Origin of the sequence: Corynebacterium sp. A21, from assembly GCF_052266655.1 — a bacterium.
Lineage (GTDB): Bacteria > Actinomycetota > Actinomycetes > Mycobacteriales > Mycobacteriaceae > Corynebacterium.
The window spans coordinates 56,195-97,774 of the sequence record NZ_JBQPQY010000010.1 but is presented as its reverse complement, the minus strand read 5'-3'; the positions used below and the strand labels follow the sequence as shown (position 1 = coordinate 97,774).

The following is a 41,580-nucleotide window of genomic DNA, read 5'->3' as shown; positions in this document are numbered from 1 at the left end:
CTACTGCTACCAAATACCTCGCCGTAACACGGACCTACAGAGTGGGGCCTCTCCCCACTTGTGGACGTCCCGACCATATGCTGAAGTGAGCGAATGGGATTGTTTGTGGGTTCACTTGCATGGTTGGCGGGCGCTGTACTATTCACGGTCAGCTACCAGCGACTGCGCATAGCCAATCCCACTGAGAAGATCCCCCAGTTCTTTGGACGCCCCACCCATCATCCTGGTGAGCTCTACGCTCTGCGAATGATCGCGATATTCCTTTTAATAGGGTCCATTTTCGCCTGGTCAGACGTTTTAGGATACTGGGCTGTGGGGTTGATCTTCATCGCCGCGATTCCCTCCATCGCCGTCGTCCAGCGGCATAATTTCAAAGTTCTGGCATGAGTTCCTCAGGAGCCTCAATGTGAAGCTGAGCATGATGAAGTTTTTTCTTCATCCCCTGGTTCGTGATCGTGCAGATCGCCGCTGACGAGCTCTGATCTCCATAACAAACTGATGTTCCTGCAGTACCTGCTGGAGCGGCGCCAGGGACACAAAATCCCTGCTGGTTCCGCGCTGCGGCCCCAGCAACTCAATCAATCCCGGAACCGCCCCGTGACGTTGCGGAAAAGCTGTCCTTCGACAGCTGTGCGTCACCTACCGAGCTTGACGAAAGCCATTCCTAGAACTTTTCATTGACCCCCCACCCCCATAACTTGCGGGCCCGCGTTCCCGAGAAGATACTGTTGCACACTCCCGCTGTGGTCCGGACTGGTGGAATCCCCACCCATCCCGGGCTGCCTGCTCACCCATGAAGAGTAAGCCTGACAACTCTATGTGCATATGCAACCAGCACCTCGACGAAGATCAACCCTCCCTGCGGTAAACAACAGGGGTACGGGAGTTGAGATCATGCTTTTTATAATGCGCGTTCCTCATACCGTGGACTATGAAGTCACACCATGGCCGATGCCTCAGAGAGGTTCACCATGTTGTCCTAGCGGGAATACCTCATCTAAAAAACGGAACGCCGCAGCCAGCGGCCCCGTTACGCATAAGTCAACACAGTCCTCGAACAGGAAGGACACCCGCTATGTCAGCAATGGTGTTCCTTGGTCTTATCGCTTCAGCAGCCCTTTTGGTCGCGTTCACGCTACTTAACATGGGAAAACTCACCCCAGACCATTACACGTATCAAATCCTCAACTTCACCGGCGCTGGCTTCTTGGCCGCCTCCGCCGCCAATCCAATGAACGCCGGCGTCTTCTGGGCCGAACTGGTCTGGGCGCTGCTGGGCCTCTACGGCATCATCTCGATCTGGGTGAAACGCCGTACCCAGAAGTCCTCCCCGACTCCTTCGACCGCCCCCATCCCGTCGACCGCCCCAACCCCGTGCCTCATAGCTGCGTAGCTGACCAGAAAAGAGTGTGAATCGTGGAACCTTTGACATTTTCCCATGAGATCGGCATCATCGCCGGTATCTTTCTCGTCCTGGCGTACGGGCTGATGAACTTCGGCGTGCTGACCACGGATTCCCCGATATACCAGGCGTTGAACGTCCTAGGTGCGCTCGGTTTTGCGTATACCGCCGTCTCGCCTTTTAACCCCGGCCTGTTGCTCACTGAGATTGTCTGGGTCATCGTTGCCGTGGGGTTTTTGTGGAAGATTTTTACCCACAAGAAAAAGGCGTCGAATGATGTGGTCGACACGGAAGCTGTCCTGGTGAGCGTCCCAGCCAGATAATGAAGAGATCGTTCGGATAGAGGTCATGGTCGCCGGGTAGGGCGGGTATCCCAGCGCGGCAACGCCGGATCGTGAAACTCAAGGCATCGATCGTCGCCGCGTCCGGCCCATCACCCACATCGCCTTCGGCGGTGAAGTCTTCATTGGTGGCGGCCCGAGATCTGATCTTGGACGGCCGATCACCCCGCTCACGCAGTGGTCAATGGATCCCCGGTACCTTTCCGACGCCCAGCGTCGGCCACCCTCCACGGCTCCCGCCAAGGGAGTAAAACCCTTACCCGGTAGAAAACCAGGTACTCCCAGGACTTCATTTAGGCTGTTAAGGAAAACACTTACCGGAGGTAACCATGGCACGCCTATTCCTACGCATCACCATCGAAAGCACGCTCGCCTGCGTCTTCTTCCTCGTCGGAGTCTGGCTGATCGGCCTCGACGGAACTCTCGCCACGGTCCTCTCGGCCGCGAGCATCATCCTCGGGTTCCTGCTGCTGGCCCACATTATTCTTGCCGCAGCTTTTGGAAAAGTGAAGACCCCCATCGACTTGGGCGCGGGGCACCGGGTCCCTGGCACACCTGACCGTCAGAGCCTCAAGAACAGCCGCTGAGAAACCTGCCCGACTGAACACAATCGGACCTGCCACCGTTTTCCGGTGGCAGGTCCGATTGTGTGTCCCACCCGCTTCGCCGGGAGCCATCACCGCCCCAGGTGGTCTCCCGGCATCGAGCTACTTCTTCTTGTTCTTCTTGTCCTTGCTCCGCTTCTCCTCAAGCTTCGCCGCCACATCGGGGACGTAGCGGAATTCCTCACGCGGCGGGCGGTGGTACTCGCGCTCACTATTCGGCCGCTTCGGGATCTTCGGCAACGGACGATCGATCTTCTCATAGGGAATCGTGGAGAGCAGGTGGCTGATCACATTGATCCGGGAGCGCTTCTTGTCCTCGGATTCCACGGTGTACCAGGGCGCGGAGGGAATATCGGTGTGGATGAACATCTCATCCTTCGCCCGGGAATAGTCCTCCCAGCGGGTGATGGACTGCAGGTCCATCGGCGAGAGCTTCCAGCGGCGCAACGGATCCTCAAGACGGTCCTCGAAGCGGGTGATCTGTTCCTCATCAGAGACGGAGAACCAGTACTTGCGCAGCATGATGCCGTCCTCGACGAGCAGGCGCTCGAAGATCGGGGCCTGGTGCAGGAAACGGCGGTACTCCTGCGAGGTACAGAAGCCCATCACCCGCTCCACTCCGGCACGGTTGTACCAGGAACGGTCGAAGATGACGATCTCACCGGCGGTGGGCAGCTTCTCCACATAACGCTGGAAGTACCACTGGCCCTGTTCCCGGGAGTTCGGGGCCGGCAGCGCCTCGATCCGCGCCGTCCGCGGGTTCAGGTACTGGGTGATCCGCTTGATGGCGGAGCCCTTACCTGCCGCATCACGGCCCTCCATGATGATGACCACGCGCGCACCGGTTTCGACCACCCACTGCTGCATATCGACCAGCTCGGCCTGGAGCCGCTTCAACTCAGCCTCATAGTCTCGCTTGGACAACTTCGGGGTGCTGTTCTTCTGCTCGCTCGTGTCCTTCTTTGTCATGATAATGAGAATACCCCGGAGAGTTTTGCGTCCTGTCGCACCATCCCGACAAGGGCCGCACCGGATCTCAGAAACTTCTCCCCCAAGCCGATCCAAGGACCTCACAGCGATGAAAGAACGTCCCGACGCCCGCCCCGCCCTGCAACCCGGGATCTCCACCCGGGAGTTCCAGCGCTGGTACTGGTTGAAGGAGGAGCTGATCAGCTTCGCCCGGGAACTGGGTATCCCCACCTCCGGTGCTAAAGATCTGCTGACCAGGAGAATCGCCGCAAAGTTGGCTGGTGAGAACCTCCCGGAGCCGGCCGTAATCCGCCGATCCCGGAGCCGTCAACTGAGCGGCGAGCTCAGCGCCCGGACCGAGATTCCGGCTGGACAGCGCTGCAGCCAGGTACTACGTGCCTGGTTCACTCAGCAGCTCGGGACGGGCTTTCATTTCGATGCCCCCATGCGGGAATTCTTTGCGAACACCGACGGCACCCAGACGCTTGCCGACGCCCTGAACCACTGGCACGTCACCCGGGAACAGGTACCGGGCAGTATCGACCCGCAGTTCGAGTACAACCGCTTCACCCGCGCTTGGCACCGGGATCACCCTGAGGGGACACCGGCGCAGCTACGCAGCGCCTGGCGGGCCTACCGCAGCCAACCCATTGATCAGCGGGGCCGAGCCTGAAAAGCGCGGCCGGTGGCGGCGTCGCAAAGCAATGCCCGCCCACCGGGGATCGGTGCGCGGGCGATGTCGCTGAGGTGGTGTTACTTGACCTGGAACTCAGCCATGCGATCCCACTCGGTCTTGCCCTCGATGAGGGTGTTGATGATCTCCGGGGTCTCCAGCAGGAGCTCCGGGAACATCTCGGTAGCATCCTTGAAATGCTGGGACTTCACGTGAGCCTCAGCACCGTCATCGGCGAAGCCCTCCAGGAGGATGTACTCATTCGGATCATCGGTGTTGCGGAACCAGTCAAAGAAGAGGTTGCCCTCTTCAGCGCGGGTGGCCTCGGTGTAGGAGGCGACCTTCTCGCGGAAGTTCTCGACATACTCGGGGCGCGGGCGGAAACGAACATTAATCAGAATCATAGATCCCACCATATAGGAGGATTCTGGATCATGTCCGCCCGGTTCCTCGGCGCCTGAGCCGCCGCACACACCCACCCTAAACCGCCTCACCGTGACCGGAGGCACAGCCTATGCACATACCCCAACCGGGTACACCTAGGTAATGTTCGGGGCATGAAGATTCGCGTCGCGGCGGCTGCCGCTCTCACCACTTCCCTTCTCATCCTCACCGGTTGTGCCGCCGGTCAGCTCCCTGAGCAGCCGCTTGAGAATTCGGCGGCAGAGTTCGAGAACCGAGACGCCCGCGAGGTTATTGCAGAACTCGACACCACCCCGGTGGCTGAGCGCCGCAGCGATATCATGGCCTCGATCCACCCTGATGCACTGATCATCACTGATGCCGCTGGCCAGGAAACCTCCCTGCCCATGCCGGCGGATGAGTTCTACGTCTCCGTGGCCCCCTATGCCACGCAGACCCATGACTGCTTCTATCACAGTCTGACCACCTGCCTGGGCGAGCTGGGAAACCAACCCATCCAGGTCAAGGTCGTGGCCGAGGACGGCACCACCCTCATCGATGAACAGATGCAGACCTTTGACAATGGTTTCCTCGGCCTGTGGCTGCCGCGTGATATCGCGGCCACGCTCACCATTGAGCACGAGGGGCGCACCGCCATCCGGGAGATCACCACCGATGCCGAAGCCGCGACCTGCCTGACTACCCTGCAGCTGGTCTAGCCGAGGAGCTGGCTGTTATTGCTCCAATTTGTCGGCCAGTTCCAGCCACTCCAGCTCGAAGGCTTCGCGCTCCCCCTGTGCCTGATGCAGCTTTGCATCAAGATCGGCGAGCCGTGCGGAATCCATCTTCTCGGCGGCGGTGGACATCTCCGTGTTGAGCTTCCCGATCGTCGAATCAATCTTGGAGATCTTACGCTCCATGGCGTTGAGCTGCTTCTTCAGCTCACGCTCTTCCTGAGAACTCATCCCCGACTTCGGGCCAGCGGAGGCCGCATCCGGGGAACTGTTATCAGCTGAGCCGAGGTTGAGGACGCCGGAATTGGCTTCCTCCATCAAGGCACGGCGACGGAGATATTCCTCAATGCCGCCGGGCAGGTTGGTCAGTTTTCCATCACCGAAAAGTGCCCAGGTGGTATCCGCGACGCGTTCGATCAGATAACGGTCGTGGGAGATGATCACCAGGGTGCCTGGCCAGCCATCCAGCAGGGATTCGAGTTCCTGCAGGGTATCGATGTCCAGGTCGTTGGTGGGCTCATCGAGGAGCAGGACATTGGGCTCGGCCATGAGTACTCGGGTCAGCTGCAGCCGACGACGCTCACCACCGGAGAGATCGCCCACCGGGGTGCGCTGACGCTTGGCGGAAAAGCCCAACCGCTCAGCAAGCTGGGAGGCGGAGAGTTCCTTCTTACCCAGCTGCACATAGCCCGCGACCTGCTGCACGGCTTCGAGAAGCCGGAGCTTGGGGTCGAGGTCATCGAGTTCCTGGCGCAACCAACCCAGTTTCACGGTCTTGCCTTCGATCCGCTTGCCGGTCTGGAGCGGATTCTCGCCAGCCAGGGCACGGAGCAACGTGGTCTTGCCGGAGCCGTTGACACCGACCAGGCCGATGCGCTCGCCGGGGGCCAGCCGCCAGGTCAAATCCTCGACCAGAACGCGACCGTCGGGGGTGGAGATGGTGGCATCCTCGAGTTCGATGACGACCTTGCCCTGGCGGGAACGCGAAAACGCCATCAATTCAACGCTGTCACGCGGTGCCGGGACATTGGAGATCAATGCCTCAGCAGCCTCAATGCGGTAGCGCGGCTTCGAGGTTCGGGCCGGGGCGCCGCGGCGCAGCCAGGCCAGCTCCTTGCGGGCCAGGTTCTGGCGGCGCTGTTCAATGGCATCGGACTGTCGGGAGCGCTCTGCCCGGGCGAAGACCCAGTCGTTGTAGCCGCCATCATAGGCATCGACCACACCGTCGTGGACCTCCCAGGTGCGGGTGGCCACGGTGTCCAGGAACCAACGGTCGTGAGTGACCACCACCAGCGCGCTACGGCGGGAGACCAGGTGGGCCGCCAACCACTGCACGCCTTCGACGTCAAGGTGGTTGGTCGGCTCATCGAGGATGATCAGGTCCAGGTCCTGAACCAGCGCGACCGCCAGGTTCACCCGGCGCTTTTCGCCACCGGACAGACCTCCGACCTTGGTGTCCAGTCCGAGATCCACGATGCCGAGGCCGCCGAGGACCTCACGGACCTTCGCGTTGGAAGCCCATTCGTAGGTTTCCAGTCCCAGCGGAGTGAGGACAACTTCAGCCACGGTGGATTCCGGGTCAAGATCGGCTCGCTGGGTGACCACCGAGAATGCGAGGCCACTGATGTGGGAGACTCTGCCGGAGTCCGGGGGTTCAATCCCGGTGAGCACCTCCAGCAGGGTGGTTTTGCCGCCGCCGTTCAAGCCGACGACGCCGATGCGTTCGCCGGACTGCACGCCGAGACTCACGCTGTCGAGCAGCGTCTTCAAGCCAAAGGACTTGGATACATTTTCCAGATTGATCAGATTAGCCATGTCGGATCCATCCTAGTTCATTGGCGGTCGGTTTTTAGCGGCCAGCTGGTTCACCTGGAATCTCCTGGGCAGTCCCTGACATTTTCCCAGAATATCCACCACTTTTCATAGCCCGGCCATGTGGACCAGGTTAGGTGACCGGTACGACAACCTCCGATGTCATCCGCCCCGCTGCCCGGTACTTCGCCTCCTTCGACAAGGCCCCCAATGTTCCGGGCAAGGAGACCCCCGATGGAACCCACACCCTGATCGTCGGCAGCGACAACAACTCCAGGTCCACCGAGCATGGCCGGCCGCATACCGTCGCCATCGAGCGCACCGAAGCGCCCGGTTACCAGCGGTTCCTCCACCAGTCCTCCAGCCGCTAGCACCGGGGCCAGGTGCGGGTGCGCAACTGGAACCGCTTCGACACCACACCTGGTATTTCCCTGCCTGAGGGCAGAGAGCTACCTGGTGCGGTGAGCCAGGATGTGCTCGTACCCTGCCTCAAATGTGGGGTAGCTCAGCGTTTCCAACAAGTTGAGCAGCAGTCCCCCGCCAAGGACAGTTCCGGTGGCTGGCTCGGTGGGCAGTGCGGGTGGTGGTTGCATCCCGAGTTGCTCCGCGATGAAGGTGACAACCTCCCCGAGGGACGCCGGCTTCTGATCTACGGCATGGACGAGACGGGGCGGATGGTCCAGCATGAGCACCTTCTCCAGGGCACGGACCAGGTCCACCTCGTGGATACGGTTGGTCCGCCTCGTGTACTGAACCGGAGTCCTCTCCACCACCTTCCGGATCATCATCTCCCGGCCAGGCCCATAAATGCCCGCCGGCCGGACGATATGCGCATCAAAGAGATCCATGGCCAGGAGTTCTCCTTCCCACAGCGTCCTTCCCCGTGGGGTAACCGGGGCGGGCGCATCATCTTCGGTGAGAGTCTGATGACCTGTCCGACCTTCAAACACCCTGGTGGAGGAGACGAACACCACCCGGGGAGGCACGACAGACAGGGCTGCCGCGAGATTCCGGAGTGCCACAAGGTAAGCATTCGGATGGTCTCCGACCGAGCTCATTCCGGGGGTGAGGGTGATGAGCATCGTGTCCACTTGCGGCAGTTCCTGCCGCACCGGTTCCCGGAGGTCCACCGACAGTGCAGCAAAGGAAGCCGGAAGACCGGCGGTGGTGCGGCGGAGCGCAACTACCTCCTCTCCTGCCGCTACCAGGCGCTCTCCCAGACTCGAACCGACTTTTCCGCAACCGACGAGCAGGGTCCGTCCTGGCCTGGCCGGAATAATCTCGGTGGGTGCGGGCTGATCCGTGTCATCCGTGAGTGGCATGTCGCTGCTCTACCTCTTTTGCTCGTTGACTCGGTATCCGGCAGCGGAAGGGGTCCCTACCGATGGGTGGGTATCCGCCGTGATCCTTTTCTCCGCCCGCTAGCCCGGTATTAGAACGTCTCCGGCAGCAATTCCGCACCGGGGGCCGGCCCGGTGGCGGTATGCACGGCCAGCACCAGGCCAGAGTCGACCAGCTCAGCAGCTACCTCGGCGGCATGCTCCGCGTCCCAGCAGAGGAAGGCGCAGGTGGGGCCGGAGCCGGAGACAATGCCGCGCAGCGCCCCGGCGGTTTCACCCGCAGAGATGATGGTCCGCAGGCCGGGACGCAGGCTGATGGCCGCGGCCTCCAGCTCATTGACCAGCGCCCCTGCTACTGCGGCGGCACTGCCTGCCAGCAAGGCGCGGCTGAGCTTGGCGGTATCGCCGGCTTCCGCCATTTCCCGTCCGGCGGCGCGCAATTCATCGAGTTTATGGAAGACCGCCGGGGTGGACAGCCCCTCCGAGGAGACTGCGAGCACCCAGTGGTATTCGCCGCGGGCCATCATCGGGATCAGGTTTTCCCCCCGTCCGGTGCCCAGCATGGTGCCGCCGTGCAGGGTAAACGGTACATCAGAGCCTAGGTCCGCGGCGATCGATTCCAGCACCGATGCGGGCAGCGGATCGGCGTATTCGCGGAGCCAGGCTTGGGTGGCTCGCAGGGCGGCGGCGGCGTTGGCGGAACCGCCGGCCATGCCACCGGCCACGGGGATCCCCTTGTGCAGGTGTAGGTCCACCATCGGCAGCTCGCCGATGCCCTCAGCGCGATAAGCGGACACCAGCTTATCGACGGCCCGCCATGCCAGGTTGCTGGAATCGGTGGGCACGCCGTTGGCTTGGCCGCTCAACGTCAGGGAGCGAACCACGGATCCATCCACCGGAGCGGTCTCGGCCAGCACCCGCAGCTCAAGGTCATCGTGCAGGCTCAGGGACTGGAAGACCGTGACCAGCTCGTGATAGCCATCGGCACGTGCCTCCCCCACCCCGAGATGCAGGTTGACCTTGGCGTGCGCGCGGGCACGGATGAGATCCACGCCCATTTAAATACCTGCCAGTCGAACGAAGTCGGCGACGTCGAGCCGCTCCCCACGCAGGGTCGGATCAATGCCCGCCGCCAGCAGTGCTTCCTCGGCGTGGACGGCCCCACCATAGTGCCCGGCAAGTGCGGCGCGGAGGGTCTTGCGACGCTGGGCGAAGGCGGCGTCGATAAGCGGCCATACGGTCCGGCGGGCCTCCTCAGACAGCGGCCAGGGCTCGGTGCCGGGTTCGAAGCGGTCGATGCGCACCAGCCCGGACTCGATCTTCGGGGCCGGCCAGAAGACGTTTCGGCCGATGGAGCCCGCGCGGCGGACCTCGCCGTAGAAGGCGGCCTTGACGCTGGGCACCCCGTAGATCTTGGAGCCGGAATCGGCGGCCAACCGGTCAGCGACCTCGGCCTGCACCATCACGAGCACCCGACGGATCGAGGGGAAGGTGGCCAGGAAGTGCAGCAGCACCGGCACCGAGATGTTATAGGGCAGGTTGGCCACCAGCGCGGTGGGTGCCTCGATATCACCGGCCTCGATCTTCAGGGCGTCCTTGTTCAGGATGTGCAGGCGATCGGCGAAGGCCGGGGCGCGCCAGGCCAGGGTGGCGGGCAGCTCGGCGGCCAGGCGGTCATCGATCTCCACGGCGGTGACCTTGGCTGCGGTGTCCACCAGCGCCAGGGTCAGTGACCCCAGGCCGGGGCCGATCTCCACCACGTGGTCCTCCGGGCTGAGGTCAGCGGCGGCCACGATCCGACGCACGGTGTTCGGATCGTGCACGAAGTTCTGGCCGAGTTTCTTCGTCGGGGTGACATCGAGCTTCTCGGCGAGCTGCCGGATCTCCACCGGACCGAGCAGCTGGGCGGACTCATCGCGTTGTTCCATGGTTGTCCAATCTACCTGGGAAAGACCGGAACCCCGCACAACGCCCATGAGGTTTCCCGCCGGGTACTCCGATAGCGTGGTCCGCACACCTCGAACAGCCCTCAGAAAGTGATCATGCAGATCATCGATCTCTCCCACCCATTCCACCCCGGCCAGCCCCACTACCCCGGTGATCCGGATCAGATCACCGAAACGGTGGCGAGCATTGCGCACGAGGGATTCCTGATGCACCGCTACAGTTTCGTGGGCCCGTGGGGCACCCATGTGGACGCACCCGGGCATTTCGATCCGGCTGGCCGCACCCTGGATCAGATCGATCCGGCGGAGCTGGTGCTCCCGCTGTACGTGCTGTCCTTTTCCAGGCCGGATCTCATCACAGCTGCCGATATTCTTGATTTCGAGGCAGTTCACGGCACCATTGGCCCGGGGAGTTTCGTCGCCGCCCACACCGGTTGGCGCTGGGGAGCTTCCGGGACCGCCCCCGGCTGGAGCATCGAGGCGCTGGAGCTGCTTCATGCCCGTGGGGTCACGGCGATCGGCCATGATCTGCCCGATACCGATCCCAGCCTGGCGGCCCAGAGCTGGTGGCTACATCATGATCACTGGCAGGTGGAGAACCTGCATAACCTCGAGAAGGTACCTGCCACCGGGGCCACGATCGTGTGTGCCTTCGCGGTACCGGTGGGCGGGGTCGGATTCCCGGTGCGGCCCCTCGCCCTGATCCCCGATACTCCGTAGTGGGCTAAGGCTTCAGACTCAGCGGATACCGAGGCTGGCGGTACAGGCGGGCCACGCACCCCAACCCTGACCGGCGCGGACCTTCTCCGCGATGGCGATCTGCTGCTCACGGGAGGCCTGGTTCGCACTGGCAGCGTAGGCGGTGCCACCGAAAGCGGCCCAGGTGGAGGCCGAGAACTGCAGGCCCCCCTGGTAGCCGTTACCGGTGTTGATGGACCAGTTACCGCCGGACTCACACTGGGCGAGGGAATCCCAGACGCTGCCGCCACCCACCGAAGGTGCGGCTGCACCCGAGGCTGCAGCCTCCGCCGGAGCACTCTCGGTCTTGGTACCACGGGCGATCACGGCAGGAACCGGCTCGCTGAGGATGGTCTCGTTCAGGACCTCTTCAGCGGTGACCTCACCGTTGACGGTGGTGATCTTCCGGGTGATGTCCTTGAGGCCGGACTTCCCCCACTCGCGGACGGTCTCCTCGCCTTCCGGTGCCTCCGGGTCATCAACGTAGCTGGTGGGGATATCGAAGCTCACCTGGGAGGTCTTCTCCTCGATGCTCACCCGATCCACGGTGATGGTGGTGTTGTGGCCGACCTTGGTGTCCGGGGCCGGGGTCACCTTGTCATGCTCACCGAGCTCGATGCCGCGCTCCTCGAGCACCTCAGCCACGGTGGCAGCCGGAATGGAGGTGTAGACGGTGTCGCCGCCGTCATTGACGGCGATGATCTTCGGCTTGGTGATCTCGAGGGTCATCCCCTCGGCGGGGATCTTGGCGCCGGGTTCAGCGGACATCTTGGCCCCGGCCGCCACGCCCGGAACTTCGGCCAGCAGCTCGTCGATGGTCAGGGCGTTGGAGGTCAGATCGGTGGAGACCCCGTCGATGATCAACGCGACCGGCTTGGCGGTACGCACGTTGATGGTGGTGGCATCGGCCAGCTTCTCACTGGGAGCCGGGTACACCAGATCCTGATCGTCGACCTGGATGCCGGCGGCCTCGAGGGCGCCCTGCACATCACCGGCCAGGGTCGAGACCGGGATCTGCTCGCCGTTGACGTCGACGATGACATCCTTCTGTGCGGCTGCGGCTATCGAGACACCGCCGACCAGGACAGCAGCTGCGACGCTGCCGCCGGCCAGGCGCATCGGAACGGATTTGATGCCTGCGCGGTTGATTCTCGACTTCTGGTGGATACCCATGAGGCTTTTTAATCTCGCTCTACTCGTGGTCCGACCTGCTCGCCCGGCCGGCTCTCGTTTCGGCTTGTTGGAAAAGCCCGGCCCCGAGGCTGCAAAGCAACCCCGGGACACATTCAATAACGGTACGATAACAAACCAGACTCGCTCTGGGGAAGGTTGCTGCCGATCCCCATTGCCACAGGCACCCCGTGGGCCCCATTCCCCCGAGTTTCCGCAGGGCAAGTCGATGCTATGAGATTGCTCACAACCAACCCCGAAAGGGGTCTCGGTTCAGTCTCAGCCCGGCAGATTCAGCCCGAAGACCTCATCGAAGGTGGCATTGAGCTCCTCCACCAGGTCCCCGGTCTCCATCTTGCGGGCCTGCGCCACACAACGCGCGGTATGTCCGATCAGGGCGGGTTCATTACGGGCCCCGCGATAGGGTTCCGGGGTCATATAGGGCGCATCCGTTTCAATGAGCAGCTGGCCACGCGGCACCAGACCCGCGATCTCCCGGAGTTCGGAGTTCCGTTTGAAGGTGATATTGCCCGCGAAGCTCAGAATATAGCCGCGATCGATGGACTCCCGCGCCATCTCCATCGGCGAGCTGAAGCAGTGCAGCATGGTGTGCCGCGGCTGCGGACTATCCGCCAGCACCCGCATCAGGTCCTCATCGGCCTCACGGTTGTGGATCATCAGCGCACGGCCGGTCGCCACCGCCAGATCGATGTGCCAGCGCAGTGCCTCCTCCTGCACCTCCAGCGAAGCGGTCTTCTCCGGCTCGTGTGTGATCCAGTAGGTGTCCAGTCCGGTCTCGCCCACCGCCACGCAGCGCGGATCGCGCACCATCTCGGATAGTCGAGCCCGGGCGAGATCGTCCAGCTCATGGGCACGGGTCGGGTGGATCCCGCAGGCGGCGTAGACCCGCTGGTGGTGTTGGGCCGCCGCCAGGGCCGCCTCCGCCTCAGCCAGTCCATCGCCGACAGTGCAGAGCTTCTCGACGCCCGCGGCCACCGCACGCTCCAGCAGTTCCACCACCTCCCCGGTCGAGGCCAGGTGGGTGTGGGCATCAATGAGCCCGGGAAGCGGTTCCGCGGGCTCAGGTTTCGGACGGGGTTTCTTCTTGGACATGGGCGTCATTCTAGACTCCACTGACATGAGCACCACGCCGAGCGCCACCTCCCTGCCAGCAATGGTGCGATCCGCCTATCCCGACCTGCACTTCGATCAGGTGGAATTTCCCCGCCAGGGACTCGATCACGCCGTGGCGATCCTGCGCGGCGGGGCCGATGGCCCCCTGGTCGCCCGGGCACCCCATTCGGATGATTACCGCGCGCAAGCCGCGACCGAGGCAGCTGTGCTGAGCACTCTCGCCCCGCTTGTCGACGCCGCCCTCCCCCGCCCGGTCTGCCTGCTCCCGGATGGCTCCCTGGCCCTGCAGACCCTGGTGCGGGGCACTCCAGCGGAAGGCCCCTGGCCAGCGGCGGCGAGTCGGCAGCTGGGGCAGCTGCTCTCGGTGCTCCACAGCCGGGACATCTCCCGGGAGCCCTTTCACCGGGTGCAGGGCTGGCGTGCCGCGGGCGGGTTGAGTACCGCCCCGCGGGCACTTCCGGCGAAGATCGCCCTGCTGCAGGAGCGCGCTGCCCAGTACCTGCCCGGGGTGCTCCCGGCGGCTGCGCTGCGCGATATCGAGAAGATCTTTTCTGACACCGACGTCCTACTGGATGGCACCCGCCCGGCGCGACTGATCCACAGTGATCTCTACGCCGATCATCTGCTCTGGGATGGCACCCGGCTCGGGGTGATCGACTTTTCCGATATGAACCTGGGCGATCCGGCGGTGGACTTCGCGCACCTGCCCGATCCCACCGCGGTACTTGAGCACTATGAGGCCGAACCAGATGAAGGCCTGTTGGATCGTGCCGGGATCTATCGACGCTGGGACGCCGTCTATTTGCTGGTTGATCACCTGCGCACCGGCCGTACCCCGGGCGGGCAGGCCTGGACTGAATTTGAGCTCGCCCGGGCGCAGCTCTGAAACCCTGGGTAAAGTGACCCACCATGCAGGTTCAACAGCTCGACGATGACACCCGCCAGTGGATCGAGGACAACCTCAAGGTTGCCGAGAACACCGGCTTCGGCTCCACCCCACCCCAGCTTTTCGAGGCCTTCGAGGCGACTCTCACGGATTATCTGGTGGCCAAGGAGAAGGAAGACTTCGATCCGACGCCGTTCATGGCCACCTTCGGCATCGCGGTCGGCGAGTATCTGCGCCGCGAACTCGCGATGGAGTGGGTCATCATCTCTGATGACTACGGCACCGATCTGGCCATCCTCCGCGAGGCCCCGGACGGCGGCCAGGTGTATTCCTGCCCGATCATCGTGGTGGGCAAACGCTTCGACGAAGACTATGAGCCGGGCCAGCTCGAGGAGTTCTGTGAACACTTCCTCAAGCTCAGCCGGGTGAAGCTGGGGATCTGAATCGCGAGGACCCCCGGGGAATTACAGTTAGCCCCGGCTCGCCAGCGCGAAGGGGAGCACCTCCCTGCCCGTGCGTTCCGCGATCGTCGAACCAGCCACGGTGACCGACCACCCGGTATCGATCAGATCGGTGACCAACAGGATCGGCCCCTCCGCCAGGTGTAGTCCGGCGATCGCCGACCAGTCGAAGTGCTCCAGCAGTCCCTGCACGCGATAGGCGGAGTTCTGGGCAGCCACCTCGCCCTCGGTGGGACGCACCGGCAGCACCCCGGCGTAGTTCATCCGGCCGACCCCCGCGATCGCCTGCCCGAGCCGTTCCACCAAAGCGTTCCCCGCTGGCTCCACCGCACCCAGGACCACCACATTCGTCGGACGCTGATCCCAGTCCCAGTCCGCCAGCACCGCGACAATACGACCCAGCCATTCATCCTGGCGCCAATCCTGTGCTGGAACCCAGCTCTTCGTCTCCAAAAGATTCCGCAGCGCGGGGCCACGCGCGACATCGTTGAGCCGACCCAGCGCCCGGCCGGCACCGATCCCCTTGATCTTGCCCTTGGCCCCGATCCCGGAGGGCCACTGGCGGCGCTGTGCCACCCGGATGCCGGGGGCACGCAGCCGCTCGGTCACCGCCTGTGCCGCAGCCGGATCAATCCGCTGATCCCAGTTCTGGCCGGTGCAGTTGGCGCAGCGGCCACAGGGCTGCGTGGCAGTGAGATCATCGAGCTGATGGCGGAGGAAGAGCATCAGACACTCCGAGGTGGACTCATAATCGAGCATCGCCTGCTGCTCAGCGCGCCGGGCGAGGTCCAGCCCGGCGTAGCGCTGGGCGTCATAGTGCCAGGCTTGCCCGGTGGACAACCAGCCCCCCTTGACCCTTCGTACCGCACCATCGACGTCGAGGACCTTGAGCACCTGTTCCAACCGGGAGCGTGAGAGATCGACCTTTGACTCCAACCGCACCGTGGACTGTGCTTCCTGGGTATCAAGCACCTGCAGTAGCCCGCGGACGGTGTCCTCATCCGGGAAGGAGACGGAGGCGAAGTATTCCCAGATCTCGATGTCCTCCACACCTGGCAGCAGGATCACCTCAGCGCGATCGGTACCACGACCGGCACGGCCGACCTGTTGGTAATAGGACACCGGTGAGGAGGGCGCCCCCAGATGCACCACGAATCCCAGGTCAGGTTTATCAAAACCCATCCCCAGTGCTGAGGTGGCCACCAGCGCCTTGAGCTCATTGTTGAGCAGTGCCTGTTCGAGCCGCTCGCGCTCCCCGGCCTCGGTACGGCCGGTATAGGAGGCGACATTCCAGCCGGCCGCCTCCAGCGCCTGCGCGAGATCCTCCGCCGCGGAGACGGTCAGGCAGTAGATGATGCCTGAGCCTTCCAACTCACTGAGGTGAGTGGCCAGCCAGGCCGGACGCGTGGTGGTGTCCGCTAACTTCACCACCGACAAGTGGAGCGCCTCACGGTCCAGACCGCCGCGCAGCAGGCCGGTGTTCTCCCCCAGCTGAGCCTGGACATCAACGACCACCCGGTCATTTGCGGTGGCGGTGGTGGCCAGCACCGGGGTGCCCTCCCCCAGCCCCGCGAGCAGATCTCGGATGCGGCGGTAATCGGGACGGAAATCATGCCCCCAGTCAGAGATACAGTGCGCCTCATCCACCACCAGCATGCCCACCGCCCGGGCCAGGTCCGGCAGCACCTCATCGCGGAAACCAGGGTTGTTCAGCCGTTCCGGGGACACCAGCAGCACGTCAATCTCACCGCGGGCGACCTGCCCCTGAATTTCCTCCCACTCGGTCATATTCGCGCTATTGAGGGTGGCGGCCCTGATCCCGGCACGCTGAGCGGCGGCCACCTGGTTGCGCATCAGCGCCAGCAGCGGGGAGATGATCAGCGAGGCGCCGGCTCCCCGTTCCCGGAGAAGTTTGGCGGCGATGAAATAGACCGCCGATTTCCCCCAACCGGTGCGCTGCACGACGAGCATCCGGCGGTGCTGGTTGACCAGGGCGTCGATCGCGGTCCACTGGTCATCGCGCAGGACCGCCCCCGGACCGGCGATTCCGGTGAGGAGGACATTGGCTTCTTCACGAGTTGCTGGGTTAGTCATGCCCCCAGCTAACACCATGCCCCGGACATCATCCGATGACCGGGGCCAGTGCTCCCATAAAAACTATCGCTGAGCTGGTGCTATTTCTTAACCGGAGCCCACTCGGGGCCGGTCTCGCCGAGCTCCGGATCGAGCTTCTCAATCAAGGGCTTCGGCTTGGCTAGAACGGTGCCCGGCACGATGTCGATCCGCTTCCAGGTAGCCAGCTGAGACTGGTAGTCACCCATGATCACCGGGTAGGACTGGCCTTCTGCGGGCAGGCCGACACCGACCGGGTTGACCGGCATGTCATCGGTAACCTCGACGATCTTCGGAGTCGCCGCCCAGATGCCCTCGCGCCCGAGGGTCTCGTGGACTTTCTGCGCGGTGTGCGGGATGAACGGGGTCAGCATGACGTTGCAGTCACTGACCACCTGGAGCGCGGTCCACAGGACGGTCGCCAGCCGCTCACGCTGGGTTTCGTCCTTGGCCAGCTTCCAGGGCTCCTGCTCGGCGATGTAGGCGTTGGCCTCACCGACGATGTGCATGACCGCACCGATGCCCGCCTTGAACTTGGATTCGTCCAGGTCCAGGCCCACGGTCTCGAAGGAGCTGGCCGCCAGATCCAGGATCTTCCGGTCGGACTCAGTCAGCGCCGCCGGCACCGGCACCTCGCCGAAGTTCTTGTGCGCCATGGCCACGGTGCGGTTGACCAGGTTGCCCCAACCGTTGGCCAGCTCATTGTTCACGCGGCGGACGAACTCATCCCAGGTGAAGTCGGTGTCGTTGTTTTCCGGGCCGGCGACGGCGATGAAGTAGCGCAGCGGGTCCGGACCGAACTCCCGGAGGAAGTCCTTGACGTAGATGACCACGCCCTTGGAGGAGGAGAACTTGGAACCGGACATGGTCAGGAACTCCGAGGAGACGACCTCGGTGGGCAGGTTGAGCTCACCGAGCTCACCCAGCTGACCACCCTTGGCTCCCTTGCCCGCATAGCCGAGGAGCTCGGCGGGCCAGATCTGGGAGTGGAAGGTGATGTTGTCCTTGCCCATGAAGTAGTAGGAGGACGTTTCCGGATCATTCCAGAACTTGCGCCAGGCCTCCGGCTCACCGGAACGCCAGGCCCATTCGATGGAGGCGGAAAGATAGCCGATCACGGCATCGAACCAGACGTAGAGCTTCTTGGCGTTGTTGTCCTGCCAGCCCTCCACCGGGACCGGGATACCCCAGTCAATGTCGCGGGACATGGCGCGCGGGCGCAGGTCCTCGAGCAGGTTCAAGGAGAACTTCAGGACATTCGGCCGCCAGGAATCCCGGCTGCGCAGCCACTGCCCCAGCGTATCTGCCAGGGAGGGCAGGTCAAGCAGGAAGTGCTCGGTCTCGCGGAACTCCGGGGTTTCGCCGTTGATCTTGGAGACCGGGTTGATCAGGTCTGCCGGATCAAGCTGGTTACCACAGTTGTCACACTGGTCGCCGCGGGCGCCCGGGGTATGACAGATCGGGCAGGTGCCCTCGATATAGCGGTCCGGGAGGGTGCGCCCGGTGGACGGGGAGACCGCACCCATGGTGGTTTCCTTGAGCATATAACCGTTGTCGTAGAGACCACGGAAAAGCTCCTGCACCACGGAATAGTGGTTGCGCGTGGTGGTTCGGGTGAACAGGTCATAGGACAGTCCCAGGCCTGCCAGATCCTCAACGATCTGACGGTTGTAGCGATCCGCCAGCTCCTTGACGCTCACGCCTTCCTTGTCCGCCTGAACCAGCAGCGGGGTCCCGTGCTCATCGGTGCCCGAGATCATGAGGACCTCGGCACCCGACATTCGCTGGTAACGGGCGAAGACATCGGAGGGAACACCGAACCCCGCCACATGACCGATGTGGCGGGGACCGTTGGCGTAAGGCCAGGCAACTGAAACGAGCACAGACTTAGACATGCGCTCCACTCTAATTTATCGGTGAGCGTTCACCGAAGTGGCATGCCAGGCAGGCTAGCGTTTGCTTTCCTTCTGACGCTGCCGGCGACGGATCTTGAGCTCCTCGCGGCGCTGGTAGTCGGCATGGAAGCGGCGTTCGCGGGCCAGTTTGGTCGCGAACTTCTGCTGTTCGCGGATATCCTTGTAGATCACGTCATTGCGCAGGTCCTTCACGATGGCGAACATCAAACCGATGATCACCAGCAGGAAGGGTACCGCAGCCACGATGGTGACGTTCTGGACATTGCCCAGGGCGGAATCGCCGCCGGAGATCAGCAGACCCACCCCCAGGATCGCGGTCAGCAGGCCCCAGGCTGCGGAGATCCACGGGTTCGCGTCCGACTTGCCGTTCTGGGAGATGGTGCCCATCACGGTGGAGGCGGAGTCCGCGGAGGTGATGAAGAAGGTACCCAGCAGAATCACCGCGACCACCCCCATGATGGTGCCACCGGGCAGCTCATGGAGCAGGTTGAACAGCTGGGACTCTGCGGAACCATCACCCCAGATGGAGTTGCCCTCACGCTCGAAGGTGATAGCGGTGCCACCGAAGATGGCGAACCAGACCACGGACACACCGGAGGGGATCAGCAAAACGCTGAGCATGAACTCCTTGATGGAACGACCCCGGGAGATCCGTGCCAGGAACATACCGACGAAGGGGCTCCAGGAGATCCACCAGGCCCAGTAGAAGATGGTCCAGCTACCCAGCCATTCGCCGGCGGTGCCATCTGCGCTCTCAGCGGTACGGCCCACCATCTCGAAGAAGCTCGAGAGATACGTGCCGACGGAACCGGGGATCAGGTTCAGGGTTGCCACGGTGGGGCCGACGATGAAGACGAAGATCGCCAGGATGCCCGCCAGAATGACGTTGAAGTTGGACAGGTACTGGATGCCCTTGCCCACGCCAGAGAGAGCAGAGAGCAGGAAGCACAGGGTCAGCACGGCGACAATACCGAGGATGACCCCCTCGCCGGGATTCTCCACCAGCCCGGCGGCGGAGAGACCCGCCCGGATCTGGATCGCGCCCAGTCCCAGTGAACAGGCGGTGCCGAAGACGGTGGCGAAGATGGCGAGGATGTCGATGACCTTGCCGAAGAGTCCATTGGCGTGCTTCTCCCCGACCAGCGGGGTGAACGCCGAGCTGATCAGTTGCTTCCGACCCATCCGGAAGGTGGAGTAGGCGATCGCCAGCCCGACAATGGCATAGAGCGCCCAGGGGTGCAGGGTCCAGTGGAACAGCGCCGCGGACATCGCGGTGCCCACCTCATTGGCCGCATGGCCGGGCACCCCGTCACGGTAGAAGGTCAGCGGCTCTGCAGCTCCGTAGAACATCAGGCCGATACCCATGCCGGCGGCGAACATCATCGCGATCCAGGAGACCGTGTGGAACTCCGGGGCTTCGTCAATCGCACCCAATTTGATGGTGCCGAATTTACTGAAGGCGATCACGACCACGAAGGCGACGAAGGTGGTGCTGAAGAGGACGAAGGCCCACCCGAGGTTGGCCACCACCCAATTCAGGGCGCCGGCTGCGGCATCCGCGAAGCCATCGCCGCCGACCAGTGCCCAGATCGAAGTGATCAGGATCAGGATGGCGGCCGGAATGACCACCGCCCAGTTGATCGGTTGGTCCTTGCGTTCGGCCGCCAGCTCAACCGGTTTCTCGCCGCGTTCGATCCCCTCCCCGATAGCCGAGGTGGAGGAGAGCATCTCCGCCAACTGCTCAGTGGCGGTCGCTGACTGCAGTTGATCATCGACCGTGATGTCCGGTGACGGAGGTGCTGCGGTTGAAGATTCAGCTTCGTGCTCAGAATTTTTCATAACCCCCAGGGTTGGTCAGCACGGTGGATATATCAACTTAAAATTGCAGTTCAAAGCCCTGAACAGACCTAACGCCTCGAGGCAGTTACCAAACCTTTATGTCCAACCGTGCAGCGCACACCCCTAGTTCCCAGTTTTGATAACGAAGCTATAACGGTTCACCCCCGAGCGGCCAGCACCGCATCATAGAGCTCCCTGGCGGATACCCCGCGCGCCGCCGCGATCTCCTTACATACCGTTTTCAACCGCTCCCCCTCAGCCACGCGCTCCGCCACCGCCGAGACCAGGGAGGTGACATCAACCTCCTCATCGCCGGCACCTTCGAGCACCACGGTGATCTCACCACGCACCCCACCGCGCGCCCACTCCGCCAGCTCGCCCAGCCCGCCCCGACGGACCTCCTCGTAGGTCTTGCTCAGCTCCCGGCACACCGCGGCCCGGCGCGCCGGGCCGAGGACCTCGACGGCGTCGTCAAGGGTGTCAGCGATCCGGTGCGGGGACTCGAAGAAGCACACCGCGCGGGCCTCGTTTTTCAGCGATTTCAGCCATTCTTTGCGTTGACCGGACTTGCGCGGGGCGAAACCGTCGAAGGCGAACTTGCCCACATTCAGCCCGGAGAGCGCCAGCGCGGTGGGCACCGCCGAGGGTCCGGGGAAGCAGGTCACCGGGATGCCGGCATCGTGGGCGGCGTTGACCAAGGCGAGTCCCGGGTCGGAGACCACCGGCATGCCGGCATCGGAGACCACCACGACGCTGCCGTGGCGGGCAGCCTCCAGCAGCTGGGTCACCCGCCCCTCCTCATTGTGATCGAAATTCGAGACCACCTTGCCGCTGATCTGCACGCCCAGGGCAGCGGCCAGGGCGCGGGTGCGACGGGTATCCTCCGCAGCGACCACCTCCGCCTGTGCCAGCGCCTGCTTCAGCCGTTGGGAGGCGTCACCGATATTTCCCAGCGGAGTCGCCACGATGATCACACCATGGGGCAGCGGAGCAGCTGCGGTTTCCAGGTCCACGGTGTCCATATTCGTGCCTTCGACGGCGGGTTCGGGGGTGTGCTCGGTGTTGTTCATGCCTCCAGCTTCCCACACCCGAAGTCTCTGCCCTCTAGACTCTCTCAGGTGAGTACCTCCGTAGCCTCCTCTATCTCGGCGCGCAGGGCCGCCCGGGTTTCCCCTCCGACCCCCCACACCTACCGGTGGTCCCGGGCGGATACCCTGAGCACCCTGGCGATCGGTCTGCTGGCACTGTTGACCCGCTTCATCGGTCTGGGGAGCGCGCATTCCCAGGGGACGCCGGTCTTCGATGAGAAGCATTATGTTCCGCAGGCCTGGGACATGGTGGAGTCCTGGATCAACCCACTGATCGGTGGTATCGAATCCAATCCCGGTTATGGGCTGGTGGTACATCCGCCGCTGGCTAAGCAGCTGCTGGCGCTCGGCGAGCTGATCTTCGGCTACTCCCCCTGGGGTTGGCGTCTGATGACGGCACTCTTCGGGGTCGCCACGGTACTGATGATCATGGCGCTGACCCGCCGGCTGAGCCACTCCTGGCAGGTGGCCACCATCGCCGGACTACTGGCGGTCTTCGACGGGGTGCTGCTGATTACCGCCCGTTTCGGCATGCTCGATATCTTCCAGGTGTTCTTCATTGTCGCCGCCGCCTGGGCGCTGACCTGTGATCACCAGCAGATACGCCAACGGCTGCACACCGCCTGGCTGAACCAGATGATGGGTGAGAGTCCCTTTGGCCCCCGGCTGGGCTTCCGCTGGTGGCGTTTCACCACCGGCGTCTTCCTGGGCCTTGCACTCGGGGTGAAGTGGTCCGGCCTGTACTACATCGCCTTCTTCGGTCTGCTCAGTGTGTTCACCGATCTCGCGCTGCGACGCCGTTATGGTGTCCGGCGCCCGGTGCTCGGCGCACTCTTCCGCGATACGCTGCCGGCGCTGGCGTCCCTGGTGCTGGTGCCCGCGCTCCTCTATATCTGGAGCTGGCGTGCCTGGTTCGCCTCCGAGACCAGCGTCTACCGCCACGCCCTGACAGATGGCACGATCGCCTCCGACTCCTGGTTGCAGGCGCTGCCGGAAGCTCTCGCCGGATGGCTCCACTATCACCTCTCGGTGTTGGAGTTCCACGGTTCCCTGACCACCTCCAGCGGACACAGCCATCCCTGGGATTCCAAGCCATGGTCCTGGCTGTTTGCCGGCAGGCCGATCCTCTATCACTCCAACACTGATCTGGAGTGCGCTGCGGGGACCTGTCGGGAGATGATCTTCCTCTTCGGCACCCCGGCCATCTGGTGGCTGACGGTTCCGGCACTGCTCTGGGGTTGTTGGTCCCTGGTGATCCGTCGCCAGCGCCAGTTCCTGCTACCGCTGATCGCCTTCGCCGCTGGTTTTCTGCCCTGGCTGGCCAGCTATGACCGCCAGATGTACTTCTTCTACGCCGCTGCGCTGGTGCCCTTCACCATCGTGTTGCTGGCCCTGGCCTGCGGTCAGCTGTGGAACTCCGCTCAGCCGCTCAAGTGGGCCAGATTGCAGCATCTGACCTGGGGATCAGTGGCGGTGTGTGCCTATCTGGCACTGGTGGTGGCGATGTTCTTCTACTGGCTGCCGATCTTCTACGGCATCCGGATCTCCGATGCCCACTACTTCGACATCATGTGGCTGCCCAGTTGGATCTAGGGGCGGGGATCTCGGGGCTAGTTCGGCTTCGCGCTGAGTGAGTCCCAGGTCTGCCGGAAGGCCGCCAGCCCGTAATTGTTAAGCCAGGACCAGGCTAGTACCGCCACCGTGAGCAGCAGCAGAAGCAGGAAGCCCAGCTGGTTTCCGGCGACCATTCCGAGTACCACATCACGTGCCGCGAAGCCGGCGCTGAAGGTCAGCAACGCGCCCACCATCGGTAGCATGCCCACCACCAGCCGCGGTTGCCAGGCGGCGAAGAAGAGCCCAAATCCCAGGGCCAGCCGCAGCGCCGCGGTCTCCACCAACAGATCCGCGTAGCCGTCATCCATGACCTGGACCGGGGATAGCGCCAAGATGTTTATGGACCAGATCATGTAGATGATGCCGAGCGTCACCAGCAGGATGCGGGTCAGTGCCAACCCCAGCGCCCGGGAGCTCGCCCGACGACGCCATTCCGGCTCCACGCCGGCCAGGATCAGCTCGGAAAGATCCGGCGCGTTGTCCACTCCGGTATTGCCTCCCAGCAGCTGCTGGTTCAAGGCGATCGCCTGCCGGTAGAAGGCCTGGCATTCCTCACAGCTGGCGAGGTGGGCGTCGATGATGTCATCGGGGTAGCCGGTGGGTTCGCCGTCCAACCGGGCAGAGAGCGCTGCCTGGACATGTTCACATTCAAGCACGGGAAAGAACTCCGTCCACGCTGGCCCGTCCGGAACCGAAGACCACGATCATTAATAATCCGGCGATGAGCACCACCGGGTATTCCAGGCCACCGCCGGAGACCAGTCCACTGTCACTGAAGAACCCCTGATCGAGGTGGACGAAGTAGGCGGCCGCCAGCATCAGCAACGCCAGTGCGCCGGCGATGATCGTGGTCAGCAAACCGATCACCAGCAGCGCACCGCCGATCAGCTCAGCGATGCCGGCGACATAGGCGGAGAGCTTCGGCTGCGGGACCTGCCAGGCGCTGAACTGCCCGGTGGTCTCGGTGATTCCGGTCAGGAAGAGTTTGTCCCACCCGTGTGCAATGAACACCAGGCCCAGTACACCACGGAAAATGAGCAGCGCTGCATCTCTCACCACCGGCTTATCCATGAGGCATAGACTACCTTCTACCCTGGTTCTTAGACGAGGCAACCACGCCCAGATGTCCCCGAGAACCCGAACTTCCCACCAGGAGAACACCATGACCACCGGTATCCGCCACCGCTACCTCGACTCACCCATCGGTATCCTCCTGCTGGTCGCCGGCGAGCAGGGGCTGCGCTACATCGCCTTCGAGAACGAGGATCTCAGCACCCTCGACATCGGTGGGATCGCCACCGCTGACCCGCTTCTCGACGCCGCCGCCCACCAGCTCGGCGAGTACTTCGCCGGCACCCGCCGCGAGTTCGAGCTGCCCCTCGACCACCCCGGAAGTCCGGGTTTCCGCCGGCAGGCACAATTCCACCTCGCCGCTATCCCCTATGGCAGGACCCGCACCTATCAGGAGCTCGCGAAGGAGCTCGACAATCCTGGGGCGGTCCGCGCAGTCGGCTCGGCCTGTGCCAGCAACCCCTTGCCGATCATCCTGCCCTGCCACCGGGTGCTGCGCAGCGATGGCACCCTGGGAGGCTATCGCGGTGGGCTGGTGGCCAAGCAGACCCTGTTGTCGTTGGAGTCCCAGTGAGTGAACTGGCGATCGGCCTCGATGGGCTGGCCCGGACCCCCTGGGCAACCACCGACCCGCTGCTACAGGCTTATTATGACACTGAATGGGGAATGCCGGTCCGCGATGAGCGAGGGCTATTCGAGCGGCTTTCTTTAGAGGCCTTCCAGGCCGGGCTGTCCTGGTTGATCATCTTGCGCAAACGCCCGGCATTCCGCGCCGCTTTCGCGGACTTCGAGCCGGCACAGGTGGCCGCCTTCACCCCGGTTGAGGTGGAACGCCTGATGGCCGATGCCGGGATCGTGCGCAATCGGCGCAAGATTCAGGCGACGATCAACAATGCCGCTGCGGTGCTGCGCCTGCGTGAGGGGGTGGGACTGGTGGACCTGATCTGGTCCTTCCAGCCCAGGTGCACCCCCACCCCGAGCAGCATGGCCGAGGTGCCCACCACCTCCAAGGAGGCTGCGGACATGGCAAAAGCCCTCAAAAAAGAGGGCTTCAGTTTCGTTGGTCCAACCACCTGCTTCGCGCTGATGGAAGCCATCGGGATGGTGGATACCCACGTGCTGGGGTCGCACCGTCGTGGTGTTTCGGGGCTCTGGCCTAGCTGACCCGGCGGTCGCGATAACGCTGGAACTCCGCGACCTCCGGAGCTGCGGCAGGTTCCGCGAGGTACCTGGTCTCCAGGTATTCGAAGTCGGGGCTCTCATCATCGCGTTCCAACACCAGGGCTCCGGGGCGGCGCAGCTGGCGCGGGAGTTGCGAGGCAGCTTCCCCGGGGTGGACCACACCCAGACGGGCGCGGCGCAGCTGCCGGATCCGACGCCGCCGCAGGGCCTGCTCCTCACGAACCTGAGAACGCAGGGCCACCAGGTAGAACCCGGTCGCTGCCACGGCGATGGCCGGCAGGGCATAAGCCCAGCCGCCGAGCACGATGGCGACCACCAGGGTCAGCACCACCGCCACACCCAGACCGATCAGGGTGCGCTGGCGACGCTGGTAACGATTCAGGGAATGGTGCTCATCGGCCTCCGGATCCCAACTGCCACGGCCGCGACGACGCTGGGCGAATTCCAGTTCCTCCTGGGAAAGCTCCGAATCCCGCAGTTCCGTCGCGGGGGTGGCGGCCAGGTCATCCTCAAACTCGGGTGCCCCGTCCTCCGTCAGCTGCTTCTCGACGCCCTCCCGGGGGCCGTCGAGCGCCGCCCGCGGGTCCAAGAAATCAGCCGGAGAGGTATACGCCTCGGAGAGCTCATAATGCTCTTCATCCTCAGCCCAGTAGGAGTCATCCACAAAGTGTTCAGCACTCCCCGCCGTTTCAGTCTCCAACTTGAGTGTCACTTCGGTTGCGGAACCCGCTTCCAGTTCGTGGACGACAGCGCCCTCCACGACAGGTTCGGGGTACTCCGCGGCAGCATCCTCGATGGATTCCCCATCGGTGCGGTTACGGTGGAACTTGGCCGAGGCGGAGGCGAAAACCCCACCCAGACCACCGGCGGCGCCGGAGTTCTCGCGGTCGTCGATAAGCACATCATCAGCATCAACGAGTTCATAGTCCTCGTCATCGCGCTCCCGGCGGGGGCGGATATCTGCGGAAGTGACCCGCGGACGGCGACGGCTGGACAACTCCCGGCTGCCACCCTCGTGGATCACGCGAGTCTCATCGAATGCCTCACCAGCCTTGCGGATCGGCTTCTGACCACGCAGAAGCAGTGGTGCAAGCACAAAGAGCCACACCACGATGATCAGTACAATCGCTAATCCTCCGGGCACGTGGGGGTTCCGCCTTCCCATTGACAATGTAGTTCACGTCTCACCCAGCTTAATGCTGCTGAGGTGAGACCGGTTGAGTGCCACGCCGAACACGCAGCAATCCCCTGGATTCCCTCGATCCTAGCTTCAATGCCGCAGGGGCAGGACTTTTCCGGCCGACCGAAGGCGATTCACACACGTTCCGGGGTGGTCCTCCCGGGTTTGGGCGACGAACAGATGGTCCCGCCACTGCCCGTCGATATGGAGATTGCGGCGCAACAGTCCCTCCTCGCGGAAACCGCTGTTCAACAAAACCCGCCCGGAAGCCGGGTTCGAGGGAAGATAGGTCGCGGTCACCCGGTGTAGACCCACCCGCCGAAAAGCATGATCGGTGCCCAAGGAACAGGCTGCAGTGGCCACCCCCAGCCCGTGGAAAGCGCTGAAGACCCAGTAGCCCACCCAGCAGGAGGAGACTCCCCCGTGCTGGATATTGCCCAGGGTCAACTGCCCGGCAAAACGACCATCCACCTCAATCACCATCGGCACCACGACACCACGACCTGCCAGCTCGCGGAGCGCCATGAGGTTGCTGCGCCAGGCCGCCGGACTATGGGATGCCGCCCACCCCTGGTGTGCGGTGGGCTCCACCGGCCGGAGATGAGGCTCATCAAGCAGCCGCATCTCCCGCCACTTTCGGCCATCCCCGCGCAGCAGTGGGCGCAACCGAACCCGGGGGCCGGTGGCGAGTCGGACCACCGAGGTAGCCTCCGCCCAACCCGGATGAATCGGATGCGGTGGAGTTTGTGCGGGGGCCCGCAGACGTGATTCGGCTAAGCCGAAGGGGTCAAGCATCACATCACGCATTCGAAGGCAGGAAGAGGACCTCAACGACATCACCGGGACGTACGTCGGTGACCTCCTCCGGGATACAGATCATCGCATTAGCCTCACTCAACCCAGCCAGCAGATGAGCTGGTGCCCCGGTGGCGCCACCGAGCCCCTCCACCAGATAGTCATGGGTCTCGGAATCCCGCATCAGCCGGGCACGGATGAAACCGCGACGTCCGGAGCGGGAAAGCACATGGTTAACGGCACGGGCCCGGACCACCCGACGGTGAGCATTGCGTTTACCCAGCGAGAGCCGGATCAGGGGGCGCACAAAGATCTCGAAGGTCACCAGCGCCGCAACCGGGTTGGCAGGCAGCAGGAACACCGGGATCCGGTCTGGCCCGAGTCGACCGAAACCCTGGACCGAACCTGGATGCATGGCCACCCGGGCAGTGTCGATCTCCCCGATGTCAGCGAGCACCTTGCGGATCCCCTCAGAACCGGCACCACCGACGGCACCGGAGATGACCATCACCTCAGAGCGAAGCAGCTGGCCCTCGATGATATCGCGCAGGCGGCGTGGCTCCCCCTCGACGATGCCCACCCGATGGACATCGGCGCCAGCATCCCGGCCGGCGGCGGCCAGGGAGTAGGAGTTGACATCATAAACCTGCCCGAGGCCCGGTTCCCGATCAATGTCGACCAGCTCATGGCCGATCGAAAGCACCGAAAGCCGGGGGCGCGGATAAACCAGAACTTTGGAGCGACCGACCGCGGCAAGCAGACCAATCTGGGCGGGGCCGAGCACGGAACCTGAGGTGACCGCGATATCACCGGGTTGGATGTCATCGCCGACACGGCGGACGAAATCCCCCGAACGTACCGGCTGCTCAGCGACGACCCGCTTGCGGCCACGATCCGACCATTCCAAGGGGAGGACAGCATCGGCAAGCGTGGGCAGCGGGGCCCCGGTGTGGACCCGTACCGCCTGCTTGGGCTGCAACCGCAGTGGACGCTGGGAACCAGCGTTGACCTCACCGACCACCGGTAGGGAACGCTCCAGAGCGACCCGAGGTATCTCCACCGGCTCCTCCGGCGGGGTGCGGCCGAGTCCGCGCTCACCGCCCACGTCCACCGCGCGGACGGCATAACCATCAATCGCAGCCTGCGGAAAACCCGGGAGTGGGCGGGTGGCCTGGACCTCCTCGGCGCACATTAGACCCAGTGCATCGGCGATCGCGGTACGAACCGGCTCCGGAGTCACCGCAGAATCAGTGACCAGTGCCAACTGTTGTTCAACCGAACGCACTCACGCTCTCCTTCCGAGGATGAAACGACTATCCGGAAAGTCTACCGGGGTCGGATGAACAGCAGCCACTGACACCAGAGAATCGGACCCTGGATTTTGTCAGGCAACCTACTTCGCCGCGTTTTCTTCCTGCGCAGCGTTCTCAGCGTCGAGCTGTACCAGGATCTCATCAATCGCGGTACGCAGAGCCGGCCCGTACTTCGGGTCGCGTAGACCAAAGTCCACGCAGGCCTTGATGTAGCCACCTGGGTTGCCCAGGTCATGGCGGCCTCCCTTGTGCACGAGGATGTGCACGGGGTGACCTTCCTCGATGAGCAGGGCGATGGCATCGGTCAGCTGCAGCTCGCCGCCCTTGCCCGGCTTGATCCGGCGGAGGGCATCAAAAATTGCCCGGTCGAGCAGGTAACGGCCGGTGGCCACGTAATTGGAGGGGGCATCCTCCGGCTCCGGCTTCTCCACCATGCCGCGGACGACCTTGACATCATCGCGGCTGAGGCCCTCGATCTCCGCGATCTCAAAGACACCGTAGTTATAGGTTTCCTCGCGCGGGACCTCGATGGCGCAGAGTACGGTTCCACCGAGCTCGGCACGTACCTTCGCCATCTCCTCGACCGCACCCATCGGCAGCACCAGATCATCCGGCAGCATGACCGCGAAGACATCCTCGTCATCATCGAGCACGGACTCCGCCAGGCCGACGGCATGCCCCAGGCCCAACGGCTGTTCCTGCTCGATAGCGATCGGGGTGATCAGCTGACCTGCGCGTCTGACCTTGGCCACTGCCTCAGTCTTGCCACGCTCGGCCAGAGTCGCCTCCAGCACCGGGAAATCACCGAAGTGGGCGAGCACCTCCTGCTTATTCGGCGAGGTGATGACAGCCAGACGCGAAGCCCCCAACTGTGCGGCCTCCTCAGCAATCAACTCAATACCCGGGGTATCGACAACCGGTAACAGCTCCTTGGGAACTGTCTTGGTCGTAGGCAGGAATCTGGTTCCCAATCCTGCCGCCGGGACCACCACCGTCTTCACCCCATGGGTGTGCTGTTCATTCGGGGAAATCATGGAGTTCACCTTACCTGTCCCCGTCACCGGGTCAGTCAGCAACCGGGGCTTCTGCGAATTAGATATCATCAACCCCACCCCCAGCATTCCCTTAGCCTGGGGTGATCCGGTACCGGGTGGTGGTCATCACAGCCTCCCAAGCCCTATCGTTGAGTCATGGACAATCGTGAGGCAGATATTCGTGAGGCCAAGAAGAAGATGCGTGCCCTACTGAGCCAGTCGCGCAAGGACATGAACAACAGTGAACTCCGCCGTGAGGACTCTGCGGTAGCCTCCTACACCGCTTCTCTGCTCCGGGCCCGCTCCGGAACCCCCTCCACCATCGCCGCCTACATGCCCCGTCGTGGCGAGCCTGGCGGCAGTATGCTGCTCAATGCCCTCCACACTCAGGCCCCGACCATTTTGCTGCCGGTTTCCGGCCCCAACGGTATCCTCGAATGGTCCACCTACAAGGGTGAAATCGAGATGCGCCCCGGCCGACTCTCCATCTCTGAACCCACCGGCGACCGGATCCCCACCGCTGAACTCGTCAACTGCGACGTCATCTTCGTGCCGGCGTTAGCCGCCACCCCAGATGGTGTGCGACTGGGTAAGGGCGGCGGCTACTACGACCGGGCACTAGCCGAACTCGATGAAATCACCGAGGGGAACCCGCCCACCACCGCCGTGCTGCTCTACAACGGTGAGATCCGTGATGATCTCCCGGTGGAAGACCATGACCGTCCGGTGGACATCATCATCACCCCGACCGGAATCCGCTATATCAACGACCGCCCGGGAACCATCACCAGGTAATCCGGGTCAGATTCATATGTGAGCCCACTCCCCTCTCCCACCGCCCTGAGCACGCTACGCACCCCTGGCTGGCACCGCTCGCTCCTGCTCCGCAGACTTGCAGCCCTGGTACTACTGCTGTTGGCTGCCGGGTCAGCCCTGCACAGCGCCCGTGATACCGGGCCCCGGGCGCTGGTGGTGGCCCGGAATGTCACTGCCGGGAAAACCGTCACCGCCAGTGACTTCCTCCTCGCCGATGTTCCCTCCCACCTGCTGCCGGAGGGGGCGTTGTCTGATCCGACTGAGCTCGAGGGCCGGGTCACCGCCACCCACCTGCAGGTGGGTGTGGTGCCCACCGACCTGAACTTCATCGGTCCTGCGCTGCTCTCGGAACTCATGCCGGAGTCGACCGGAGAACCGGTGAATCTGGTGCCGCTCAAACTTGCGGAGCCAGAGATCATTCCCCTGTTGCGCCACGGAGACACCGTGACCGTGCTCAGTCACCAGGCTGAGGTGCCGGAACCCGAGGTGGTGGCCACCGGCGCCCGCGTGGTCCTCGCAGAGGAGGGGGCCGGCAATGATCCCGCGACCGTGCTGATCGCGCTGCCGGAGTCCGCAGCCCGGCAGGTTGCAGCCACCGCACTTTATCTGCCGATCGCGGTGGTCCTCACTGGTGAACGGGCGGGTAACACTTTTTGAATTTATTCAGCGACTCCCCCTTCCTGCCATCGCCTGGCAGGGCAATCTTCGCTACAGTTTCACTGTTCTGTTCAATCCAGTCGTCACACTCGGCTCAAAATTTAAGGAGAAGCCAGATGTTCCAAGGTTTCAGAGATTTCATTCTTCGCGGAAATGTCGTCGAACTTGCCGTTGCTGTGGTCATCGGCACCGCGTTCACCGCTATTGTCTCCGCGTTCTCCGATAACATCATCAACCCGTTGATCGCTTCCATCGGCGGCGCAGATGTCTCCGGACTGGGATTCCATGTCCGTGCGGGTAATGCCGCCACCTTCGTTGACTTCGGTGCCGTGATTACCGCAGCCATTAACTTCCTAATCATCGCCGCCATCGTCTACTTCGTGCTCGTTATGCCGATGAACAAGCTCAACGAGGCGCTGCAGAAGCGCAAGGGTGTCATCGAGCCCGAGGATGAGCCGGCTTCCCTTGAAGCTAACCTTCTCGAGGAGATCCGCGACCTGCTTCAGGCTGATAAGTCCGGCCGCCTCCAGAGCTAGTTGCGCTCGGCGAACTCACGCCGCTTTCAGCAGTCAGAATGACTCGAAACCACGGTTCCTTTGGAACCGTGGTTTTTCCATTGCACTATCTGGGGCTGGCTACCCGTGGTGCGGGGGCTGCTGTTCCCGCCAGAACTCCTCATCCCTGGGTTCATCTTCGACATCAGGGTCCAGGATGACCGTTCGGTCTTCATCATCTGCAACCGTGCTGTGGAACCGTCCATCGGGGCGGTCCGCAGTTCGGTCGATATTCTCCGCCGGGGAGGCTCGCTCCACCCGGCGCCTTTTTCGGGGGCTGGCCAAGGGATTACTCGACGCTGTACTGGTTGATGACAAAGTGCGCCAACGGTGCCAGGGTGGGCATCCCATCCTGGATCGCCTCCGGAGAGGAGGCCAGGTTAACCACCACGGTGGAACCGGAGACTCCGGAGACACCACGGGAGGTAGCCGCGTCCAGGAGACCGCCGGCTAGGGCAGAGGCCCGCATCGCCTGCGCGATACCAGGAACCAGCTGATCAAGAACTGAACGCGTGGCCTCCGGAGTCCTGTCCCGGGGGCCGACGCCGGTGCCACCGACGGTGAGCACCAGGTCCACCCCACCAATCACCGCGGTTTCAATGGCCTGACGAATCTGAGATTTCTTGGAGCGCACCGCAACCACCGCATCGACCCGGAAGTCAGCCGCATTCAGCAGCTCAGCGAGCAGCCGATTAGTATCCTCGGTGTCCTCGGATTCATTGTCCCGGACCAATACCACCAAGGCCCGACGGCGCGGTCGAATCTGGTCCTCCCGCTCAGTGGCCAACAGGTATTCGTGATCGGGTTCAGCCACATCGAGCAGTGCAGGATCCAGTTCCTGTTCCGCCAGGGTATTCAGGGTATTGTCCATCGATTTCCTTCACTAGAAGTCTCGGGGCCCGGTTCGGAAAGTCCGGCGGTACCGCACAAACCTTCCGACAACCCCAGGCAGGGTTCGATTGTTAACTTACTCGGTGGTCAGCGTTACATCTACCTCGCGGGTTTCATTGCTGCCTTCTCGTGTCACGGTCAGGGTCACCGTGGTCCCGAACCCTTCGGAACGCACCGCCGCAATCAGTTCATCAGAATTATCGATGGCGCGGTCCCCCAGATGGGTGATGACATCACCCTCCTCGAGCCCCGCCGCCGCAGCCGGACCATCCTCCTGGACGCTAGCCACCAGGGCACCACTCACATTCGCGTTCGCGGCAACCTGTACACCGATCATCGGATGAGCGGCGCTTCCGGTGTTCACCAGTTGATCCGCGACCCGCTTCGCGAAGTTCGAGGGGATGGCGAAACCCAGACCGATGGATCCAGCGGAGTCAGCGCCCGAGGACATCGAGGCGATCACCGAGTTCATCCCGATCAGGTTGCCCTCCATGTCCACCAGCGGGCCACCAGAGTTGCCGGGGTTGATCGCGGCATCGGTCTGCACGGCGTCGATAAGCGAGGATTCCCCGCCATCGCCGCCTGAAGCACGGACCGGACGATTCATTGCGGAGACGATTCCGGTGGTCACCGTCGAGGACAGGCCCAGCGGACTTCCGATCGCCACCACTTGCTGGCCCACCTGGAGCTGGTCTGAATCACCGAATTGGATGACCGGCAGATCCTGAACATTCCGGATCTTCACCACCGCGATATCGGTGGAGGGATCAGAAGCAACGAAATCAGCCGGGAGAGTGCGCTCATCATTGAGGGTCACCTGGATGTCTGCATTAGCAGCCTCAGCTTCCGCCACCACGTGATGGTTGGTCAGCACCAGACCATCAGCGGAGATGATCGAGCCGGATCCCTCCCCCACCGCGGTTCGGGAGGTCACCTTCAGCGACACCACCGAAGGCAGCGTCGCATCAGCCACCTGTTCAACGCTGCCCACCGGAGCTTCCTCGACCCGCTCCGCGCTCGGTGCATCAAGCGCGCTGAAGCCGTTGCCACCACTGCTGTTGCTGTTACCGACCAGGACACCCGTGATGGCGCCGGCAGCCACCGCAGCAGCCACGATCAACGCGGTAGCCGGGAGCAGACCTATCGAGCGCTTCTTCTTCACCGGGGACGGGGAAGCTGGATCATCGGAGGATGCGGAATTTTCAAAGCTACTGAATTGTGGCGGATAGGACTGCTGCTGGAATCCCTGAGGCGGCGACCCCGGGACCGGATTCTGCCCGGAATGCGCGGTTGACCCCGGGTTCGACGTGGGGCTGTTCCACCCCTGATAAGGGGAGTTCACTGATTCAAAACCATCCGGGGAAGAGGACTGCCCACCACTCCAACCCTGGTTGTCCTGTCGGGGATCCTCTGGGCGCTTTTCGTTCATGTTCTCCATCTTCTCCTACCGAACTGTATTCCTGCTGGATGGTTTCTGAAAGAAAAACTCATGCTTCCTGTGAGTCTGCTGCAAGTACTACGGACAGCGTCTCCCGGGGGACCTCAGCGGAAACCAGCGGATATCAGGGGAAATCCTTCTTATTTCGATCCATCCACCGTTGGGCGAACACCTGACCCCGGCCCTGCGCCCCTGCCAGGGTGTCCTTGGCTCCAGCGACGCGATCCCCTGAATCCGGCTTACCTGGCAGAGTCACCCTCATCAGGGCGCCCCCGTCATCAGATTCATCGACAGTGATGGAGCCACCATGGCGCTCCACCACCTTCTTCACGATTGAGAGGCCCAGACCGGAACCGGGCATTGAACGGGAGGAAATCGACCGATAGAACCGCTCAAACACCCGCTCTCGGTCCTCAAGCGCGATACCTGGCCCAGAGTCCGCGATGGTCAGCCCGAAGGTGTCCGCATTGACCTCAGAAAGCCGGATGCGGACAGTGCCCTCCGGCGGCGACCACTTCGCCGCATTATCCATCAGGTTCAGTACCGCACGGCCCAGCGCGAAAGGATCCCCGACAACCTGCCCCGGAATGGTCTTCATCTCGAAGCTCACATCCGGGCGGCGACGTTTGACCCGCCCCAGAGACGTCTCGAGAACCTCCTGAAGCTCAATCTCCTCCATCTCCCGCTGCGGCGCATCCTCCCGTGCCAGGTCCACCAGATCGCCGATCAGGGTCGACAACTCTTCCATCTGAGCCAGCACATCACGTTCAAGATCCTTGCGGTCTTCCTCGGTGATCACGCCTGTGGCACCCGGACGGTTGAGCATCATCAACAACTCAATATTGGTCCGCATCGAGGTCAACGGGGTCTTAAGCTCATGTCCGGCATCAGCAACCAGCTGCGTCTGCCGGGTCCGGGACTCCTGGAGGGCCGCCAGCATGGCGTTGAAACTGATGGTCAGGTTCGCGAGTTCATCATTTCCTTCGACGTCGATGGGACGAAGCTCATCGGTACGGGTGATGCGATCGACAGCGCGTTGCAGCCGACCCACCGGCTTAAGCCCCGCCGAGGCAGTGACCACACCAGCTGCGATGGCAATAAACACTCCTACAGCCGAAATCGCCATCAACACCACCCCCAACGCAGAGATCAGCTGATGGGTCTCCGTCATATCCTGGGCCAGCACCACCATGGCACCGAACTCATTCGCCGCAGCCATGATCCGCTCACCACCGACCGACTGGGTCGACACTGAAACCCCGCTGGTGGCCTCCGCAAATTCACCGGGCACCGGAATCACGTCCCCGACACTCGCTGACCAGCCGGGAGCTGAAATCGAAATCCGGATATCCGGATTGTAGGCCTTGAAAAGGGTGATCTCATCCTGCAGCCGACTGACGAACAACGGGTCTATCGTGCGGGCGAGCAGTTGGTTCGCCTTCTCCTCCATGCTTCGATCCATCGATGAATTCAAAGCGGCGGAAACCGTCAGATAGGCGACAATCGTCATCACACCCATCGACAGCAGCACCATCACCGCAGTGAGCATCGAAAGGTGCCATTTCAGCGATAACCCTCTGCCTCGGACACCGGACTTGGCGGCGCCTGCAGAGGTATTTCCCCCAGGAATCTCAGTGCCCTGCCCCGCGTTCCCTGCTGGGGCGGTGGCGATGGCGGAATCCGGTGAAACGGGAAAATCCCGACGCTCCAGGTTCATTGGAGGTCGGGAAATCTTCCGAAGGATCACGGGGCGGTCTCCCGCAGGACATAACCGACGCCACGGACGGTGTGGATCAGTCGGCTCTCCCCCTCCGCCTCGGTCTTACGCCGCAGGTAACCGATATAGACCTCAAGCGCGTTGCCGGAGGTCGGGAAATCATAACCCCAGACCTCTTCCAGAATGGTGGTGCGGGAAAGCACCCGACGCGGGTTCGACATGAGCAGCTGCAACAGCGCAAACTCGGTACGGGTCAGACTGATGGCACGCTCACCACGGGTAACATCACGGGTCTCGGGGTCCAGACGGAGGTCCTCGAAAACCAGCTCTGAGACATCAGAACCGCCGATGGACTCGGCTGCGGCGCGACGCATCAGGGAACGCACTCGAGCGAGGAGTTCCTCCAGAGCAAAGGGCTTGGGCAGGTAATCATCGGCACCGGCGTCCAGACCAGCAACCCGGTCTGAGACGCCATCACGTGCGGTGAGGACCAGGATCGGCCGATCATAGCCGGAACCACGGAGGGTACGGCAGACTTCCAGCCCGTCCATCCGGGGCATCATCACATCAAGGATGACCAGATCCGGCTGTTCACGCTCAATACTCTCAACAGCCTCGATTCCATCCTCAGCTAGCGAAACGTCATATCCGTTGAAGCTCAGGGAGCGGCGCAGCGAATCGCGTACAGCCTGCTCATCATCCACTACTAAGATCTTCATGACATCCATTATGCGCTATCAGAGTAAAACGGCGCTGGCGGTTAGCTGTCCAGGCCCTGTGAAACTCTCATCGAGGCGGTTTTTGTGCAAGATCGGGGGTGATTCCGGACCAGTTTCAGTGCCGGCGACCCAGCCTCAGCTTAATGCCGGACCCCGGAAGTCCCAATCAGCGGGGAGAAAAGACTTATCTGAGCACATACCCCAACCCTCATGATCGAACCGCTGTCACCTGGTAGACCGAGGCCTGACCGCCAACCACATTCGGTGGCTGCTCACCCAAGGGAATTGTCCCGGGGTAAATGAACGAAAAAGCACCCCTCACCTCCGGATAATCCGGATGATGCTGGGTGCTTCTAATGCTCTTTTACCGCTGCTTCACAAGCCAGCGGCAGAAGTGCGCTGTTGCGTTGCGTCCCGTTGCCGGTTTAGCGGCTGGTGAACGGCAGGAGAGCCATTTCGCGTGCGTTCTTAACCGCGGTAGCAACCTGACGCTGCTGCTGCGGGGTCAGACCGGTGACGCGACGGGAACGGATCTTGTGGCGATCAGAGATGAACAGACGAAGGGTCTTGATGTCCTTGTAGTCCACCTTCTCAATGCCTTCAGCCTTGAGCGGGTTCTTCTTCGGGCGGCGGGACTGTTCCATCCGCGCCTTCTTCATGTTGGTGCGCTGCTTCATTTAAGAAACTCCCTTACCAGCTTGACTTACGAACGCCAGGAAGCTCACCGCGGTGAGCCATCTCGCGCATACGGACACGGGACACGCCGAACTTGCGGAGGAAACCACGAGGGCGGCCATCCATTGCATCGCGGTTACGAACGCGGATTGCGGCAGCATCGCGAGGCTGGCGGTTCAGTTCAAACTGAGCCTCCAGACGGTCTTCGTCAGTGGTGTTCGGGTTCTTGATGATGTTCTTGAGCTCAGCGCGACGCTCCGCATAGCGGGCGACGATTTCCTTGCGCTGCTCATTCTTGGCGATCTTTGACTTCTTAGCCATTGATTATCGCTCCTCGCGGAATTCGACGTGCTTGCGGGCTACCGGATCAAACTTCATCAGAGTGATTCGGTCGGGGTTGTTGCGCTTGTTCTTACGGGTGACATAGGTGTAACCGGTGCCAGCAGTAGACTTCAGCTTGATGATCGGACGGATGTCATTACGTGCCATCTTTAGATCTTCTCCCCACGTGCGCGGATCTGGGCGATAACGGACTCAATGCCGTCGCGGTCGATGACCTTGAGGCCCTTGGTGGAAACGTTCAGAGTGATGGTACGGCCCTGGGAGGGCACAAAAAACCGACGTCGCTGCACGTTGGGATTCCAACGACGCGAAGTACGGCGGTGCGAGTGCGAGACAGACTTACCGAAGCTCGGCTTGCGTCCCGTGACCTGGCAAATAGCCGACATGGACTTTCCTTCTCCTAGCCGCCCACATCGACTGATGATGCGCCGCACCGGAGTGATCCGGGGCGCGAACATGCCAGCTGACGGGGCGTAACGAATATTTACGACAACAGCAAGGTGACAGCCTACCCGCTACCTTGCCGATTTCATAATCTCGATTTCAGCTCGCCCGACGCACCACGTCAACCTGGCTCTGATCATAAGCCGAAATGCCGGAACCCGCCCGACGAAGCCTCTAGTCAATCGTTGGTTCCAGTACTCAGGCACTCCCGGTTATCATCGCCGTCGCAGTCCCCACATGGCCCTGACAGGCCGAACGGGTGCCAATAAGCAATCCTCCGGCGCTACGGCCTCCGTGCCGCCAGGCATGGCGTGGCAGGCGGCCTTGGACCGACTGCGGGGTAGCGCCCACCGCCTGATGTACCGCTCCCCACAGCCTCCCCGGCCCACCTCGCCGACGCTCAACCCGCCCTCCCCTGGCGGTCAACGCTCAGCGCAGCACAGGCGCTTCTCGACGTCCCGTTGGCCGCCGCCTCAGGCAGACTCAACCCGGTCGACATGGGATCGGGCATGGGCCACTGCTGAGTTCAGATCCTCAAAGAGATGGTTGGGATGTCGCAATGAGCGGATGGCACCGAGTACACCAAGCACGTGAATATGCTCCTTACGCACCCCCTTGATCAATACCGTTACCCCGCGACGCTCCAGCGCAGTGACCACCTCAGCCAGCTGATGCGCACCGGTGGCATCGATCAGCTGCACCTGGGAAAGTCGGATGATCACGACCCCGAGGTCCTGATGGTCCAGAATCTGGTCGAGGATGCGTTCCGCGGCTCCGAAAAAGAGTGAGCCCTCCAGCCGGAAGAGGCCGATGGTCTCATCCCCGGACTCCAGGACACCGGGCAGGGTTTCGCGGTAGACACCACTTTCCAGACTCATCTTCCGCAGGATGAAGAAGGCGGCGACCACGATACCGATGATCACCGCGACCACGAGGTCCACGCTGACCGTCACGATCGCGGTGATGAAGAAGATCAGGGCATCACTCCAGGAGGAACGCACGACCCGCCGGATCACCTGCGGGGAGACCATGCGGGCGGCGGTGACCATAAGTACGCCGGAGAGTGCGGCCAACGGAATCACCGAGACCACCGAAGCCGCCGCATAAACCACCGCCAGCAGCACCAGGGCATGCACGACCGAAGAAAGCCGACTTCGTGCCCCGGACCGGACGTTGACCGCGGTTCGGGCGATCGCCCCGGTGGCTGGCATCCCACCGAAGAAGCCGGCACCGATTGAGGCCAAGCCCTGGCCCACCAGTTCGCGGTCCGCGTTATAGGGGCCGGTATCCGCCATGGAAGCCGCCACCCGGGCAGAGAGCAGGGACTCGATGGCCGCCAGCGCCGCGACCGCCACCGCAGGACCAGCCAGCGCCTGGATCATCGCCGGGTCCATGGCAGGTAGCTGCGGTGCGGGCAGTGAGCGCGGCAGCACCCCGATGGTGTCCAAGGGCAGCGACAACAGGGTCGCCACGACCGTCACCACGACGATGGCGACGAAGGATCCTGGAATTTTCGGCAGTAGCGCCGCCAGCGTCAGCGTGATGAGAGCCACCGCCGCCACCACGGCCAAGGGCAGCAGGGCCGTTGGCCAGTCCGCACCGATCACCGAGTGGAAAGCCGCGACCACGGCGTTGGCATGATCACTTCCCCCGCTGGCGCCGACCGCCGCCGGAACCTGCTGCATGAAGATAATGACACCAATACCGGCGGTGAACCCCTCGATCACCGGCCAAGGGATATAGCTGACGGTTCTGCCCAGCCGGAGAAAGCCCGCCACCAGGACAATCAGCCCAGCCATGAGGGAGACCACCGCCACGGCAGCAACCCCGTGCTGGATGACGATGGGGGCCAGCACCACCACCATCGCACCAGTGGGTCCGGAGACCTGCACATTGGAGCCGCCGAAGATGGCGGCGATCAGCCCGGCGACAATTGCGGTGATCAGCCCGGCCTCGGCACCCACTCCGGAGCTGACGCCGAAAGCCAGCGCCAACGGGAGCGCGACGATGCCGACGGTCAGCCCGGCGGTGACATCCGCGCGCCAGGAGTAGCGCAGCATCTCATAATCCCGGGCGCTGGGAAGCAGGCCAAGAAATGACCGCCAGGCGGTGATGCCGCTCATCATCGCCCCTCTCCCACAGTGAGCTGCGGCAGGGTCTTGAAGGAGCCCCGCTGGACATCGGAGGTCTCGAGTAGCTCAGCGAGCAGTTCGCGGGCGACCTTGAGCAGATCGGCGACCTGGGGGTAGGCGAGCCGGTAGTTCACCACATTGGCCTGACGTTCCGAGACCACCATTCCATAGCGGCGCAGCACCGCCAGATGTTGGGAGAGGTGCGAGGCCTCCAGCCCCATATCCGCGAGGATCTCCGAGACGGAGACCTGCGGCGTGGCCGCTAAAATTTCCAGGACCCGGATCCGGTAGGGGTGAGCCAGCCCCTTGAAGAGATTGGCCTTGAGCTCATAGAGCGGCCGTTGATCGTCCGTGAACATATCCGAACCACCCTTTCCACTGTTGCCTACCTGATGGCACCACCCGTGAGATGGTGACTTGATAAATCCATCATATCCCTGGGCGATGGGTTCAGCAGAACTCCCACCAGGCAGCCATCCCCGCCGCATAGCTCCCCTCACCAGCGGGATTTCAATTTCCACCCCTACAGCGTGTAATATCTTTGAGGTTCACCGTCGACCCGATGGTGCATACTTAACGAACCCAACTCAGACACGATCCGCCTTCCGCGGAACCGATCTGATGTGCAATCCTGAGGGAATCGAGAGTAAATGAAGAAGGATATCCACCCGGACTACCACCCGGTAGTCTTCCAGGACGCAGGCACTGGCTTCCAGTTCCTGACCAAGTCCACCGTCAAGAGCCCGCGTACCGTTGAGTGGGAAGATGGCAATGAGTACCCGCTCATCGTCGTCGACGTCACCAGCGAGTCCCACCCGTTCTGGACCGGCGCACAGCGTGTCATGGACACCGCTGGCCGCGTTGAGAAGTTCCAGAAGCGTTTCGGTGGCATGGCCCGCCGCAAGAAAAAGGCTTAAGGAGGAAAACCATGGCAGTTCCGAAGCGTAAATTGTCTCGCGCTAACACCCGCTCCCGTCGTTCTCAGTGGAAGGCCGACAATGTCGCCCTCCAGGACGTGAAGGTCGACGGTCAGACCGTGCGTATCCCGCGCCGTCTGGTCAAGGCCGCTCAGCTCGGCCTGGTCGAGGTCGAGCAGTTCTAAGACCCCGGCCGGCGAGAGCCGATCGACTTTAAGATCCGACCGTTTCCGATTTATCGGGACGGTCGGATTTTTCATGCCCGGCCCCGCTGGCAGTCAGCAGCTCCCCTGGGGGAATCCTCATAGACTCTCACTGGGTCCGCACCTACGCATCACACGAGGGAACCCCCACGCACAGAAGTACCCCTCCCTGCCATCGACTGCCACCACCCGCTGGTAGATTAGGAGGGTAAATCTGCCAGGTAATTGAAAGGATGGCCGGACCGTGCTGCACCAGTCGTTGCTGGATCTCGCCGAACAGGCGCCGCAGTGTGAACAAGTAGCCACCGTTCGCGGTGT

General features: G+C 62.8%; 47 protein-coding genes (1 of these 47 running past the window's edge). 18 read left to right on the top strand and 29 right to left on the bottom strand.

Features of this window, described 5'->3' with window-relative positions:
* The first annotated feature begins 931 nt into the window (after window positions 1-931).
* From ACTU46_RS12950 to ACTU46_RS12940, 3 genes are all read left to right on the top strand, one after another.
* Window positions 932-1,393: a CBU_0592 family membrane protein gene (locus tag ACTU46_RS12950; RefSeq protein WP_443382325.1), complete on the top strand. Its 462-nt coding sequence runs from the start codon at window positions 932-934 to the stop codon at window positions 1,391-1,393.
* Between the two features lie 23 nt (window positions 1,394-1,416).
* On the top strand, window positions 1,417-1,725 hold the full coding sequence (locus tag ACTU46_RS12945; protein ID WP_443382323.1) for a CBU_0592 family membrane protein: 309 nt from the start codon (window positions 1,417-1,419) through the stop codon (window positions 1,723-1,725).
* A gap of 347 nt (window positions 1,726-2,072) precedes the next feature.
* Window positions 2,073-2,330, top strand: coding sequence for a hypothetical protein (locus ACTU46_RS12940; RefSeq protein WP_443382321.1), 258 nt, complete (start codon window positions 2,073-2,075; stop codon window positions 2,328-2,330).
* A 120-nt stretch (window positions 2,331-2,450) separates the two neighbouring features.
* Here ACTU46_RS12940 and ppk2 read toward each other — a convergent pair whose 3' ends face one another.
* Window positions 2,451-3,317, bottom strand: coding sequence for a polyphosphate kinase 2 (ppk2, locus tag ACTU46_RS12935; protein WP_443382319.1), 867 nt, complete (start codon window positions 3,315-3,317; stop codon window positions 2,451-2,453).
* 109 nt (window positions 3,318-3,426) lie between these two features.
* On the opposite strand from ppk2, the gene ACTU46_RS12930 reads away from it, so the two are divergent.
* Window positions 3,427-3,990, top strand: coding sequence for a DUF6434 domain-containing protein (locus ACTU46_RS12930; protein ID WP_443382317.1), 564 nt, complete (start codon window positions 3,427-3,429; stop codon window positions 3,988-3,990).
* 80 nt (window positions 3,991-4,070) lie between these two features.
* On the opposite strand, the gene ACTU46_RS12925 is transcribed toward ACTU46_RS12930, so the two are convergent.
* On the bottom strand, window positions 4,071-4,394 hold the full coding sequence (locus ACTU46_RS12925; RefSeq protein WP_443382315.1) for a putative quinol monooxygenase: 324 nt from the start codon (window positions 4,392-4,394) through the stop codon (window positions 4,071-4,073).
* A gap of 153 nt (window positions 4,395-4,547) precedes the next feature.
* Here ACTU46_RS12925 and ACTU46_RS12920 point away from each other — a divergent pair, with 153 nt between their 5' ends.
* Window positions 4,548-5,111, top strand: coding sequence for a CueP family metal-binding protein (locus ACTU46_RS12920; protein WP_443382313.1), 564 nt, complete (start codon window positions 4,548-4,550; stop codon window positions 5,109-5,111).
* Window positions 5,112-5,126: 15 nt separating this feature from the next.
* On the opposite strand, the gene ACTU46_RS12915 is transcribed toward ACTU46_RS12920, so the two are convergent.
* Window positions 5,127-6,941, bottom strand: a complete 1,815-nt coding sequence (locus tag ACTU46_RS12915) for an ABC-F family ATP-binding cassette domain-containing protein (protein ID WP_443382311.1) — start codon at window positions 6,939-6,941, stop codon at window positions 5,127-5,129.
* A gap of 134 nt (window positions 6,942-7,075) precedes the next feature.
* Here ACTU46_RS12915 and ACTU46_RS12910 point away from each other — a divergent pair, with 134 nt between their 5' ends.
* Window positions 7,076-7,309: a hypothetical protein gene (locus ACTU46_RS12910; RefSeq protein WP_443382309.1), complete on the top strand. Its 234-nt coding sequence runs from the start codon at window positions 7,076-7,078 to the stop codon at window positions 7,307-7,309.
* A gap of 78 nt (window positions 7,310-7,387) precedes the next feature.
* On the opposite strand, the gene ACTU46_RS12905 is transcribed toward ACTU46_RS12910, so the two are convergent.
* The 3 genes from ACTU46_RS12905 to rsmA all read right to left on the bottom strand — a co-directional run bounded on the left by ACTU46_RS12905 (window position 7,388) and on the right by rsmA (window position 10,206).
* Complete coding sequence (locus ACTU46_RS12905) at window positions 7,388-8,260, bottom strand: sugar nucleotide-binding protein (protein WP_443382308.1); 873 nt, start codon at window positions 8,258-8,260, stop codon at window positions 7,388-7,390.
* A 110-nt stretch (window positions 8,261-8,370) separates the two neighbouring features.
* Window positions 8,371-9,336, bottom strand: coding sequence for a 4-(cytidine 5'-diphospho)-2-C-methyl-D-erythritol kinase (locus ACTU46_RS12900; protein ID WP_443382306.1), 966 nt, complete (start codon window positions 9,334-9,336; stop codon window positions 8,371-8,373).
* Window positions 9,337-10,206: a 16S rRNA (adenine(1518)-N(6)/adenine(1519)-N(6))-dimethyltransferase RsmA gene (rsmA, locus tag ACTU46_RS12895; RefSeq protein WP_443382304.1), complete on the bottom strand. Its 870-nt coding sequence runs from the start codon at window positions 10,204-10,206 to the stop codon at window positions 9,337-9,339.
* A 114-nt stretch (window positions 10,207-10,320) separates the two neighbouring features.
* Here rsmA and ACTU46_RS12890 point away from each other — a divergent pair, with 114 nt between their 5' ends.
* Window positions 10,321-10,944 (top strand): cyclase family protein, encoded by a 624-nt coding sequence (locus tag ACTU46_RS12890; protein ID WP_443382302.1) that lies wholly within the window; start codon window positions 10,321-10,323, stop codon window positions 10,942-10,944.
* Window positions 10,945-10,962: 18 nt separating this feature from the next.
* Here the strand turns inward: ACTU46_RS12890 and ACTU46_RS12885 are convergent, their stop codons facing one another.
* The gene (locus ACTU46_RS12885) at window positions 10,963-12,135 is read right to left on the bottom strand and encodes a transglycosylase family protein (protein ID WP_443382301.1); all 1,173 of its coding nucleotides are present in this window, start codon (window positions 12,133-12,135) and stop codon (window positions 10,963-10,965) included.
* A 276-nt stretch (window positions 12,136-12,411) separates the two neighbouring features.
* On the bottom strand, window positions 12,412-13,245 hold the full coding sequence (locus ACTU46_RS12880; protein WP_443382299.1) for a TatD family hydrolase: 834 nt from the start codon (window positions 13,243-13,245) through the stop codon (window positions 12,412-12,414).
* A gap of 25 nt (window positions 13,246-13,270) precedes the next feature.
* Here ACTU46_RS12880 and ACTU46_RS12875 point away from each other — a divergent pair, with 25 nt between their 5' ends.
* Together ACTU46_RS12875 and ACTU46_RS12870 are read left to right on the top strand one after the other, a co-directional pair.
* Window positions 13,271-14,152, top strand: a complete 882-nt coding sequence (locus ACTU46_RS12875; RefSeq protein ID WP_443382297.1) for a phosphotransferase family protein — start codon at window positions 13,271-13,273, stop codon at window positions 14,150-14,152.
* Window positions 14,153-14,175: 23 nt separating this feature from the next.
* Entirely contained in the window at window positions 14,176-14,595 is a 420-nt protein-coding gene (locus tag ACTU46_RS12870; protein WP_443382295.1) for a DUF3806 domain-containing protein, read from the top strand.
* Window positions 14,596-14,622: 27 nt separating this feature from the next.
* Here ACTU46_RS12870 and ACTU46_RS12865 read toward each other — a convergent pair whose 3' ends face one another.
* The 4 genes from ACTU46_RS12865 to rsmI all read right to left on the bottom strand — a co-directional run bounded on the left by ACTU46_RS12865 (window position 14,623) and on the right by rsmI (window position 21,502).
* The gene (locus ACTU46_RS12865) at window positions 14,623-16,707 is read right to left on the bottom strand and encodes a RecQ family ATP-dependent DNA helicase (protein WP_443382293.1); all 2,085 of its coding nucleotides are present in this window, start codon (window positions 16,705-16,707) and stop codon (window positions 14,623-14,625) included.
* A gap of 80 nt (window positions 16,708-16,787) precedes the next feature.
* Window positions 16,788-18,620, bottom strand: a complete 1,833-nt coding sequence (metG, locus tag ACTU46_RS12860; protein WP_443382291.1) for a methionine--tRNA ligase — start codon at window positions 18,618-18,620, stop codon at window positions 16,788-16,790.
* A gap of 54 nt (window positions 18,621-18,674) precedes the next feature.
* The gene (locus ACTU46_RS12855; protein WP_443382338.1) at window positions 18,675-20,369 is read right to left on the bottom strand and encodes a BCCT family transporter; all 1,695 of its coding nucleotides are present in this window, start codon (window positions 20,367-20,369) and stop codon (window positions 18,675-18,677) included.
* A 269-nt stretch (window positions 20,370-20,638) separates the two neighbouring features.
* On the bottom strand, window positions 20,639-21,502 hold the full coding sequence (gene rsmI / locus ACTU46_RS12850; RefSeq protein WP_443382289.1) for a 16S rRNA (cytidine(1402)-2'-O)-methyltransferase: 864 nt from the start codon (window positions 21,500-21,502) through the stop codon (window positions 20,639-20,641).
* Between rsmI and ACTU46_RS12845 the strand changes: the two genes are divergently transcribed.
* Window positions 21,458-23,161 (top strand): dolichyl-phosphate-mannose--protein mannosyltransferase, encoded by a 1,704-nt coding sequence (locus ACTU46_RS12845; RefSeq protein ID WP_443382287.1) that lies wholly within the window; start codon window positions 21,458-21,460, stop codon window positions 23,159-23,161. The genes rsmI and ACTU46_RS12845 overlap by 45 nt on opposite strands.
* A gap of 17 nt (window positions 23,162-23,178) precedes the next feature.
* Here the strand turns inward: ACTU46_RS12845 and ACTU46_RS12840 are convergent, their stop codons facing one another.
* A complete protein-coding gene (locus ACTU46_RS12840) occupies window positions 23,179-23,838 on the bottom strand; it encodes a zf-HC2 domain-containing protein (protein WP_443382285.1) in 660 nt (219 codons plus the stop codon).
* Complete coding sequence (locus ACTU46_RS12835; RefSeq protein WP_443382283.1) at window positions 23,831-24,253, bottom strand: DoxX family protein; 423 nt, start codon at window positions 24,251-24,253, stop codon at window positions 23,831-23,833. Before ACTU46_RS12835 ends, ACTU46_RS12840 begins: the two co-directional genes overlap by 8 nt.
* 91 nt (window positions 24,254-24,344) lie before the next feature.
* On the opposite strand from ACTU46_RS12835, the gene ACTU46_RS12830 reads away from it, so the two are divergent.
* Both ACTU46_RS12830 and ACTU46_RS12825 read left to right on the top strand, forming a co-directional pair.
* The gene (locus ACTU46_RS12830; protein ID WP_443382281.1) at window positions 24,345-24,827 is read left to right on the top strand and encodes a methylated-DNA--[protein]-cysteine S-methyltransferase; all 483 of its coding nucleotides are present in this window, start codon (window positions 24,345-24,347) and stop codon (window positions 24,825-24,827) included.
* The gene (locus ACTU46_RS12825) at window positions 24,824-25,417 is read left to right on the top strand and encodes a DNA-3-methyladenine glycosylase I (protein WP_443382279.1); all 594 of its coding nucleotides are present in this window, start codon (window positions 24,824-24,826) and stop codon (window positions 25,415-25,417) included. The genes ACTU46_RS12830 and ACTU46_RS12825 overlap by 4 nt, the downstream gene beginning before the upstream one ends.
* On the opposite strand, the gene sepX is transcribed toward ACTU46_RS12825, so the two are convergent.
* The 4 genes from sepX to ACTU46_RS12805 form a co-directional block, all read right to left on the bottom strand.
* Window positions 25,410-26,579, bottom strand: coding sequence for a divisome protein SepX/GlpR (sepX, locus tag ACTU46_RS12820; RefSeq protein WP_443382277.1), 1,170 nt, complete (start codon window positions 26,577-26,579; stop codon window positions 25,410-25,412). The genes ACTU46_RS12825 and sepX overlap by 8 nt on opposite strands.
* A gap of 126 nt (window positions 26,580-26,705) precedes the next feature.
* Window positions 26,706-27,410, bottom strand: coding sequence for a GNAT family N-acetyltransferase (locus ACTU46_RS12815; protein WP_443382336.1), 705 nt, complete (start codon window positions 27,408-27,410; stop codon window positions 26,706-26,708).
* A gap of 4 nt (window positions 27,411-27,414) precedes the next feature.
* A complete protein-coding gene (gene glp / locus ACTU46_RS12810) occupies window positions 27,415-28,695 on the bottom strand; it encodes a molybdotransferase-like divisome protein Glp (RefSeq protein WP_443382276.1) in 1,281 nt (426 codons plus the stop codon).
* Between the two features lie 108 nt (window positions 28,696-28,803).
* Window positions 28,804-29,757, bottom strand: coding sequence for a UTP--glucose-1-phosphate uridylyltransferase (locus ACTU46_RS12805; RefSeq protein ID WP_443382274.1), 954 nt, complete (start codon window positions 29,755-29,757; stop codon window positions 28,804-28,806).
* 156 nt (window positions 29,758-29,913) lie between these two features.
* Here ACTU46_RS12805 and ACTU46_RS12800 point away from each other — a divergent pair, with 156 nt between their 5' ends.
* The 3 genes from ACTU46_RS12800 to mscL all read left to right on the top strand — a co-directional run bounded on the left by ACTU46_RS12800 (window position 29,914) and on the right by mscL (window position 31,766).
* Entirely contained in the window at window positions 29,914-30,552 is a 639-nt protein-coding gene (locus ACTU46_RS12800; protein ID WP_443382272.1) for a 5-formyltetrahydrofolate cyclo-ligase, read from the top strand.
* Window positions 30,553-30,570: 18 nt separating this feature from the next.
* The gene (locus ACTU46_RS12795) at window positions 30,571-31,230 is read left to right on the top strand and encodes an SAF domain-containing protein (RefSeq protein WP_443382270.1); all 660 of its coding nucleotides are present in this window, start codon (window positions 30,571-30,573) and stop codon (window positions 31,228-31,230) included.
* Between the two features lie 116 nt (window positions 31,231-31,346).
* Complete coding sequence (mscL, locus tag ACTU46_RS12790) at window positions 31,347-31,766, top strand: large conductance mechanosensitive channel protein MscL (protein ID WP_443382268.1); 420 nt, start codon at window positions 31,347-31,349, stop codon at window positions 31,764-31,766.
* Window positions 31,767-31,865: 99 nt separating this feature from the next.
* Here mscL and ACTU46_RS12785 read toward each other — a convergent pair whose 3' ends face one another.
* From ACTU46_RS12785 to ACTU46_RS12735, 11 genes are all read right to left on the bottom strand, one after another.
* Window positions 31,866-32,042: a hypothetical protein gene (locus ACTU46_RS12785; protein ID WP_443382266.1), complete on the bottom strand. Its 177-nt coding sequence runs from the start codon at window positions 32,040-32,042 to the stop codon at window positions 31,866-31,868.
* Between the two features lie 31 nt (window positions 32,043-32,073).
* Window positions 32,074-32,655, bottom strand: a complete 582-nt coding sequence (locus tag ACTU46_RS12780; RefSeq protein WP_443382264.1) for a MogA/MoaB family molybdenum cofactor biosynthesis protein — start codon at window positions 32,653-32,655, stop codon at window positions 32,074-32,076.
* A gap of 96 nt (window positions 32,656-32,751) precedes the next feature.
* Entirely contained in the window at window positions 32,752-34,104 is a 1,353-nt protein-coding gene (locus ACTU46_RS12775) for a trypsin-like peptidase domain-containing protein (RefSeq protein WP_443382262.1), read from the bottom strand.
* Between the two features lie 133 nt (window positions 34,105-34,237).
* Window positions 34,238-35,860, bottom strand: a complete 1,623-nt coding sequence (locus ACTU46_RS12770) for an ATP-binding protein (RefSeq protein ID WP_443382260.1) — start codon at window positions 35,858-35,860, stop codon at window positions 34,238-34,240.
* Window positions 35,857-36,549, bottom strand: coding sequence for a response regulator transcription factor (locus tag ACTU46_RS12765; RefSeq protein ID WP_443382258.1), 693 nt, complete (start codon window positions 36,547-36,549; stop codon window positions 35,857-35,859). Before ACTU46_RS12765 ends, ACTU46_RS12770 begins: the two co-directional genes overlap by 4 nt.
* A 425-nt stretch (window positions 36,550-36,974) precedes the next feature.
* Window positions 36,975-37,226: a 30S ribosomal protein S18 gene (rpsR, locus tag ACTU46_RS12760; RefSeq protein ID WP_156230339.1), complete on the bottom strand. Its 252-nt coding sequence runs from the start codon at window positions 37,224-37,226 to the stop codon at window positions 36,975-36,977.
* A 13-nt stretch (window positions 37,227-37,239) separates the two neighbouring features.
* Window positions 37,240-37,545 (bottom strand): 30S ribosomal protein S14, encoded by a 306-nt coding sequence (gene rpsN, locus ACTU46_RS12755; RefSeq protein WP_443382255.1) that lies wholly within the window; start codon window positions 37,543-37,545, stop codon window positions 37,240-37,242.
* Window positions 37,546-37,548: 3 nt separating this feature from the next.
* On the bottom strand, window positions 37,549-37,713 hold the full coding sequence (gene rpmG, locus ACTU46_RS12750; protein WP_156230337.1) for a 50S ribosomal protein L33: 165 nt from the start codon (window positions 37,711-37,713) through the stop codon (window positions 37,549-37,551).
* Between the two features lie 2 nt (window positions 37,714-37,715).
* A complete protein-coding gene (gene rpmB / locus ACTU46_RS12745; RefSeq protein WP_443382253.1) occupies window positions 37,716-37,952 on the bottom strand; it encodes a 50S ribosomal protein L28 in 237 nt (78 codons plus the stop codon).
* Window positions 37,953-38,483: 531 nt separating this feature from the next.
* Window positions 38,484-40,136: a SulP family inorganic anion transporter gene (locus ACTU46_RS12740; protein WP_443382251.1), complete on the bottom strand. Its 1,653-nt coding sequence runs from the start codon at window positions 40,134-40,136 to the stop codon at window positions 38,484-38,486.
* Window positions 40,133-40,501, bottom strand: coding sequence for an ArsR/SmtB family transcription factor (locus tag ACTU46_RS12735; RefSeq protein ID WP_443382249.1), 369 nt, complete (start codon window positions 40,499-40,501; stop codon window positions 40,133-40,135). The genes ACTU46_RS12740 and ACTU46_RS12735 overlap by 4 nt, the downstream gene beginning before the upstream one ends.
* A gap of 291 nt (window positions 40,502-40,792) precedes the next feature.
* Here ACTU46_RS12735 and ACTU46_RS12730 point away from each other — a divergent pair, with 291 nt between their 5' ends.
* From ACTU46_RS12730 to ACTU46_RS12720, 3 genes are all read left to right on the top strand, one after another.
* A complete protein-coding gene (locus tag ACTU46_RS12730; RefSeq protein ID WP_443382247.1) occupies window positions 40,793-41,059 on the top strand; it encodes a type B 50S ribosomal protein L31 in 267 nt (88 codons plus the stop codon).
* An 11-nt stretch (window positions 41,060-41,070) separates the two neighbouring features.
* Entirely contained in the window at window positions 41,071-41,244 is a 174-nt protein-coding gene (gene rpmF / locus ACTU46_RS12725; RefSeq protein ID WP_443382245.1) for a 50S ribosomal protein L32, read from the top strand.
* A 262-nt stretch (window positions 41,245-41,506) separates the two neighbouring features.
* Window positions 41,507-41,580, top strand: the 5' portion of a protein-coding gene (locus ACTU46_RS12720) for a putative nucleotidyltransferase substrate binding domain-containing protein (protein WP_443382243.1). It continues 868 nt past the right edge of the window; the window shows 74 of its 942 coding nt (coding positions 1-74); the start codon lies at window positions 41,507-41,509; its stop codon lies off the right edge, out of view.

What these genes read in the sequence shown, in the direction of transcription:
- ACTU46_RS12950 (WP_443382325.1), top strand. Translation starts at nt 932, where the DNA reads ATGAAGTCACACCATGGCCGATGCCTCAGAGAGGTTCACCATGTTGTC.
- ACTU46_RS12940 (WP_443382321.1), top strand. Translation starts at nt 2,073, where the DNA reads ATGGCACGCCTATTCCTACGCATCACCATCGAAAGCACGCTCGCCTGC.
- ppk2 (WP_443382319.1), bottom strand. Translation starts at nt 3,317, where the DNA reads ATGACAAAGAAGGACACGAGCGAGCAGAAGAACAGCACCCCGAAGTTG.
- ACTU46_RS12930 (WP_443382317.1), top strand. Translation starts at nt 3,427, where the DNA reads ATGAAAGAACGTCCCGACGCCCGCCCCGCCCTGCAACCCGGGATCTCC.
- ACTU46_RS12925 (WP_443382315.1), bottom strand. Translation starts at nt 4,394, where the DNA reads ATGATTCTGATTAATGTTCGTTTCCGCCCGCGCCCCGAGTATGTCGAG.
- ACTU46_RS12920 (WP_443382313.1), top strand. Translation starts at nt 4,548, where the DNA reads ATGAAGATTCGCGTCGCGGCGGCTGCCGCTCTCACCACTTCCCTTCTC.
- ACTU46_RS12915 (WP_443382311.1), bottom strand. Translation starts at nt 6,941, where the DNA reads ATGGCTAATCTGATCAATCTGGAAAATGTATCCAAGTCCTTTGGCTTG.
- ACTU46_RS12905 (WP_443382308.1), bottom strand. Translation starts at nt 8,260, where the DNA reads ATGCCACTCACGGATGACACGGATCAGCCCGCACCCACCGAGATTATT.
- ACTU46_RS12900 (WP_443382306.1), bottom strand. Translation starts at nt 9,336, where the DNA reads ATGGGCGTGGATCTCATCCGTGCCCGCGCGCACGCCAAGGTCAACCTG.
- rsmA (WP_443382304.1), bottom strand. Translation starts at nt 10,206, where the DNA reads ATGGAACAACGCGATGAGTCCGCCCAGCTGCTCGGTCCGGTGGAGATC.
- ACTU46_RS12890 (WP_443382302.1), top strand. Translation starts at nt 10,321, where the DNA reads ATGCAGATCATCGATCTCTCCCACCCATTCCACCCCGGCCAGCCCCAC.
- ACTU46_RS12885 (WP_443382301.1), bottom strand. Translation starts at nt 12,135, where the DNA reads ATGGGTATCCACCAGAAGTCGAGAATCAACCGCGCAGGCATCAAATCC.
- ACTU46_RS12880 (WP_443382299.1), bottom strand. Translation starts at nt 13,245, where the DNA reads ATGTCCAAGAAGAAACCCCGTCCGAAACCTGAGCCCGCGGAACCGCTT.
- ACTU46_RS12875 (WP_443382297.1), top strand. Translation starts at nt 13,271, where the DNA reads ATGAGCACCACGCCGAGCGCCACCTCCCTGCCAGCAATGGTGCGATCC.
- ACTU46_RS12870 (WP_443382295.1), top strand. Translation starts at nt 14,176, where the DNA reads ATGCAGGTTCAACAGCTCGACGATGACACCCGCCAGTGGATCGAGGAC.
- ACTU46_RS12865 (WP_443382293.1), bottom strand. Translation starts at nt 16,707, where the DNA reads ATGACTAACCCAGCAACTCGTGAAGAAGCCAATGTCCTCCTCACCGGA.
- metG (WP_443382291.1), bottom strand. Translation starts at nt 18,620, where the DNA reads ATGTCTAAGTCTGTGCTCGTTTCAGTTGCCTGGCCTTACGCCAACGGT.
- ACTU46_RS12855 (WP_443382338.1), bottom strand. Translation starts at nt 20,369, where the DNA reads ATGCTCTCCTCCACCTCGGCTATCGGGGAGGGGATCGAACGCGGCGAG.
- ACTU46_RS12845 (WP_443382287.1), top strand. Translation starts at nt 21,458, where the DNA reads ATGGGGCAGCGGAGCAGCTGCGGTTTCCAGGTCCACGGTGTCCATATT.
- rsmI (WP_443382289.1), bottom strand. Translation starts at nt 21,502, where the DNA reads ATGGACACCGTGGACCTGGAAACCGCAGCTGCTCCGCTGCCCCATGGT.
- ACTU46_RS12835 (WP_443382283.1), bottom strand. Translation starts at nt 24,253, where the DNA reads ATGGATAAGCCGGTGGTGAGAGATGCAGCGCTGCTCATTTTCCGTGGT.
- ACTU46_RS12830 (WP_443382281.1), top strand. Translation starts at nt 24,345, where the DNA reads ATGACCACCGGTATCCGCCACCGCTACCTCGACTCACCCATCGGTATC.
- ACTU46_RS12815 (WP_443382336.1), bottom strand. Translation starts at nt 27,410, where the DNA reads ATGCTTGACCCCTTCGGCTTAGCCGAATCACGTCTGCGGGCCCCCGCA.
- ACTU46_RS12805 (WP_443382274.1), bottom strand. Translation starts at nt 29,757, where the DNA reads ATGATTTCCCCGAATGAACAGCACACCCATGGGGTGAAGACGGTGGTG.
- ACTU46_RS12800 (WP_443382272.1), top strand. Translation starts at nt 29,914, where the DNA reads ATGGACAATCGTGAGGCAGATATTCGTGAGGCCAAGAAGAAGATGCGT.
- mscL (WP_443382268.1), top strand. Translation starts at nt 31,347, where the DNA reads ATGTTCCAAGGTTTCAGAGATTTCATTCTTCGCGGAAATGTCGTCGAA.
- ACTU46_RS12780 (WP_443382264.1), bottom strand. Translation starts at nt 32,655, where the DNA reads ATGGACAATACCCTGAATACCCTGGCGGAACAGGAACTGGATCCTGCA.
- ACTU46_RS12775 (WP_443382262.1), bottom strand. Translation starts at nt 34,104, where the DNA reads ATGAACGAAAAGCGCCCAGAGGATCCCCGACAGGACAACCAGGGTTGG.
- ACTU46_RS12765 (WP_443382258.1), bottom strand. Translation starts at nt 36,549, where the DNA reads ATGAAGATCTTAGTAGTGGATGATGAGCAGGCTGTACGCGATTCGCTG.
- rpsR (WP_156230339.1), bottom strand. Translation starts at nt 37,226, where the DNA reads ATGAAGCAGCGCACCAACATGAAGAAGGCGCGGATGGAACAGTCCCGC.
- rpsN (WP_443382255.1), bottom strand. Translation starts at nt 37,545, where the DNA reads ATGGCTAAGAAGTCAAAGATCGCCAAGAATGAGCAGCGCAAGGAAATC.
- rpmG (WP_156230337.1), bottom strand. Translation starts at nt 37,713, where the DNA reads ATGGCACGTAATGACATCCGTCCGATCATCAAGCTGAAGTCTACTGCT.
- rpmB (WP_443382253.1), bottom strand. Translation starts at nt 37,952, where the DNA reads ATGTCGGCTATTTGCCAGGTCACGGGACGCAAGCCGAGCTTCGGTAAG.
- ACTU46_RS12740 (WP_443382251.1), bottom strand. Translation starts at nt 40,136, where the DNA reads ATGATGAGCGGCATCACCGCCTGGCGGTCATTTCTTGGCCTGCTTCCC.
- ACTU46_RS12735 (WP_443382249.1), bottom strand. Translation starts at nt 40,501, where the DNA reads ATGTTCACGGACGATCAACGGCCGCTCTATGAGCTCAAGGCCAATCTC.
- ACTU46_RS12730 (WP_443382247.1), top strand. Translation starts at nt 40,793, where the DNA reads ATGAAGAAGGATATCCACCCGGACTACCACCCGGTAGTCTTCCAGGAC.
- rpmF (WP_443382245.1), top strand. Translation starts at nt 41,071, where the DNA reads ATGGCAGTTCCGAAGCGTAAATTGTCTCGCGCTAACACCCGCTCCCGT.